The sequence below is a fragment of the Hoylesella marshii DSM 16973 = JCM 13450 genome (assembly GCF_000146675.1).
GTDB classification, from domain to species: Bacteria; Bacteroidota; Bacteroidia; order Bacteroidales; family Bacteroidaceae; genus Prevotella; species Prevotella marshii.
On record NZ_GL397214.1, the window covers coordinates 469,896 to 527,566 of the forward strand.

Here is a 57,671-nt window from a genome sequence, read left to right on the forward strand (position 1 = left end):
ACGTTTAAAGTATTATCTGATCGACGGTGCGAATGTGTGTGTGTGTGTGTGTGTGTGTGTGTGTTACACTTTTTTTCCGGTGTATGCAAATATAAAGCGTTAAAAGATGCAGAAAAACACACATTTTCCTGCACCGCATTCATTGGGTTATGGTTTCCTTTTCTTTGCATAGTGCCGGCAAAGGTAAATAAAGTTTGTGAAACACGCAAATGTTTTCTTAAAAAAATATTTTGCCCTCAACCGCAATAAGCTATTGAGGGACAAAATAAATGTTACGTGACGAAAAGGCTGCAGGCCCTTACGGTTTCTCTTCTGATAAAATGGCTTTCAGTCGCTCAATGAGCGTTTCCAACGCGAGGCCGGAACGTTCGCTCATCATGCGTACATTGACTTTGGGAATCATGAGTTTGCCCAGCGGTGTATTGAGCATCTTAAACTCCGAGGCTATTTCCGGCAGTCGTTTCTTCAGTGCAGGATAGGTTGCTAAAAGGTCTTTGAGACGTGTCTCCGGGGTAATTTCGTCTATTGCCATCGTCGTTGTCGGAGTCTCCTCCGGCTCTTCTTTAACAGCTGTCTCTTCCCTTCCCGACCATGTGAGCAGGGTTTGAGACCCTTGCATGGCACGGATGGCAGTGCAATCCTGCATCATTTCAAGGACACCGCGGAAGCGACCTTGGGCATCTCTCACAGCCACATAGGTGATATAGATAAAGAGGTCGGGCTTGTTAATCCAGAAATCGGCCTTATCTTGCTCGCCGTTTCGGAATTTCTCTATTATCTCTTTCACAATGTGAACACTCTTTCGTGGATGACAGTTCGTGACCTCGCGGCCAATCACGTTTTTGCTTCGAGGGAAGATTCGGTGGTCGGTATCGGAATAGAAGCATACGAGTTCGTTCTCGTCTACAAACGAAATGTCGATAGGCAGATGCTTGTAAATGAGATTAATCTGCTCAAGCGTGAGCTTTCCATTGCTCACATCAAGAGGTGTGTTGGCTGCGTTTGCACCCACATTCATACCGTATTTCGCTAACAAGGCCTGCAGGTCGGCAGCCAATCCGGTGGTATCAGACGTAGAAGCCGAGAGCTGCGGTGATACGGGTTTCTCCATTTGATGGCCGATAAAGGCAAACCCTATCTCGTGGTCGCCGCTCTTCATCTCTTCAAACTCTGCGGGAGTGATGAGTGCGAGTGATGTGGGATAGAGAATGGTCTCTTCTTTATTCATGAGGTCTCGCGCGTGGTCAAGCAGTTGTTGCTGTGCGGCGATGAACTCATCGTCTTTGTCTTCTTCAAGCAGACGGCGATTGTCTCGTATCTCATCGCGTACAATGTCGTCAAACATCCACATCGTGGTGCTGGGTTTGTCAAAGCCTTTCCGCTCGAGCATAGAATAGAGTTGGTTCTGCTTGCGGGCAAAGTGCTTGGTGTATTCTTTCAGACGGTCGTAGAGTTCCAGCCATTGATTCTTGATAAGAGGATATTGCACGAGGTCTTCCACTGCGAGAAGCACCTTGCGCATCTCATCGTTCTCGCGGTAATAGCACATAATGGGATGGTCGGCGGGCAAATCTTCGGGGCGGGAAGTGTCGAGGACATCACGCAAGAGGCTGAGCGTCATCTTCATATCTACACGCAGGCACTCATCGTCGGGTGCATTATCCATCAGATTCTGCTCAATATAGGCTATGTGATAGGGCTTGATTTGTCCCACGTTCTCCTTCAGTTGTTTGCGTGCCTCATCGAGTGTCAGCTTACCGGTTTCAAACTCTTCCTCTATTTGAAGAAGTATCTTCATTTTCTCTTGGTCGATTTTCGGAAGGTGTTGTATCATCTTATTTTCCATGTTCGGTGATGTTTTAGATAAATATTCGGCGCGAAGATAAAGGTAAAATGTTGTGTGTAAGGTAACAAATGTGCCGTGAGGGACTTAAAAAAGATTAAATCACCAACCGATTAAGGACAAAGGCAGAGTCTTTTCTGCCGGTTATCGGGGGAGAATCTCTTGCAAAGGAGCCATCACGAAATCGCGTTCGTGCATGAGCGGATGGGGGATGGTGAGGTTATCCTCATGGATATGCAGGTCATCAAACAGGAGGATATCTATGTCGATAGCCCTGTCATGGTATTGCCTGTTATGGGTTTTATGTGTGCGTCCGAGACTGCGCTCAATCTCTTGTGTGCGGTTGAGAACCTCATGAGGTGAGAGTTCGGTAGCACAACAGACTGCGGCATTGAGGAATTTATTGGCTGATTGGAATCCCCAAGGATTCGTTTCATGAAGCGAGGAACGGCGCACTACGGCACCGATTCTCGCTTCCAATTGTTCAATTGCTCGACACATTGTCTGTTGCCTGTCGCCGAGGTTGGCACCAAGGCTAAAATATACAGTGTGCATAGCTGCGCGTCAGTCGTTTAGAATGAGCATGGCATCGCCGTAACATCCGAACTTATAGTCATTTTTCAGTGCCAAATCATAGGCTTCCATCACGAGGTCATAGCCCCCAAAGGCCGCTGTTGCCATGAGCAAAGTAGAGAGAGGATGATAGAAATTGGCTACCATCGTATCGGCCAAGCCAAACTCATAGGGTGGGAAAATAAACTTGCTTGTCCATCCATCGTATTCTTTCAATTGGCCATCTGGGCCGACAGCAGTCTCCGTAGCTTTGATAACGCTCGAACCAACAGCACAGATTCGATGCCCCGTCTTCTTCGCCTCATTGACTGTTCGGCAGGCTTCTGCCCCTATGTACATCTGTTCCGACTCCATCTTGTGCTTCGTCAGGTCTTCCACTTCTATATTGTTGAAGTTGCCCAATCCGCAATGCAATGTAATGAATGCAAAATTGATACCTTTGATTTCCATGCGCTTCATCAGTTCTCGGCTGAAATGCAGCCCTGTGGCCGGTGCCGTGACTGCCCCTTCGTTTTTAGCAAATACACACTGGAAGTCTTCGAAATCTTCTTCCAAAGTCGGTCGGTCTGGATTTCCGTCCTTGTCTTTATGGTCTATGATATAGCGAGGTAAAGGTGCCTCTCCCAAGGCATACAGCTCTCGCTTGAACTCTTCATGCGGACAGTCGTAAAGGAATCTCAGTGTACGACCTCGGCTTGTGGTATTGTCGATAACCTCGGCCACCATGGTACCGCTATCATCGAAAAAGAGTTTATTGCCGATGCGAATCTTTCGCGCCGGCTCTACGAGCACGTCCCAGAGGCGCATTTCTGCGTTAAGCTCACGCAGGAGAAACACTTCAATCTTAGCGTCCGTCTTCTCTTTCGTGCCATAAAGACGGGCGGGGAATACTTTCGTATCATTGAAAATAAAGGCATCGCCCTCATCGAAGTAGTCGAGTATATTACGGAAGTCGAGGAATACGGGTTTCTTCTTTTTGTCTTTCAGCGGCTTACCGTCTTTATCGGTCTTATACATGTCTATCTTCTGTGATTTCCGATGTAGCACCATGAGCTTGCATTCGTCTCTTCGCTTCACTTTGAAGACCGATTTTTTGCCTTCGGCGTTAGTCACTCTGTGTTCATCGGTATGGGGATAAAGTGCCACCTTATCGTCTGTGAGCTTAAAATTAAATTGTGATAGCTTCATATATATATGGAATCCTTTCGTTGTATAATATCGTTTTCTGTTGGAATAATCTCTGTGCCGATAGGTGATTGGCAAACGATTCTCAACCTTCCACTTCTTGCCGGTCGAGCCATTGCGGAACATCATCGAGTCGTATGCAGTCTTCCTGTTTCACATCGCCTACTCTTGTTCTACACAGGGAAGTAAGATATGCACCACTGCCAAGGGCTTTCCCTATGTCGCGTGCCAAGGCTCTGATATAAGTACCCTTACCACATACAACGCGGATAGAGAGCAGCATCGTATCAGGGTCAAAGTCCGTGAGTTCTATTTTGTCTATGCGTATCTGCTTGGGGCTCAATTCCACATCCTTGCCGGCACGTCTCAGAGCGTAGGCTCTGTCTCCGCCTACTTTGCAGGCGCTGTAGGTGGGAGGCTTTTGAGTTATGTCTCCTTGAAACTGTTTCAATGTTTCTTCTATGAGCTGCCGTGTGATATGGGCAGTGGGAAAAGTGGCATCTACAGCGTGTTCCATGTCGTAGCTGGGCGTAGTAGCACCAAGTTGCAGCGTGGCTGTGTACTCCTTGGTATGCAACTGCAGAGCCTCGATACGCTTAGTGGCTTTTCCCGTACATAAGATGAGTACACCCGTAGCCAAAGGATCGAGCGTTCCGGCATGTCCGGTTTTCACTCTCTTTACCCTCAACCGCTTCGAGATGAGATAACGCACACGAGCCAATGCACCGAAACTCGTCATGCCATACGGTTTGTCTATACAGATTATTTCGCCTTCTTTGAAATTCATCAGTCTACCATTGCTAATGGATGACCTGCCAGAAGCCATATGATGATAAAGCCTCCGACAAGGATTCTATAGATACCGAATGCCTTGAAACCGTATTTGGTGAGAAAGTTCACAAACCCCTTGATAGCTGCCATGGCTACGAGAAACGCCACCACAGACCCAATGAGCAAAGGAGCCATATTGGCGGAAAGTGTTTCCAAACCTCCATCTCTTACCAATTTATACAAATCCCAGCAGGTTGCAGCAAACATGGTGGGCACTGCGAGGAAGAAAGAGAATTCCGCCGCCCTCTTCCGAGTAAGCCCTTGTGCCATTCCTCCCACAATGGTAGCCATGGAACGGGATACTCCCGGAATCATGGCCAGACACTGAAAGAAGCCTATCTTCAAAGCTTTGCCTTCGGAAAGGCTCGTTTTTTCGTCGCCTTTATTGAAGAGGCGGTCGCAAAAGAGCATAAAGATACCTCCGACAACGAGCATCGTTGCCACCACCAACACTGAACCTAAAAGACGGTCAATGAGCTTATTGGCTAAAAAACCGATAACTGCTGCGGGAAGAAAGGCAATGAGCAACTTGTAATAAAAGTCCCATTTGTGCCGAAAAGCTTCATAACGTGAACTGCCGGCAGGGGGTGGTGTGGTGTTCAGCCGAAAGAAACGTTTCCAATAGAGCACAACCACCGATAAAATGGCACCAAACTGTATGATGACCGTAAACGCCTTAACAAAAGGCGTACTCTCCATATTCAGCAGATTTTGGGTAATAATCATATGCCCCGTAGACGATACCGGCAGAAATTCTGTCAATCCTTCTACGATTGCGAGGATAATGGTTTCGAGTGTTGTCATTCTTCTTTGGTGTTCTCCTTCGTTTCTTCAACCGTATCTTTCGGTTTGTGCAAAATGGCAAATACAATGGATATAAATCCAATGAAGCAGACAGCTGGTGCCACTTTCACATGCATAGCACTGAATATCTGCGGATTGAATGCCTTCTCGGAGGATCCCGATCCACTCATCAACACAAAACCGATGAGAACTATCACCATACCGGCGGCCAACAAAATAAAGTTCATTTTGCCGAACGCAAAATTTCTTTTATCTATTTCCATATCTGTTTATTCCTTTAAATCTTGTATAAATCGCCTGCCCGCATCTTCAAAAACCGATTGACCGAGAGGTATGCGCAAAACGTGGTAATCAAGATGCCGAACAACAAAACGGTGGCTCCCATGATGGCCAACACTTGCCATGTTACCACCGTTAAAACCTCCGGCACATAATAAAACAAAGCATAGAGGCATCCGCTCAATACGATGATGGCAGCAAAAGCCGAGACAATGCCCTCGGTCACAGCAGCTTTGATAAACGGTCTTCTGATGAATGCCCACGAAGCCCCTACGAGTTTCATGGTGTGGATGGCAAATCTACGCGAATAAATGCTCAGCTTTACAGTGCTGTTAATGAGTGAGAACGATACGATGGTAAGCAATACGGCCAATACGAGCAACACGATACTGACACGTTTCAGATTGTCGTTCACACTTTCCATTAGGCCTTTCTGATACGTAATATCTGTTACTTTAGCGTTTTGTTTCAGTTCTTTGGAAATCCATGCTAAAGAATCGGTGTTGGCATAATCGGCTTTCAACTGCAACTCGATAGAGCCGACGAAAGGATTGAAGCCGAGAAACTCGGAGGGGTCTGACCCCATCTCGTTCGTTTGCTCTCGTAACGCCTGCTCTTTACTGATAAAGTCTACATGATTAATATAGGGACGTGTTTGCAACTTCTTGCAAAGCACTTGTGCTTCAGGAGTAGTCATATCCTCACCTAACATCATCGTTACAGTAATATTTTCTTTTACGTAAGAAGAAAGATTGTGCGCTGTGAGTACTGAAAATACTACCATGCCCAACAAAATAAGCACCAAAGAGATGCTGATACAAAGAGTAACGGCCTGTAAACCATGCCGGCTGCCGTGTTTCTTTCGCCTGTTTCCCATTTTTTTAGCGGATATGATACACTAAGTGAGTTGCAAAGTAACAAAAAAAAATGCGAGATAACAACAGTTTAACCACTATTAACCATCCAGATAATTGCATATTACATAAAAAAACAATGAAATGTTTGGAGATACAAAAGTTTTTTGTACTTTTGCATCGCATTTTATTAGTCACGCTAATAGAAAGGAAGTTTGGGTGAGTGGCTGAAACCACCAGTTTGCTAAACTGACGTACGGGTTACCGTACCGGGGGTTCGAATCCCCCAGCTTCCGCCATTGTCGAATATAAGACTTTAATGAAAAAGTCAGAATAATAGTTTAAATGAATCGTGAAACGCTGTAGAACTTGGATTTTACAGCGTTTTTTGTTTATCCCCACTCGGTCGTTAAAGATGATAGGAAGCACATATCATCCCCATTGGAAAGGATGGATGAACTGTTTCATGACCGATTTGGGTTTATAGAGAGTAAGGCAATAGAGGGGTGTAGACCATCTTTTTGTTAGCTAACAAGCTATGTCCGTTCTTCTGCGGACATCTCTCTAAAAGCTGACAGGATAATAGGCACGGTAATGACGGCTGAACAAACATCGCTCATAGCTTGACACATCTCTACCCCCATAAGCCCAAAGCAACGGGGAAGAACAATGATAAGCGGAATGAAGAAAAGACCGCTGCGTGCCGAAGCGAGCAAGTTGGCACGGATGGGTTTTCGAATAGTTTGCATCAACATGTTACTAATCGTTGTCAGACCGGCCAGCGGCAATGCTGCCAGCTGCCAGCGTAGAGCGTCTGTTCCTACGGCAATCACGGTGGCATCTCTGCGAAACAGTTCGATAATGTCTGCTGAAAAGAACCATCCGAGCACACAACACAACAACAAGAAGACACAGCATGTCTTGACAGAAAACCAAAAACCACGTTTCACACGTCGGTAGAGACCAGCGCCGTAGCAGAAACCGCAGAACGGCTGAAAGCCCTGTCCGAAGCCGATTACGCAAGCCATCACTATCAGACAAAACCTGTTTACTATCGACATAGCTGCCACTGCAGCATCTCCAAACGCTGCAGCACTGACATTGAGCAGTATCGTAGCCACACAACTAAGGCCTTGTCGAGAGAGCGAGGGAGTACCTCCGGCAACAATCTCCTTTATATAGACGACTGAAAAAGATACTTTCCGCAGATTCACGGGTATGTTGCCACCCTTTCTCATCAGGCTTAGTAAGACGAGAAAGCCCACAAACTGTCCGATAACCGTAGCAATGGCTGCCCCGCGAACACCCATATCGAAGCCGAAAATGAGAATGGGGTCGAGTATAACATTCACGATGGCACCGCTCACAATACCCTGCATGGAGTAGAAAGCGTTGCCTTGAAAGCGCATCTGGTTATTCAGTGTAAACGAGCAGGTCATGAGCGGTGCCCCGAGGAGAATAATTCTAAGGTAATCTTCCGTATAAGGCAAAATGGTTGGCGTGCTGCCCAGCCATATTGAAAGTGGAGTAAGCAAAACCTCACCCACAAGCATCATGACGATGCCGGCTGCCAAAGCATAGAAGAATCCGGTAGAGGCCATCGTTTCGGCATTAGCCTTCCGCTGTGCACCAAGCTCTCTTGAAATGTAATTACCCGACCCATTACCAAAAAAGAAGCTAACGGCCATGATGAAAAACATGACCGAAAATACGATGCCTACGGCTGCTGTAGACTGCGTATCTATCTGTCCTACGAAAAAGGTGTCAGCCATGTTGTAGAAAGCTATTACCAACATGCCTGCAATCGTTGGCAGAGCCATTTTGACAATGACTTTGTGGATAGCACCTTGGGTAAGATATGTATAGTTATCGGCTTTTATTTCCATCTGTCGTTCGTATGCTTCGATGTAAAAAGAAGTCTCGTTCCATGCTTCTTTCTGTCATGAAACGAGACACTGTTTCCCACCTTATTATAAACTCAAATCAATCATTAGACTGTTCATCTACCATGTTAATATGGATGACATGTTTAGTCTTTCAGCGAATAAGTGATGGTTGTCACCACGCGCACCTTCTTGATGTAAGGTGTATTCGTATCTCTGTCTTCGATAGAGAACTGTCCTTGGTCGGCACTTATAATCTTGCTGAGTGTGCTGTTGCTGTTTTGTGCAAATTGTTGTGCCGTCTTTTGGGCATTAGCAATGGCCTCTTCCATCATCTTTGGCTTCATTGAGTGGAATGAAACATATTCGTATCTGACAGAATTGTCATAACCTCCCTCAACGATGGCCACGCCCTGTTTGAGTAACTCGCCTTGCCGGGCAATGATGCCACGGACAAGTTTCACGTTGCGCGACGTGACAGTCATAGTAGCAGTCACATTGTAACGGTAAGGCCGTTCATTCGTACTATACTGCTCGGCGTTGAGGTCTATCACCGCAGGAGCATTGACCTGAATCTCCGATGCCTGAATACCGTTTTTGAGCAAGAAAGCCTTGATGATGCGTTGTGTTACCGCCATATTGTTGTAAAGGGAAGGTAAATCGTTACCGATTTCCTTTGATACAATAGGCCACGTTACCTTATCGGCTTCCACTTCCTTTTCGGCCAAACCTTTGACGGTCACTTTTCGGTCTTTATTGGTAAAGTTATCAATGCCGGTTTTGAGACTCAATCCGAGTACGATGATACCCAGTGATAGAATAACGGCACAAATTACGCGGTTGTTCATCCATTCTTTGTTCATTGCAAATCCTCCTGTTTATTGTTTATTTCGATAAATGGTATTGCCATTGGCCTGATGGGTAGCCAATACCAACACTTCTGCTATCTGTACATGGGCAGGAGCATTGGCGGCATAAAATGCAACGTCGGCAATGTCATCGCCCGTCAACGGACAAATACCTTGGTACACTCCATCGGCGCGTTGCTTGTCGCCATGGAAGCGAGTAATGCTGAAATGAGTCTCCACAAGCCCCGGTTTCACCGTTGTTACTCTCACTGCAGTGTGGGCGAGGTCGATACGCAACCCGTCGCCGAGCGTCTTTACGGCTGCTTTTGTTGCGCAATATACGCCTCCGTTAGCATATGCGGCATCACCGGCTACCGACCCTATGTTGATAACATGGCCGCTGTTGCGTGACACCATGCGGGGTACCACGAGGCGTACCATCGTGAGCAACCCTTTGATATTGGTGTCTATCATGGTTTCCCAATCGTCCATATCACCTTCATACTCGGGTTCCAGCCCCAATGCCAACCCTGCATTATTGATTAAAATATCGACCTGTTGCCATTTCCCGTTCAGACTTTCCACAGCAGCCATAGTGGCTTTGCGGTCTCTTACGTCGTAACAGAGCGTGAGCACATCGGTCTTCTCACTTTTCAACTCCTGTTGCAGTGCATCTAATCGTTCGCGTTTTCGTCCGGTGAGAATTAAGTCGAAGTTGCCTTGAGCAAAGCGTCTGGCGCAGGCTTCACCTATTCCGCTCGTTGCGCCGGTAATCAATACGATTTTATTTTTCATGATTTTCAGGTTTATGTATTGTTCTATTTTCTTACGCAAGATAGGGAATTCTCCCCTATCCACTTTGTGCACATCGCTATCTATTTGTTTTCGAGCAGGATGCTCACGATGCGTTCCGCACTCCGACCGTCCCATCTTTCGGGAATGGCACATTTTTTCCATGTGCCCGAAACGATGTCTTTCACGGCTTTACCCAGCTTATCGGCATCTTCTCCCACAAGCAGGTTCGACCCCACAGTTACTGTTTCCTGATGCTCGGTATAACTGTTGAGTGTGATACAAGGCACCCTGTTAAACGTTGCCTCTTCAGCCACATTGCCCGAATCGGTAACGATGCCGCGCGCATGTGCCGTCAGATAGCCGAATTCTAAATAAGAGAGAGGCGACACAAGATGGAAATGAGCAGGCAGACTGTCTAAACAACTCTTAACGGCTGCTGCGGCATCAGCACGCAATGGTGCAACGATAGGGCTTCCTGCGGCATTCTGTATCATGGCTGTCAGCATCCTTTGCAGATTTTCAGGATGAGCAATGAGTGCCTTGCGGTTGAGTGTAAAGACGATATAATCGCCATCTACGAGGTTCAGTTCGCTGAGAATGTCGGGACGCACCATTCTTGTATAATTGAAACGCAAGGTATCTATCAATATGTTTCCCACCATATAGACCCGCGAAGTTTCAGCCCCTTCGCGTGCTACGATGTTGTTGGCACCGGCACCGGCAATGAAGAGCAGGTCGGAAAGGCCGTCGATGACAAGGCGGTTGATTTCTTTCGGCATGTTGATGTCAAACGAACGGGTACCGGCTACGAGATGTGCAAGCATGAGACCGCGCTTTTTCGAGACAATGGAAACAGCCATCGTAGAGGCTAAATCGTCTACAACGATGACGACATCGGCAGGATGTGCGTCGAGGTATTTATCAAACTCAAACATGACTCGTCCCGTCAGTTCGTTCATGCGTTCGCATTCTACGCCTAAGAAAGCATCCGGCCGAGGGATAGACAGGTCGGTAAACAACGACTCTTCCAATGTCTTATCGCTTTCTTCGCCCGTATATACGAGGTCGAAATCAATATCTTTTCCATTTACTTTTGCAGCATGAATGGCTCTGATGATAGGAGCGACCTTGATAAAATTAGGTCGTGCTCCTGCAACGATACATACTTTCATTGATAGTTATTTCCTTTCTTTTTCCTTTCAAAATGACTTTTAGTCTGCTAAGTGCAACCTACCCTTATGCAAAGGTAGTTATTTTTACATGTACACCAACATTTTTCATGGCATTTTTTCTACCTGCGTAGGAATCATCCGTTAGCCTTTCTATGCACCTAAAAGAACGTTTAAAAAGGGAAAGTATAAACAGCTGAAAAAGAGGAGGATAGAAATAAAAATGAAAAAGCATAGCTTTAACGCCGTGAAAAGATAGCTTTCACAAGCTCAAAGCTATGCTCTGACAAGGCGAAAGGATAGTTCTTACAAATAGGAAGGTATGGAGTACTGTCGCCCGCGCTATTCGACCATGGTATGTCTGCTTACCGTTTGAAGTCTATTTCCGTGTATCCTACCAGTCGGTCGGCACGTGCTTCATTGGCACGAAAATAGACCAATGCCTGATAGCGGTTCCCCGTTTGATAAAAACTACCCTCGATGGGGAAGACCGTGGCAGAGCCATCGCCGTGCAGCACCACGTATTGGTAGGAATAATAGCCTTGCTTCAACGATATGGCGCAGCGATAGCAATGTGCTGCGGCATCGTATTCCATGCGGTATTGGGGTAGGAATCGGTCGTTTGTCCATGCTCCATTGAGATACACGTCGCCCGCTACGGGTTGAGAAACATGGAGCGTGAAATGCACCACCACATACTCTGAAGCACAGTCGTTGTCGTGGTTGTCGCTGTTGCGGATATAGAACGCACCATTGGCATCTTCGTCGTAAACGTAGTTCCGGCGAATTTCATCGGGATAAAGCATCACGTGGTAATCCCGCCCATCCCAGCGAATCTCGTTCACACCTAAGGTGGGACGGTCTACATCCAAAGCCTCGAACTTGCGATACTCATTACCCGCCTCGAAAATAAGGCTGCGTTCGTGAGTCCATCGCAGACCTTCGGGCATCACGTAGCGCGGTTGTGGATTGACCACAGCATTGTCCCAACGTCCATTCTGCAGGACGACGGTCTTTAGTTGTCGGGCAGGATCAATCACCGTCTGTCCGCCGTAATTCACCTGCATATCTACCTGCTGATGGCTGCCGTTAAGGTCGATATCCGTATTGGTAGAGACACCGAGGCTCACCCCCATGGCAGCTTCGGCCACCATGAAGTGAGCTGTGAACATCGGTTGGTCGTCGTTGTTGTCATCAAAGACTGTGAGACGATAATTACCACTCATCTTCAAAGTGCACCGCTCATTGGGAATGCGCAACTGATAGTGCGTGTAGAGCGTGTTGGTGCCCACAGATTCGCAGTTGTCGTCGATGGTATTGCCGCTATAGAAACCACTGATGTAGTCGCTTGCAAAGAGTCCACGCGAGATACTCCAGTCGGCTTCGCAGTGGTCGATACGATAGGTGTAACGGTGATAGGTATGAGTAAGGTCATCGAATGCAATATGAATGGCTTCTCCGCTACCGAGCATCACGACGGGAAGAGACTGCCATCTGCTGCCTGCCACTACCTGCAGAGAGGCGATCCGCGGGTCGAATATCTCGTTACGTTGCGCATGGAGACAGCCAGCCACTACCATGAAAAGGAGCAAAAAGACTTTTCTCATACCCATATCATACGAAGGAGGTCTGCGCCACGTTACCGTCTGTTGCCAAGAAGGCGGAGCAGATAGAGAAAGAGGTTGATGAAATCGAGATACAAAGTCAGTGCGCCGAACAGTGCAACCTTCTGCGCGGTCTCATCGGCATCAACTTGCTGCGCGAGCATTTGTTTGATTTTCTGCGAGTCGTAGGCCGTCAGTCCTACAAATATCAATACGCCGGCATAGCTTATAACGAGAGAGAGCATACTGCTACCTACGAAGATATTCACCACCGTGGCTATCACAAGGCCTATCAGTGCCATAAACAGATACTTGCCCAAGGTCGTGAGGTCGCTCTTTGTGAAATAGCCGTAAGCGGCCATGGCGGCAAAAGTGCCCGCAGTAATAAAGAATACATTGGCCACCGACGACATCGTGTACACGAGGAAAATGGAAGAGAACATCACGCCGTTGAGCACCGAATATACGACAAACAGAAGCGTCGCCACGGAGAGAGACAAACGGTTGAGGGCTGCGGAGAGGGCAAAGACGAGCGCAAACTCGGCGATGACTACGCCCCACATCAGCATCTGGTTGGTATAAAACGCTGTGATGAGGCCGGGCGATGAGGCCACACCGTAAGCCGTGATACCGGTAATGATAAGTGCAAGGCTCATCCATACGTAGACTTTACGCATGAGTGCAGGGAATGCGAGCGACAAGGCGCCGTCTTTTTCCCTCATAAATCTGGTTAATTCCTGTTCATTCATTTTCGTTTCTTTTTATAGGTTGATACGTTGTTTTGATGGGGACATCCCCGTAGAAAAAATTGCAAAAGGCATGCCGAACGTGTCAAGGACGACTCTCGCCTTCTATGTATTGCTCCATGATGAGGTGTTCGCCGTCGAACACAGCATAAGTAAACTGCCATATCCAATCGCCCAAGATAAGCATGCGGGCTTTGCGCGAAAGCATCAAGTCGAGTTCTATGTGGCGATGACCGTAGATGAAGAAATCCACGTCTTCGTGCTCCTTCATATAGGCTTTGCTGAATTGCACAAGATATTCGTCGTCCTCTCCGAGATAGGGAAGCTCGCGACCGTCGGGACGTTTGCCTCTGCTGTGCTTCGCCCAATTCAGTCCGAGCGCCATCCCCCATCGCGGATGAATGGCACAGAGCAAACGTTGGCAGACAGAATTATGAAACACCTTGCGCAACAGCTGATATGGATGGTCGGGGTCGCCCAATCCATCCCCGTGGGCAAGGAAAAACACCTTGCCGTAAATCTCTGTCGTCATCGGCTGTTTATGCACAATCATGCCACACTCTTCCTCGAGGTATCCGTAAGTCCAAAGGTCGTGGTTGCCCACAAAAAAATGCACTTCCACACCCCTATCCGTCAGTTCGGAAATCTTTCCGAGGAAGCGTGTAAAACCTTTCGGCACAACGTAGCGATATTCATTCCAGAAGTCGAACATATCGCCCAATAAGTAGATGGCTGAGGCCTTATCCTTGATGCAATCGAGAAAACGAACCAAACGCCGCTCCTGCATGCGAGCGTGAGGGATGGCCAGCGAACCCAAATGGGCATCGGAAAGAAAATAGACATTCTTCATGACAAGCGCCGATTACTCAAACCCTAATTCCACCCGAGCCTCTTCGCTCATCATGCTCTGGTCCCATGCCGGCTCGAACACCAACTCCACATTCGCGCTCTTCACCCCTTCCACGCTTTCCACCTTCAGGCGCACGTCTTCGAGTATGAAGTCGGCAGCCGGACAAGCCGGAGCCGTAAATGTCATGTCGAGGTCGAGCGTGCCGTCGTCTTGCAAATCCACTTTATAGATAAGTCCGAGGTCGTAGATGTTTACGGGAATCTCGGGGTCATAGACCGTCTTGAGCACGTCTACGATGCGCTCTTCAATCCTTGTCTTTTCTTCTTGTGTCATGACTGTTTGATGTGTTGATTACTTGTGCAAACTTACAAAAAATAGCCTAAATAACCGCAAGAAAAGCGAAGATTAACGTTATCGAAGCCCCATCCAACGCCCGTGTCTCCCCACAGCAGGCCAACCGATCCACTCCTCACAATCCATTGCCCCGAACCATCTTCCTTTTTCTTTTAAGTCTCTGCATGCACTCCGGATATAAGGAAAAATTTCGGTAAATTTTTATCTGCCATAGCATCCGATAAGTAAATATCTAAAATAAGGATAGAAGTCTTGGCCGACGATAGTTAAACAAATGATAAAGTATCAGAAACTGCGGCCGATGGCAGTTAAATGTTTAAAATAGTATCGTCAGCTGTGGCCGATGATAGTTAAATGTTTAAAATAATATTATCGGCCGCGGCCGATGGCAGTTAAATGATTAAAATAGTATCGTCGGCCACGGCCGATGATGGTTAAATGTTTAAAATAATATCGTCGGCCGTGGCCGATGGTGGTTAAATGATTAAAATAGTATCGTCGGCCATGGCCGACGTGAATTAAAGTTAATAGAAATATCGTCGGCCGCGGCCGACGTGAATAAAACATAATAAAATTATCGTCGGCCACGGCCGACGCAAATAAAAGTTAATGTGAGCTATCGTCGGCCGCGGCCGACGCATATAAAAAGTAATTTTACCTACCATTCTCTATAAAATTGGATGTAAAAATGAGAAATAACCTACCATTCTCTATAAAATTGGATGTAAAAATGAGAAATAACCTATCTTCGGCTATAGATTTTGATATGAAAATGAGTAATTACCTATCTTCTGCTATAGATTTGGATAGAAAAATAGGCAATTACCTATCTTCGGCTATAGATTTGGATAGGAAAATAGACAATTACCTATTTTCGACTATAGATTTTGATAGGAAAACAAGGAAAAAAGTGTTTTTTGCTATAAAAAATGATAGGATAAAGAAAAAATCACTATATTTGCCCTATACCGAAGTATGTATAAAAAAGAAAATCAAGGCTTCGGCTATTGTTAGCGTATCAATAATTAACTATTAAATAAGAACAGCTATGAAATTAAAGACTTTAAAGAAGAGTCATCTCCAAAATCTGGAGCATTCTCAGTTTGCTATTCATGTTTATAAAATAAGTAAGGAGGCCGACATTAAGAAACTGAATTCATTACTACCGGCGCTTAAAGCCGCTATTGATGCAGAAGAAGAAGTACTCAATCTGCCCCGGGAAAAAGAGTATACAAAAGAATTAAAAGTACTCGACAAGGCAAGAGACGAATCTTACAGAGCCTTTTGCCTATGCGTAGCTTCGGGAAAATATAGGCATTCGGAAGCTATACGTAAGGCGGCAGAAGAGGTCGGTAAGGTTTTAAAACGTTATCCAAGAGTGCCTTCGTCAAGTAATGATTATGAAACGGGTTCTATAAGAAATCTTATGGTAGATTTGAGAGATGAGAAATTTGAACCCTTGATTACCCTACTCGGAGCCAAGTCTGATTTAGATCAATTATCAGCTGATAATGACGCCTTCAGTCAATTGTTTCTGAAACACTTCTCGGCCAAAGCTCCTATTCCTACTGCACAGGTAAGACGATCGCGCGCCATGACCGATAAGGCTATCAATGCCATTATACTACGCATTACCTCATTAAGTGATTTAGAGCCTGATACGATAGGTCTCAGTTCTCTTATCATCCGATATAATAAATTGGTAAATAACCGTAAACTCACCCTCACTTTGCGTAAAGCAGCAAGAAAAAGGAGGAGCGGCGATGATATCATTCCGTTTGAAAATAAAAAAAGCAAGAGCGGCAAGGGCGAACAAGAGTCTGTTATTGCAGAAACCGTCGATGAGGATAGCATCGGAGAGGAGAAAATGGAAAAAACTGTCGAAAGCAGTGGCGGCGGAGAGGATTTTCCGGTAGAAACGAAGAGCGATGGTGGCGGAGAAGAGGAAAAGGCGGGGGAAAGGAGCAGACGGAAAAAGAATGACAAGAAAATAAACAAAGAACCATCGGCAGGGGCGAAAGAAAAACTGCTGTAAGCATGGGAACTTGCAGCAGTTGGGGCGGAAGCGGGTGAACGGGGTCAGAGATGTTGTTCGCGCAACAAATCGTTTACGTTTTTCACCGGATTGAACGTGGTGAGGGGCACTTCTACAAAGACGGTGTTCCAATGACTCATGGCTCCGTTCCACAATCCGGGTAATTCGAGGGCTTTGAGTTCTTTTCCGTCCTTACTTTTGTTGCTGATGAAGCCGGTGGCAGTGTCTACGTAGTCGGGCAGGTGGAATTTGCGTCCTCGATAGTCTTTGATGGCACACACGAGGTCTACGGGATTGAAGTGCGTGCTTTTTTTGAACATTTCCATGGCTTTCGGGTCGTTTTTGTCTATCTGGCTGCTTTCGAGAATCTGCAGGCCGGTGGAGCCGTCGTTATTCCGTGTGATGAAGGGGCCTCCGCCGGGTTCTCCCTCGTTTTTAACCATGCCGCAGACGCGTATGGGTCGGTTGAGCTTCTTGTGCAGATAGGCAGCGAGTGCGTCGTCGGACAGTTGCGCGATGTCGGGCTGTATGCACCAGAATGCCTGCTCGAGGAATGCGACGATTTTCATCAGTTCGTTGCGGGTGTAATGGTGCGTATCGAGCAGTTCGAGATGGCGGAAGGTCTGCGCTTGAAGGTCTGCGAGAATGCCTCCGATGAGCTGTTTGTACTCGGTGGTGTCGGTTTTGAGGCGGTCGGGTACAACGTTATCGATATTTTTGATAAATACGATGTCGGCCTCGATGTCGTTGAGGTTTTCTATCAGTGCGCCGTGTCCGGCCGGCCTAAAGAGCAGTGTGCCGTCTGCATTTCTGAAAGGCGTGTTGTCGGGGTTCACGGCGATGGTATCGGTATGCTGTTTCTGTTCGGAGAAGGAGACGTTGTATTTCACATTGAAACGCGTGGCATAGTCGTTCTGTCGCTTGGCAATGAGCGATTGAAAGAGGTGCAAATGCTCGTGGGAGACGGTGAAATGGATGTTCACCTCGCCATTGCTTTCTGCATAGAGTGCGCCCTCTACGAGATGTTCCTCTACGGGCATGCGCACACCGGCGGGATAGCGATGGAAGAGCAACAATCCCTTGGGTAATCGGCTGTAGTTGAGTCCGTCTTCATTGAGCATCAATGCTACGATGTTTTTATGTTTCCCCTCGGCCATGAGTTGGTCGATGCTTTTGCCCAAATGGTGCTTGCATGCGGCGGAGAGCTTATCGTAAAAGGCGAATTTGTGAATCCCTGCGAAGTAGGTCTTTTCAAATTCGGTGACCGGCTCGGGGTTGTCGGCCTGCAAGAACTCAAACATATCCTTAAACATTCTGCTGGCTGCTCCGCTGGCCGGCACGAACTTCAGGATGCGATGGTCGCCACTCTTCTTATAGGCATGCCATTTGTCGATGAATTCTTTGCGGCCGTTTGCATCTACAGCCATCATACCGTGGCCGATTGTGGCCGCCGCTTCAATCTTCAGGAAGGGGAAACCTGTTGCGAACTGTGCCAATTGGCGTTCTATCTGTTTTTCGGATATTCCTCTTTGAGAGAGTTGCTCAAAGTCTTTCTTCTCTAATCTGTTCATGGTGTTTAATAGTATTTTGCGACAAATATAGTTACTTTTCACTGAATACGGAACTTTTCATTGAAAAATTTGTACCTTTGCGCTACCCCGATTATCAGAGGAAAACTAACGAAGGAACAGTATTCATGGAGGAAAAATTCATCTTTACAAACGAGGAACGGAAAGAGACCTTGCACATCATCGGACAACTGAAAAGGCTGATTGGCGACACGTTGCTCGCCGGCGACGAAGAGCGGTTGCGCGAGTATCTGAAGCGTTCTATCGACAAGAACCTCATCCAACGCGACGTGTTCGGCCTCAACCCGATTCTCTTGGGCATGCAGACCACCTTGATTTCAGTAGAAGAAATCGGGCTGAAACGCGACGGTGTGTTGGCTATTCTGCTTTATACGGGTGTTATCAGCGGTAGTTCTTCTGTCGAGGAAGTGAGCCGTTCGTTCGGCGAAAGTGTGGCACATATCATCCAAGGGCTCGTGAGGATACATGACCTTTATAAACGAACGCCCGCCATTGAAAGTGAGAACTTCAGAAATCTGTTGCTGTCATTTGCCGAAGACATGCGCGTGATTCTTATCATGATAGCTGACCGCGTGAACCTCATGCGGCAGATACGCGACTCCGACAACATAGAAGCGAAGAGGCGGGTGAGCGAAGAGGCCGGATATCTATACGCTCCATTGGCACATAAGTTGGGACTCTATAAACTGAAGAGCGAATTGGAAGATCTCAGCCTCAAATATCTTGAACACGATGCCTATTATCATATCAAAGAAAAACTCAACGCCACCAAGGCAGCGCGCGACAGTTACATAGAGCGGTTCATTACACCGATACAAGAGAAATTGTCGGCATCCGGCCTGCATTTCCATATCAAAGGACGCACCAAGAGCATCCACAGCATTTGGCAGAAAATGAAGAAGCAGAAATGCGGCTTCGAAGGGATATACGACCTTTTTGCTATCCGCATTATCTTAAATTCGCCCATGAACCTTGAAAAAATGCACTGCTGGCAGGTCTACTCTATTATTACCGACATGTATCAGCCCAATCCTAAACGATTGCGCGATTGGCTCTCAGTACCAAAATCCAATGGATACGAAAGTCTGCACATTACTGTGCTCGGGCCGGAGAACAAGTGGGTGGAAGTGCAGATACGAACAGAGCGAATGGATGAAGTGGCCGAACGGGGGTTGGCTGCTCATTGGCGATACAAGGGAATCAAAGGGGAAAGTGGGCTCGACGAATGGCTTAACAATATCAGGGCGGCACTTGAGAACAACGACGACCTGCAACTCATGGATCAATTCAAGATGGATCTCTATGAAGACGAGGTCTACGTGTTCACACCTAAAGGCGATTTGCTTAAATTTCCCAAAGGCGCAACGTTGCTCGACTTTGCCTATCATATCCATTCCAAAGTGGGTAATGCCTGTGTAGGCGGGCGCATTAACAACAAAAACGTCTCCATACGTGAGAAACTACATTCGGGCGACCAAGTGGAGGTGATGACTTTGGCAACACAAAAGCCCAAGAGCGACTGGTTGAAGATTGTAAAAACCTCGCGGGCAAGGACAAAAATTAAACTCGCGTTAAAAGAGACACAGGTAAAAGACGGCCTATATGCCAAAGAAATGTTGGAACGTAGGATGAAAAACCGAAAGGTAGATTTCGACGAGAGTTCCATGTCGCATCTCATCCAGAAGTTAGGTTTCAAGGAGGTGTCTGACTTCTATAAGAAAATTGCCGACGGCGATTTAGACCTCAACACGGTCATCGAGAAGTATCAGGAGATACGTCGCCACGACCAGAACTTATCTGGGAATACACCTGCAAGAAGTGCCGAGGAGTTCAGCTATACGGGGCCGGAGGAAGAGAAGTCCGAGAAAAATGACGACGTGTTGGTGATAGACAGCAATCTGAAAGGTATAGACTATCAGCTGGCGAAATGCTGTCGTCCCATTTACGGCGATGAGGTGTTTGGCTTTGTGACTGTCAATGGGGGTATCAAAATTCATCGAACCGACTGTCCCAATGCTCCCGAAATGCGCAAACGGTTTGGTTATCGCATGGTAAAAGCGAAATGGAGCGGCAAGGGATCTAATCAATACAGCATCGGACTCAAAGTAGTGGGTAACGACGACATCGGTATCGTGAACAATATTACCAGTATCATTTCCAAAGAAAACAATATCACGATGCGCGCTATCAACATCGATTCACACGATGGTCTCTTCAGCGGATACATTGAGGTGATGCTGGAAGACACTTCGAAACTCGATATGCTGCTCAAGCGATTGCGTACCGTGCGTGGCGTAAAACAGGTTATCAGACAATAAACACAACTATTCCCATGAAAGAAAAGAAATCTCTCCTGTTCATCTGTTTAGGAAATATCTGCCGTTCGCCGGCTGCCGAGGGTGTTATGAAGAAGAAAGCGGAAGAAGCCGGCATGGCCGACAGCCTCTATATAGACTCTGCCGGCATCGGCGGATGGCACATAGGCGAACTGCCCGACCGACGCATGCGTAGTCATGCCCTGCATCGCGGCTATATACTCGACAGTAGAGCGCGACAATTCGCCCTACCCGACTTCCACAACTTCGACTACATTGTGGTAATGGACGATGAGAACTACCGCGCCATCCTTTCGCTCGCTACCGACGAAATGGAAAAGAATAAGGTATGGAAAATGAGAGATTTCTTCACGAAATACAAAGGTATCGCCGACGTTCCTGACCCCTACTATGGTAGCGATGCGGAGTTCAATCGGGCACTCGACCTGATAGAGGACGGCTGCGAGGGACTCCTTACCCATCTTTTTCGGCAATGACGAGTGCTCCGCAGTGCCTGTTATCGTGAATAACTTCGCAGATTCCATTAGCAAGTGGGCGTTTATGTAACTCTGTTGTAAAACTATTGTCTTGGTGTTGAGAAGTTTAGTTCCTTTATTGGTCTTGAATTAATTTTCATCTGTATTTGTTTTTTATTGCTCTCCGGTAAACCTTTCCCCCCCATATAAAGTTTAAGGGCTATCACACAGATAAATCATTGAGTGACAACATTATATAGACGTATCTGAAAGAGCATAGCTTTGAGCGTGTGAAAGCTATGCTCTGACGGCGTCAAAGCTAAGAGATAAGACAGTAATAGCTATGCTTTAAACCAGCTCGTTGCTTCTTGGTAAGCGATGCAACGACAAAGTTGATACGCGAGTTCGGGATAAGAGAATCTTATCCAATAGCCCCAAAGGGGCAACAGACCTTAGACAGGGGTAAGCGATAGCGTAGCTCCTGTATCGTGGATACTCACTATCTAAGCCCTGAAGGGGCGGCAGAGCACTAACTCTCAATCCTCCGTCACCCCTACGGGGGGCACTTTCTACACATACTTATCAGGGGTGGTGCTCTTTCGAGCTTCACACCCTGTCTAAGGTCTTACGCCCCCTCGGGGCTTACAGTCCGATTGCCTTATCCCGAACTCACGTATAGATATAAAAAAGAGCCTGCCCTTATCAGAACAGACTCTTCTATCGAATGAATCAGGATTTACTTATCCAAAAGGATGTTCATCATCGTCAATGCCGATTTGGCTATGCTGGTACCAGGGCCGAAGATGGCTGCAACACCTGCTTTGTAGAGGAAATCGTAGTCCTGCGCAGGTATTACACCGCCTGCAATCACCATGATGTCTTCACGTCCGAGCTTCTTCAACTCGGCTATCAACTGCGGAACGAGGGTCTTATGACCGGCAGCCAATGAACTGACGCCCACAATATTCACATCGTTCTCCACTGCCTCGCGGGCTGCTTCAGCGGGTGTCTGGAACAGCGGTCCCATGTCTACGTCGAAACCACAGTCGGCATATCCCGTTGCCACTACCTTTGCGCCACGGTCGTGTCCGTCTTGTCCCATCTTAGCAACGAAGATACGAGGACGACGTCCCTCCTTGTTTGCAAACTCTTGTGTCAGTTCGCATGCCTTGTCGAAATCGGTGTCATTCTTACTCTCAGAAGAATATACACCAGAAATGGTTCTAATCACAGCTTTATATCTACCTACTATTACTTCACAAGCATCACTTATCTCACCGAGCGTACAACGCACTTTTGCACATTCTACGGCCTTTTCCAAGAGGTTACCCTCACCGGTTTTCACGCATTCGGTCAGGGCAGCAAGTGTTTCTTTCACCTTTTGCTCGTCACGGTGAGCCTTTAACTGCGCCAAGGCTTCTTCCTGCTGACGACGAACAGCCGAGTTGTCAACCTCCAGAATATCGATGGGGTCTTCATGCTCAAGGCGATACTTATTGGTACCAAGAATGGTCTGTACACCACTGTCGATACGAGCCTGCGTGCGGGCTGCCGACTCTTCGATACGCATCTTGGGAATACCGGTCTCGATAGCCTTGGCCATACCGCCGAGTTTCTCTACTTCCTGAATATGCTCCCATGCTTTGTGCACGAGTTCGTTGGTAAGACTTTCCACATAATAGGAACCAGCCCACGGGTCGATTTCCTTACATATTTTCGTCTCGTTCTGCACATATATCTGCGTGTTACGGGCGATACGTGCGGAGAAGTCTGTAGGTAGGGCGATGGCCTCGTCAAGAGCATTGGTATGCAAACTCTGTGTGTGACCGAGTGCGGCAGCCATGGCTTCAATACAAGTACGGCCAACGTTGTTGAACGGGTCTTGCTCCGTGAGTGACCAACCCGAGGTTTGCGAGTGCGTACGAAGTGCAAGCGACTTGTCGTTTTTCGGATTGAATTGCTTGATAACCTTAGCCCAAAGCATGCGTGCAGCACGCATCTTGGCAATCTCCATAAAGTGGTTCATACTGATACCCCAGAAGAAAGAAAGACGAGGAGCAAAAGCGTCGATGTCGATGCCTGCGGCTACACCTGAACGCACATACTCTAAACCGTCGGCTATCGTATAGGCAAGCTCAATATCTGCGGTGGCTCCGGCTTCTTGCATGTGGTATCCCGAAATAGAAATACTATTAAACTTGGGCATATACTTCGACGTATATCCGAAGATGTCGCTGATAATACGCATCGAGAAAGCAGGTGGATAAATATATGTATTACGCACCATAAATTCTTTCAAGATGTCGTTTTGGATGGTTCCTGCCATTTCTTCGAGCTTTGCGCCCTGTTCCAAACCGGCCACAATATAGAAAGCCATGATGGGAAGCACGGCACCATTCATGGTCATGGATACCGACATCTTATTCAAAGGAATACCGTCAAAGAGTACCTTCATGTTCTCTACCGAGCAGATAGATACGCCGGCTTTACCCACATCTCCTACCACACGTTCGTTATCGGGGTCGTAGCCACGATGGGTAGGTAGGTCGAAAGCCACAGACAGACCTTTTTGGCCGCTGGCAAGGTTACGACGATAGAAAGCATTGGATTCCTCCGCAGTGGAAAAACCTGCATACTGACGAATTGTCCACGGGCGGAACGGATACATCATAGAGTACGGACCACGCAGGAAAGGTGGCAGACCCGATGTAAAATCCAAATGCTCCATACCATCGAGGTCTTCCTTTGTGTAGACGGGTTTTACCTCTATGTGCTCCGGAGTTTTCCAATTGGCGGTAATACCGTTCTTCTTCTGCCATTCGTTTCCATTGACAGATTTAATACCGCCGAATATATCTATATTTTTAAAATTCTTTCTCATAATGGTTTTACTTTATTATATGTACACGCGTACATTATATTAGAATAACGAATTACTTCACTCCAAGTGCAGCATTATATGCTTTCAGAGTTTCCAAAACATTACTCTTTACATGTATAAAGTTCTCTATGCCTGCTGCTTTCAAGTCGTCCATGCAAGCCGGAGCACCTGCAACGATAAACATGGCACGACCATTCAGGTATTTGAATGCGGGTATTGCATATTCGGCATATTCGTCGTCGCTGGAACACAGCACAACAATATCGGCATTAGCCTTCAGTGCGGCATCCACGCCTTCTTCCACTGTTTTGAAACCGAGGTTGTCGATAACCTTATAACCTGCACAGGCAAGGAAGTTGGAACTAAACTGTGCGCGTGCCTGACGGAATGCCAGCTTACCAATCGTCAGCATGAAAGCAACGGGAATCTTACCACTGTTTTCGGTCTGAATGCGGAGGTCTTCAAAATCAGAAGCCAACCTCTTGCTGTTGATATGTTTAAATGTGCCTTCCTCATGACTGCCACAACCGCAATCGCAAGTAATGGGAGTTTTTCCCTCCGACTTCTCTGTGAAGTTGGGGAATTGGTTAGTACCCAGTATGAACTCTTTCCGCTTACCTGCATTTTCATGGCGTTTGGCGTTTGTCGCGTTGATATCGTCTTGTATAACACCTTTCTTCAAAGCCTCCAAGAAACCGCCTTCATCCTCTATTTTCAAGAACAGTTTCCATGCCTCTGCTGCCAAGTGAGTGGTCAATTCCTCTATATAGTAAGAACCAGCTGAGGGGTCTACTACTTTATCGAAGTGACATTCTTCTTTCAGCAGTAGCTGTTGATTGCGTGCTATGCGCTCGGAGAAGTCGTCCGGCTGTTTATAGCATTTGTCAAACGGGGTAACAACTAAAGAATAAACGCCGCCCAAAGTTGCACTCATGGCTTCTGTCTGTGACCGCAGCATATTAACATAGCTGTCGAATAAAGTCATGTTATATTCAGATGTAGAGGCATTTACCACCATCTCACAACTGTCTATATCCTTCGGCTTATACTGTTTCACGATCTCTGCCCACAACATTCTGGCCGCACGAAATTTGGCTATCTCCATGAAATAGTTTTCCGTAATGCCCATGTTAAACTTAATGTTATTAGCCGCTACGTCTGCATCCACACCCTGCAATGTCAGCAGGTTCATGTATTCATTACCCCAAGAAAGAGCATAGCCTAACTCTTGTACGATATAGGCACCGCTATTGTTTAATGTAGAAGAATTGACTGCTATTACGCGGAAATGGGGATATTCTGCCAAGATGGATATCAATTCAGATGCTTTAGACAGGATAGGAGTAACATCCACTCCCCGTTTTACGATTTTCTCCATGGGATCCCATTCGATAGACCCCATCACTTTCTGTTTGTCATAACCCTTAGCCGTGAAATAATCGGCCAACATCTGTGCCAAATCTAAGCTGCGGCGTTTGCAGGTAGAAAAGTTAACGTCTATTTTCTCGCAGTCGATTCCATCCAGCAATGTGCTCACATATTCGGCAGAGAGCAATGCTTTGGGCACCTTAAAACCAAAGGAAGTAATGCCTTTCGTTAGTAGTTTTTTTGCTTTCTCATTGGCATTTTTGGCATCGTCACAAAGAATGTTCTGACGCACAAACCACGAATTATCGGTTTTCTTATTGCCTCTTACAAACGGGAATTCGCCCGGCAATGCCTCAGGTGTCTTCAGTTTCAAGACATCTTCACGACGATAAAAAGGTTGTACGTCAAAACCCTCATTTGTTCGCCACACCAACTTTTTTTGAAAATCTGCCCCTTTTAAATCGACCTGAATCTTATCAAGCCAATCTTGGGTAGTAGGCACGGGAAACTCTCCAAAGAGTCTTTCTTTTTTGTTTGCCATAGTTTGTGTATTAAATAATAAGTTTATAATGTTTTTAAATTGTTACGTAAATAAGAACAAGACATGGTCTATCTGCCTATTCTGCATGCAAATATAATGTTTTTTTTGCATATATGGTAACCTGTAAATAAGATTTTTATAAAAAACAATCCGTATAGGGGAAATAAAAAGCGTTTCTTTGCCTTCTTCTTTTCTATAATTAAAAGTATCTTACTCTCAATAATTTATTAGAGTAGTTACCGACTTTTCCATGTACAAACCGTATCTGTACCCTGTACAAACGCCATTTGCACAGGGTACGAATGCCGACTTACCAATCGTAACTTTACAACCTTGAAAGGTTGCAATCTCAAACTTTTGAGTATCAAATTCCGAGAAACTATTACAAAAACGGGGCAAAAAGTTATGAATTAAGACCACCTCTTTCCAACGACAATACTTTTACTTATATTCAGACCATGATTTTATCTCTATTTCATCGGGTTGCATTGTACAAAAAGCATTGATGAATGCACTTGCAAGCCGACTGTTGGTGATAAGTGGGATATTTAAATCAATGGCTGCGCGACGTATCTTGTAGCCGTTGGTCAGCTCATGGGGCGAGAGGTCTTTCGGCATATTCACAACCATGTCTATCTCTCGGTTGTGTAACATGTCGAGAGCCTGGGGCTGACGGCCTTCTTCTGATGGCCAGTAAACCCTTGTGTTCTCAATGTCGTTTTCAGAAAGATATTTGGATGTACCACTCGTTGCATATAGTCGATAGCCATGTTTTACAAGCATTCTGGCTGCATCCAGCATTTCAGCTTTCTGCTTGGCACCACCAGTAGACAGCAGTATGGATTTCTCGGGTATGCGATAGCCTACGGAAAGCATACTCTTTAAGAGGGCATCGTTGGTGTCGTCGCCCAAACATCCCACCTCTCCGGTCGATGCCATATCTACTCCAAGTACGGGATCAGCTTTCTGCAAACGATTGAAAGAGAACTGTGAGGCCTTAATACCAACATAATCAAGGTCGAAAAGGTTTTTATTAGGTTTCTCTACAGGTAGGCCAAGCATAACGCGAGTTGCCAAATCGATAAGATTGATTTTCAGTACCTTACTCACAAAAGGGAATGAGCGAGAGGCACGGAGGTTGCATTCGATGACAAGAATATCGTTATCGCGCGCCATAAACTGAATATTGAAAGGACCGCTGATATGCAATTCGTGTGCAATCTGTCGGCTTACGCGCTTGATTCGGCGCATCGTTTCAACATAAAGTTTCTGAGGTGGAAACTGAATGGTAGCATCTCCGGAGTGAACGCCTGCAAATTCTATGTGCTCACTGATAGCATATGCAAGAATCTCTCCATCTTTTGCTACCGCATCCATTTCTATTTCCTTAGCATGCTCTATAAATTGGCTCACTACAACAGGATGGTCTTCGCTCACATTAGCTGCCAATTGAAGGAATCTTTCTAATTCGCCACGGTTGGAACAGACATTCATTGCCGCACCGGAAAGCACGTATGACGGGCGTACTAATACGGGGAAGCCTACTCGTTCGATAAAGAGATTGATATCATCTATTGATGTTAATGCACTCCATTCCGGTTGATTAATACCATTTCGCGTAAGCATCGATGAGAACTTCGCTCTATCTTCGGCATTGTCTATATCTTTTGCAGATGTACCCAGTATGGTAACGTGTTGTTCATACAGTTTCATAGCTAAATTGTTGGGTATCTGTCCACCCGTAGAAACGATGATGCCATACGGATTTTCGAGGTCGTAGATGTCCATGACTCGCTCAAATGTGAGTTCATCAAAATAAAGACGATCGCACATATCGTAATCGGTAGACACTGTTTCGGGGTTATAGTTAATCATCACAGACCTGTATCCTTGCCTGCGAATGGTATTAAGTGCCTGAACGCCACACCAGTCAAATTCCACCGAACTCCCTATGCGATAGGCACCTGAGCCAAGAACAACGATGCTGCGTCTGTCGTTTTCAAACTGAATATCATGTGCTATACCCGAATAAGTAAGATAGAGATAATTGGTTTGAGCAGGGTATTCAGCTGCCAGCGTATCGATTTGTTTCACTACGGGCAAGATACCATAGCTTTTGCGCAGGTTCCGGATAACCAGAGCAGCCTTGTGCATGTTGCCAAGTTCTTGTTCCAGACCGACAGCACGGGCAATCTGGAAGTCGGTAAATCCATAGACCTTTGCCGTACGCAGCAAGTCTTTATCCAACACATTGACGTTAGTACAACGGTGCATGGCTTCGTCGATATCAATGACATGTTTCAGCTTCTCTAAGAACCACTTGTCTATCTTCGTCAGCTCATGAATCTCATCGGTAGTATAGCCTTTGTGCATAGCTTTTGAGATGATAAATACACGCTTGTCGGTGGGTTCTCTTAAAGCTGCGTCTATATCGTTTATCTCGAGTTCTTTATTCTCGACAAACCCATGCATGCCTTGTCCTATCATACGCAGACCTTTCTGAATAGCTTCCTCAAAGTTGCGTCCGATGGCCATCACTTCGCCCACCGATTTCATAGAAGACCCTAACTCCTTGTCTACCCCTCTAAATTTACTGAGGTCCCAACGAGGTATCTTGCAGACCACATAGTCAAGTGCAGGTTCAAAGAAAGCACTGGTAGTCTTTGTAACAGAATTTTTCAGTTCAAAGAGGCCATAGCCAAGACCGAGCTTTGCAGCAACGAATGCCAGAGGGTAGCCTGTTGCTTTTGAAGCAAGCGCAGAAGAACGACTCAATCGTGCGTTTACTTCAATTACTCGATAATCTTCGCTTTTCGGATCGAAGGCATATTGCACATTGCATTCACCCACAATTCCGATATGACGAATGATTTTAATAGCAAGCGTACGGAGCTTGTGGTATTCGCTATTCGTTAAGGTTTGAGAGGGCGCAATAACAATACTTTCACCCGTATGAATGCCCAACGGGTCGAAGTTCTCCATATTGCAGACTGTAATACAGTTGTCATATCGGTCGCGAACTACTTCATACTCTATCTCTTTCCATCCCTTTAAACTCTTTTCTACAAGCACTTGGGGAGAAAAAGAGAAGGCTTTCTCCGCCAATTTGATAAGCTCCTCCTCATTATCACAGAAGCCACTACCCAATCCCCCTAAAGCATATGCTGCACGAATAATTATAGGATACCCCAACTCCGCTGCCGCCTTACGAGCTTGTTCTATATTCTCACATGCCTCGCTTTTAATGGTCTTTATATCTATCTCTTTTAGTTTCTCTACAAACAGTTCACGATCTTCCGTGTCCATAATGGCTTTTACCTGTGTTCCTAACACCCTTACACCATACTTCTCTAATACACCACTTTTATATAGCTCCACTCCGCAGTTTAAAGCCGTTTGCCCCCCAAAGGCCAACAGAATACCGTCGGGACGCTCTTTCTGAATAACCCTCTCCACAAAGTAGGGTTGTATGGGTAGGAAATAGATTTGGTCGGCCACCCCTTCAGAAGTTTGCACCGTCGCAATATTGGGATTGATAAGTACAGTTACAATCCCTTCCTCTTTCAATGCTTTCAATGCTTGGGAACCGGAATAATCGAATTCGCCGGCTTCTCCTATCTTTAAAGCTCCAGAACCGAGCAATAATACTTTTCTTATATTCTCATCTTTCATAATCAGTCTACTTTAATACATCGATAAATCGGTCGAAAATAAACAGGGTATCCAAAGGTCCACTACATGCTTCGGGATGGAACTGTGAAGAGAACCATGGTTTGGAGCAATGTCGTATTCCTTCATTCGACCCGTCATTCATATTGATGAACAACTCTTCCCAATCAGAATCAAGTGTCTTTGCATCAACTGCATAACCGTGATTCTGACTTGTTATGTAGCAGTTCTCTGTGCCTACCATGCGTACCGGCTGGTTGTGTGAACGATGTCCGTATTTCAATTTATAAATAGAAGCTCCTGCTGCTTTGGCCAACAACTGATTTCCCATGCAGATACCACATACAGGTTGATTGTTTTGGCTTAGTTGCTTCTTCAATACATTCACAGCCTCTACACACAAATCGGGGTTTCCCGGTCCGTTGCCTAAGAAAAGACCATCGAACGAAAGTTCTGTATAATCATAGTCCCAAGGTACCCGAATTACTTCAACTCCTCTGTCAATAAGGCAACGAATGATATTTATCTTTACCCCACAATCTACAAGTACCACTTTCTTGCCTGCTCCTTCATTATAATATATAATGTCTTTGCAACTTACTTTCTCTACGAAATTAACGCCTTCATAGTCGGCTTGTGGAATGTTGTCGGGTTCATCGTCAAAGGTAATCTTTCCCATCATAACACCGTGTTCACGAAGCACTTTAGTCAATTCTCTCGTATCTATTCCCGTGATACCTGTCACTTGTTCGCGCTTCAACCAATCCGATAGACTCTCATGGGCATTCCAATGACTATAATGTTCGCTGTAATCGAAAACGATAATGGCAGAAGCATATATCTTGTTACCCTCCATGAAAGTTGGAAGTCCGTTGCTTTCGATTGTGAGAGGGGGAACTCCGTAGTTGCCAACAAGCGGATACGTGAGTGTCATCAACTGTCCGGCATATGATGGGTCGGTAAGACTTTCGGGATAACCTGTCATAGCTGTATTGAATACAACTTCCCCTGCAACGGGTATTTCATAGCCAAAAGACTTGCCATGAAACGCTGTTCCGTCTTCTAATGTTAAAGTTACGTTTCTCATTCCTTTTTATATTTGCTGCCTAATCATTTGTTTTGGCAATAGGTTCGTAAAAATCAAAAGGTTTTAAATACGCTTATATACCTTTTCAAAGAAATTGATATAGGCCTGATTGCAGAGCTTTGTACCCCCTGCAGTAGGATATTTCCCCGTGAAATACCAATCTCCCTTATGTCCCGGAATGGCCTTGTGTAAGCCTTCTATCGACTGATAAACTATTTCTATCGGTGTTATCATACCCTCGGGACGCAGCATTTCTGCTATCTTCCCATTGATTACTTCTACGGTAAAAGGTTGATATATCTCTCGAACACGATTTTTCATTTCCTTCTTAGGCTTTTTCAATTCCTCTAAACAGTTCGTATAAGTCTCTTCTATGATGTATTGCATGCCTTGCTCCTTCAGTAACTCGATGGCTGCACGAAAGACGCAAAACTCCTCTAAACTCGACATATCAATGCCATAGTAGTCGGGATAGCGTATTTGAGGAGAGCTACTGATGATAATAATCTTCTTGGGATGTAGTCTGTCTAATATCTTTAGGATGCTTTCTTTCAGCGTTGTGCCACGCACAATGCTGTCGTCTATGATAGCTAAATTATCTATATAGGGGCGAACACTTTCATAAGTAATGTCATAGACATGGGAGACCAAGTCATTTCGGGAATTACCTTCGGTGATAAAAGTTCTCAGTTTGACATCTTTCCATGCTATCTTCTCAGTGCGGACGCGTTCGTTTATAATCGTTTCCAATTCTTTATGAGTGGGAGTATGGTCTAAACTTTCCAGCTTTTTTATTTTCTTTTCGTTCACATAGGATTTAAAGCCGTCTAACATTCCACAGAAAGCTATTTCCGCAGTGTTGGGGATAAATGAGAAAACAGTATGGTCGATATCGTAATTCACTGCTTTCAGAATAGGTTCTTGCAGTTGTCTGCCCAATTGTTTTCTTTCCTTATAGATGTCTCTGTCTGAGCCTCGACTAAAATAAATACGTTCAAACGAGCAAGCGGAATCGCCTCTTTGTTCGATAATATTGTTAATAGAGTAACTTCCGTCACGTTTTACCAAGAGGGCGTGGCCAGGCCTTAATTCTTCAATATCATCACATTCAATATCGAATGTCGTCTGCAATACCGGACGCTCGCTGGCCAATGCCACAAACTCTTCATTCCTAAACCAGAATGCAGGACGTATACCCCAAGGGTCGCGCATGGCAAATTGCTCTCCGCTACCTGTCTGTCCGCATACTACGTAGCCACCGTCGAAATCTTCCATCGTGTCTTTCAGCACATTCGACATCTCCACATGGTCTTCTATATAGCGGGTGATGTCTGTACGAGAGAGCCCCTGTGCTTTCGCTGCCACGAAGTTGCGTTCCACTTCGCGGTCAAGTCTATGTCCCATCAATTCGAGCATGATATTACTATCGCTGTAGATGCGGGGGAATTGTCCCTGTTCCAACAACTTGTCGAATATTTCTTCGATATTGGTCATGTTGAAGTTTCCGCAGATACATAGGTTTTTTGCTTTCCAGTTGTTTCTGCGCAAGAAAGGGTGAACATAGGTAAGTCCGCTCTTTCCTGTGGTAGAATACCTGAGATGTCCCATATATAATTCTCCTGCAAAGGGCAGATACTTATAGGCATAAACGGGGTCTGCCAATTGCTCTTTCGATACTTTATTATATTCCTTGTGCACATTGGCAAAGATATGGGTGATGGCATTCGAGCCTTCGCCTCGTTCGCGAAACATGTATTCGTTGCCGGGGGTCGAGTTCAGCTTCACACAAGATATGCCTGCTCCCTCTTGTCCTCGATTGTGTTCTTTCTCCATCATCAGGTACAACTTGTTCAGCCCGAACATCCACGTACCATATTTTTCTTGATAATACTCCAAAGGCTTCAGCAATCGAATCATTGCTACTCCGCATTCATGCTTCAAAGGTTCCATTTTAATATCGAAGAGTTGTTGTTGTAATAAGAAAGATGGGCGGGCATAAACGCCCGCCCATATAGAAAACGAAATTTATCTCAAGAGGTTAAGCACCAATGAAGTTACCGACATGGCAATACCAAACATGGAGAACCATAAGGTTGTGGAAGTACCGATGTCTGCATTTCTCGCCTTTACTTTATTGGGTTGCACATAAATCACGTCATTTTGTTGCAGATAGTAATAAGGCGAATTAATCAAGTGGGCATCATTCAGATTCAGTCGTTGAATATGCTTTTCACCGGAATTATCTTCGCGAATCAGCAAAATATTGTCGCGTTTGCCGTAGATAGATAAGTCGCCTGCCTGTGCCAACGCTTCTATGATGCTTATCTTTTCAGTAGTTACGGGAATCACACCCGGGGAATTCACTTCGCCTATCACTGTTACCCGATAACTCGACATGCGCACGGTTACGATGGGATTTTCCGTCTTTGCCATATAGGGCAGCACTTTGCTGCGTATCAAATCCTGACATTCTTCTTTCGTTAAACCGGCAACATGAATCTTTCCCACTACAGGAAAGTTGATGGCTCCGCTGTTATCTACCAGATAATCTTGATTTCCCAAGCTTTGATTACCTCCCATACTTATCAGATGGAACGGGGTTGAAGCTTCCGGTTCTATGGTACTCACCGTAATGGTCAGCATGTCTTTCGGCATAATCTTAGCATCATATAAATGCTTGGATGCCGCCAAACTTACGGTGTCTATATTCTGGAAATAGGCTACTTGCTTACTTGATGTGCATCCCGTTGCAAGACATATTGCAACCATGGCTATATATAAAAAAGGAAGTCTTTTCATTCTTAAAAAACAACTCATTCGTTAAAAACATTGCAAAAATAAATCTATTTTTCCAATTCCACAAATATTTCAAACACTAATTACGAGTTCGGAATAACTTATGATTTTTCATTTCTGCAACCTTTTCTTTGCGTAAATAAGAAAAAAATGTACTTTTGCATCATAATTCAGCTTAAAAATCAGAAATTATGAAGAAATTTTTAATAATGCTCTTTGCGAGCGTATGTTCTACAACCGCAACCTATGCACAAGTAAAAGTAGAGGAACCCGAATTTGCAGAAGAAACCCTGTTGCTCACTTCTAACATTGAAGGCGTGAAATTAAACCGCGAAAACGGAACCGTAAAAACCAAAGCAGGGGCAAGCCTCTATCTTACAGGCATCGGAAAAGTAAAATCGCGCCTCACACTACCGGGCATAAAATCTACCAGTCAAGCAAAAGGTAGCACAGAAACACGCCTCATTGTTAAGGCCGTCAACAACGAAACCGACCCAAACTCGTTCATCAACATTTTTAAGTTCGAAGTAAAGGGGAAAGAGCGGAGATATCAGCTTGCCGAAGCTGGCACACTCTCTAAAACCGAAACGAACAATCTTTCGAGTGTGGAATACAAAGCAAAGAAATACGGAAAAAGCTCCTATCTACTCGTACTCGAAGGACTCACACCTGGCGAATATGGTATCGTTATCGGCGACCCTAATCACGAAAACACAAAAAACTCAATGAAAGTTACCACTTTCACCGTAGAATGAACAAAAAGTAAATTTAAGTTCATAAAACCGATACGTCTCCTTATTGGGAGACGTATTTTCGTGTGTTCTTCACCGCCACTCTCGCACACACCACCGCCCCAAGATATAATTCTACGCGAGTTCGGGTTTCGTACGTCTTTTTAAAAGTTGAGACCTCTGCAAAACTCCTCTTATAATTTGTCTTTCTTAAATATTTTTTGTGCCTTTATCGTATGAAACAGAAGTTATCCTCTCCCAGTTTTGCTGACCTGTTCCTTGGACAAAGAAAGGTCAAGCAGACATTCTTTTCACAAATAGTATGATACGCTTCTTGTGGAGTTTAATCGGCAATTGGAAGCTAAAGGAATCATTGTTAAGCGAGGTGCCATCGTTGATGCCAGCATTACGAATACGCCCCGCCGCCCCCGCGGAGATAAGAGCTATGAGGTCGTTGAGGATAGAAAAGAGGATGAGAACATGGAGGCTTCGGAGAAAACCATGCTCAAAGAAGTTGTCAAGCCTAACGTAGATACTTTTTTTCGCTTAGTCGGACGCCACGACAACTGGCGGGAGGCTTGCCCGGCTGGGGCAAACGCCAAACCAAAAGGAAAGTTAAATGCCCGGCGTTGCAAATGTCAAACCGAAAGGAAAGTTAAATGCAACGGCGTTGCAAACGTCACACGGTAACGGATGAAAACGGAATGGTGCTTGCCGAGGAAACGACAGCTGCCAATGAAAGTGATATGAAACACTTAGAAACACCCCTGAAGAAAGCCAAGCTACCACGGAAAGCACTTGTCTATGCCGATAAAGGATATGACTCGATGGAGAACAAAGAAACCCTCAAACGTATGAAACTTAAAAGTCGTATCATGCATAAGGGAACAAGAGGACATGAAATTACGAAAGGCAGCAGCGTATCAATGTTGCGATAAGTAAGACACGCTACAAAGTAGAACGCACCTTTGGTTCTATGCATAGATGGTTTGGTGCTGGAATAGCAAGATACGTCGGACTTTCAAAAACACATGCGCAGCATATTATGGAATCCATTGCCTACAACTTATACCGAACGCCAGGGATTATTGTGTCAAATTCTATCAGATAAGGGGAAAATACACCGATAAAAGATTATTATCTACTCAAAAATTACCTCCAACGGCATCTTTTGGTCAAAAATATTCATTCTTCTAAGAGTATATGGATGAAAATTGAGAGGGTGGTAGGTTTTGCAGAGGTCTCGTTAATGTAAGATATGATTATGGAGTTATTATCAATCTGAGACTATCTGCTTTACAACGTTCCTTAAGCCAGAGTTGTAGTCTTTGTCTGTTTGAACTATTAAATCTTAACTTACTGTTTATAATTACAACTATATATCTTTTGTGATTGGCTGAATCTGTCTCAAATTCCTTGATATTTGAGATGCTGATTTGACTAACAGAAGGAAAAAGTTGTTTCATCTCACCGGAAACTTCAGAACTTAAAGACTCGTAACGTGTATAGGTTTCCAATTGTTTTTCCAACTCATGAATTTGTTGTGATTGTTCTATTATTTTTTTGTCATTAGCTTCCCTTGACATTGTGACTGTCGAAAGTTCTTTATTCATGAGTAATAGGCTGTCGGATTGGTCTCCCTGAATAATATTGAGCTTGTAGTCGGCCAACTGATACTTGGATAGCTTCTTGCTTGCTTTCTTGATGGTATCATGCGAAATTATTTTCCCCAAAGCAACTATATTGAGCATTTTGTCATGCTCATTGATATTCTGTGATAAAATATGTGTACCTTTAAACGTCAGTTCTTCCCTTACAAAGCTCCTTAGATTATTTTTAGTAATGCTCTGTTTAATGATAAGCATGGTCATATATGCAGCAGGGAGCATGGTCAATACCACGACAGCCATAATAAATCTTTTAACCTTGACTATCTTTTCGGCATCAATGATGGTGGTCTGCCTGAATTTGAACATTCTGGTTCCAACGAAAGTTGCCAGACAAATAAAAACGGTATTGATAAAGAATAGATAGAAAGCCCCAAAGAAATAGGATAAATTTCCAACTGCAATTCCATATCCAGCTGTACACAGTGGTGGCATGAGTGCTGTGGCAATTGCTACGCCCGGAATAACATTACTTTTGCCTTTTGTAGCCAATGCTATGAATCCGGCAGCTCCACCTAAAAGAGCAATCAGCACATCATAGAGCGATGGAGAAGTTCGTGCCAATAATTCTGATTGTGCTTCGTTCAAAGGTGTAATTAAAAAATAAATGGTGGCTGTGAGCACACTGATAACCGTAGCTATCAGATAATTGATTGCCGAACGTTTCAACAATCCAATATCATAAATACCAACAGCCAATCCAATACCGATGATAGGTCCCATTAAGGGGGAAATCAGCATGGCACCAATGATAACTGCCGTAGAATTGACATTTAATCCCAAAGAAGCAATGAAGATAGCAAAAATCAATATCCATAGCTGTGCTCCATGGAAGCTAATGGAACTTTCCACATTCTCAATCGTAGTCTGTTCATCTTCCTTGTCAGCATTGATATTGAAGTATTTTTTTAGTAATTTGAAGAATGATAATTCTTGGTGTTTCATAAGAATAACTTTTTTTAGAGTCGCTTGCAAAGATATAAAAAAAGTTATAAAAGAGAGAAATACTTGCTTGTATGTTGTCAAACAAAAGTGCACAACTGCAAATATAGTTATTTACTCTGAAATTTCTTTTTTTTTATTGGTTGACTCTTTAATTGAGAATAAAAAACCCTCAAACGTATGAAACTTAAAAGTCGTATCATGCATAAGGGAACAAGAGGACATGAAATTACTGAAAGGCAGCAGCGCATCAACGTTGCGATAAGTAAGATACGCTACAAAGTAGAACGCACCTTTGGTTCTATGCATAGATGATTTGGTGCTGGAATAGCAAGATACGTCGGACTTTCAAAAACACATGCGCAGCATATTATGGAATCCATTGCCTACAACTTATACCGATAAACCGAGAAAAAACGTTCCTCCCTTACAGTCTTTTCCTCCATAGAGGAAGACAGAAAGATTCATAAAAACGTTCGTCATCCATGGAAGAAGAAGTCTTTTTAAACAGGATACCTCTTTTCATCCATGGATGACGATACTATAAAGCATTTGCAATACGCTATCAACGTATAACAGTAGCTCTGATGATTCTCACATCGTCGCATGGTCTGTCGTTCTCATCACATTCCACCTGCTGTATCTTATCCACAACCTCCATACCCTCTAACACTTCACCAAAAACGGTATATTGGGCATCAAGATGCGGCGTGCCGCCCACCTCTTTGTAGTATTCCCGTTGTTCAGCGGGCATCGTTGCCTTGCCGTCGGTGGCCTTTGTCATGTTTTTTTGTATGTTATCAAGCGAGGCATCGCTATGTTTACGTCCCCAAACAATATAGAATTGGCTGGCAGAAGACGCCCGTTGAGGATTCACTTTATCCGGTTCGCGGGCAGCTGCAACGGCTCCGCGCTTATGGAAATACTTGGGATAAACGATTTCTGCGGGTATCTGATAATACTCCGGAGAATCTCCCACCCTATCTCCCGGGTGAGCATATCTGCTCAGGCTGTCGCCCGTCTGTATCATGAAATTGGGTATCACACGATGGAATAACACACCGTCATAGAATCCTTTGCGCGTAAGTTTCAAGAAATTGTCTCTATGAAGTGGCGTTTCATTGTACAGAGCGATACGAATATTGCCTGCTGTGGTTTCCAACAACACCTCATGGCGCGTGTCCTTTTCCTGCGCACAGAAAGGTATTGCAAGGACAAACATAAGGAAAGAAAGGATTGTTTGCTTCATTTCGTAGTTTTATTTAATAGGTATCTTCTTCGTGTATCTTAATATGGTCAATCTTTTTGCTGTCCATGACACGCCATACATATATAATATAGGTCAACACAAAAGGAATGAAGAGAGAGACAACAGACATGGCACCGAGTGTAAACTTACTGCTGCAACTGTTGGCGATGGTGAGACTACTCTGCAAATCGGCATTGGAAGGATAATAGGCCGTATGGTTCCAGCCGGCACAAAGGAAAATAACGAGTACCACAAGTATCACACCCACTCCCGCAAACCATATTCCTTTCACGTAATCGGCACGCATGACGGTGCGCAGAATGGCTGTCAGCAGCAACACTACGCCCAACAGCAGCACGAGCGTAAGATACCACATATCGGTCAAGTTGTGAAGATACTTCATCGGTTCCATCAGGATTTCACCCGTCAAAGGGTCTTCGCTGAAACCATCTTTCAGCAGTGTACGCACAAAGAAGGTGAGAAACAGTGCGAGGAATAACCCCGAATTGCCAATCAGTTGCTTACGGCAACGCTCGCGGATAATAGCATCGTTTACGTTGTTGATGGTATAGAACAAGCCGAGAACCCGTGCGAGGAAGAATACAGCGAGACCAAATATCAGATTCCACACATCGAGCAATGCGTCCAAGCCATGACTTGCATTAGCCCATCGGCTAATGACGGGTTGCATGCCATCGGTAATGTTCATCTTATCTACGATGAAGTTGGAACCGTTGAAGAAAGTGGCTACGGCACCACCGAGCAGCAGCGGACCTACGACACCATTGATAACGAGGAGTATTTGAAAGGTCTTTGCTCCGAAGATGTTGCCGGCCTTATTCTGGAACTCATAACCCACCGCCTGCAGAATAAATGAAAACAAAATCACCATCCATAGCCAGTATGCCCCGCCAAAGCTCGTACTGTAAAACAAAGGGAAAGAGGCAAAAAACGCCCCACCAAAAGTAACGAGTGTAGTAAATGTTACTTCCCATTTTCTACCTGTGGAGTTGATGAGCATTTTCCGTTCTTCCTCTGTTTTTCCGAGGTTGAATATCAAAGAATTGGCTCCCTGAACAAACATCAAAAAGACGAGTAATGCTCCTAAAAGCGATATGAGGAACCACCAATAATGTTGATAGAAATCGTATATCATTGTATAAATCTGTTAAAGTAAAGTCATTCTTATTCTATAGAACTCAATTCCGGTCCCTTCTTAATCTCTTTACATAAGATGCTGATTTCTGTAATCAACATAGCTGTAAAGAGTGCGAGGAAAATAAAGAAAGTAATCGCGATAGAACCGGAATGTAGGTCGGAAACAGCTGCCCATGTAGGGAGCATGTCTTGAATCGTCCACGGTTGCCGTCCTAACTCTGCCACTATCCACCCCGCTTCACTGGCTATATAACCCAGAGGCAGCATGGCGATACCCGCGACATGCAACCAGCGAGGACGGGAAATGTCTTTCTTATACAAATAGAACACGAGTACTCCAAAAAACAAGATAAAGAGACAACCCAGTCCTACCATCAATCTGAACGACCAGAAAGTGAGGGGAATGTGTGGTACGATTTGGTCTGGATCTTTCACATAGCCGTAACCAAAGTACTTCATATTACGGGTCAATACATCTGAATATTTCTTCGTTTCAGCTGAATTACCTGCTTCTTTTGCTTTTCGATAGGCACTCAAAGCCTGAATAGCAGCTCTTCCACGGAGCATTTTCTCTTTAACAGACAATTCTTTCTCGCCATTAGGTAGCGTATAGCCCCCTTTGATGATGTCGTTTACCCCCGGAACATACCCTTTGAAGTCTTTTGTGGCAAGAAAAGAGAGGGCATTGGGCACGGCAATACGTAGCGGAGCTTCTTCGCCGCTCTTGTAATCGGGCTGTTGAAAGGGGTGTAATAGCGATACCACCGTGAGTGATTGCGATTCACCACCATCGTATAGCGCCTCCATGGCTGCGAGTTTCATCGGTTGCACCTTAGCCACCTGATAGGCGGAGCTATCGCCTGTGACCGCTGCCAGCAGTGCTGCCACGATACCCACTGCTGCCCCAATCTTTAAACTCTCTGTAGCAAAATAGCGTTCCCGTTTTTTCAATAGATAATAGCTGCTAACGGCTACGGTAAACACTGCTCCGACAATCCATGAAGAGGTAATGGTATGGAAAAACTTATCTATGGCGAAGGGAGAAAGAGCCACCTCTACAAAAGAGGTCATCTCATTTCTCATCGTATCGGGGTTGAATGTTTGTCCCACAGGATATTGCATCCAAGCATTGGCAACAAGAATCCACCAAGCAGAAAGCGTAGCTCCAAGTCCGGTCAGCCACGTCGAAGCAAGATGAAAACCACGGGAAACTTTGTTCCATCCGAAGAACATTACGGCCACGAAAGTAGACTCCATAAAGAAGGCCACAATACCTTCGATGGCTAATGGAGCACCGAAAATGTCGCCTACAAACCATGAATAGTTACTCCAATTGGTGCCGAATTCAAACTCAAGGATAATACCCGTCGCCACCCCCATTGCGAAATTCACTCCAAAGAGCTTTTGCCAGAAGCGTGCAGTATCCTTCCAGAATTGCTTGCCTGTTCGGTAATAACAGGTCTCCATGATACCCATCACGACGGCAAGTCCCAGTGTGAGCGGCACGAAAAGCCAATGGTAGATGGCTGTCAGCGCAAACTGTGCGCGAGACCAATCTACAGTTCCCGAATCAATTGCTAAGAAAAGATTTGTCATAATGATAAATTTGTATATAATATAGAAATGTGATTTCCAGTCCGAAAGTTTCTGCTTGTTCTCTGTTCGGTCAGCATTTGTTATTTTACAGAGCGGTGAATCAGTTCACTCCCCACAAATTTCGCCTCTTCTCCTTCCTGCGCATGCTCTTTTAGAAAGTTAGGAAAAAAGAATAATTTCAATACGAGAAACATGACCAACAGTTTAATGATGATAATCGTCCACAACGTTTTGCCCAAAGTCATATGGGTAAAGCCATCGTAATAAAGGTCGAACACTCTGTAGAAAAATCCTGACCTTTTAGTGGTTTGCATCGATTTAAACATGTATTGTCTTATTTTCCGCAAGTCTGACGATTACCTATACTCACCTTGATTGCCCTGCTTTTTACCTTACCAAGATAGCGCAAATGAGCGCAATGTAAACTTGTTTACTGATTGCCGAATGCAGCTTATCTTATGCAAAGGTAGCGCAAATGAGCGCAATGTAAACTCGTTTACTAATTGCCGAATGCAGCTTATCTTATGCAAAGGTAGCAAAACTATTCCAACCATCATTCTATTTTTACGAAAAAACTAAAATTTTTTATTGCGTCCGATAAAAAACCGCTAAGTACCTATTATTCTTTTCTTTCAGCACACGTTAAATAGCTATCTATAAATACATGGAACAAAACGAGGTAGAGTATAGCCGGAGAAATGTCGAGATATAGATAAGGTCACAACAGTCTTTACACGTCAGTAGACAAGAGCTAAGCTTTTAACGCGTAGAAGCATAGTCCTTACACGGTAAAAGCTATGTTTTCGGGCGATAAAAGCTATGCTTTTTCAAAACGGCATCTATCTGATTGATTTTTATACTATTATGTTACTCGTTTTTACTTGTCTTTTTTATATTTATAAAGACTGTCTTATGACAGATGGGGTGCTTGGTTTGGGAACTTATAAACTTGTTTCATTTCATGTGTTTTGCTATCCATCTGTCCTAAAAACATTAAATTTAAACTAATTAAAGATTTGGGTGTCGCTATTTTTTTGTTATTTAATCGGAAAAGATTATTTTTGCAGTCTATTGTTAAACGAGAAAAAATAAAAATTCTATGAATAAGAAAACATGGATTTCTATTATAGCCATTGGCATACTATTGATAGCCGGCATTGTCTATCTCACATTGAATTTAAGTCGCCAACGGGAAGAAAACAAGGCGATGCAGGAACTTGCCGAGATGGATAAAAAAGAGATGGAAAACGAATATCGGCAGTTTGCTAACCAATATAGCGAGATGAAAACGCAAATCAACAATGATTCCATCATCGCACAGCTTACTCAAGAGCAAATCAGAACACAGCAATTGCTGAAAGAATTACAAAATGTAAAGAGTACCGATGCCCGTGAAATCACACGACTGAAACGTGAATTAGCCACTGTTCGGAAAGTATTACGCAGCTATGTGATGGAAATTGATTCCCTCAACCGTCTCAATCAGAATCTTACTGCAGAGAATACGCAAATCAAAGGGCAGTATGCCGAAGCGACTAAGCGCATCGAAGGTCTGAGTACGGAAAAGGCTTCGTTGTCGGAAAAAGTAGCCATCGCAGCACAGTTAGATGCTACAGGCATCAATATGATTGCTAAAAACAAGCGTGGGAAAGCTACCGATGACATGAAGAAATGCAAAAGCATTCAGGTAAACTTCACCATTACTAAAAATGTTACAGCAACCAATGGTATGCGAACACTTTACGTGTGTATCACCACTCCTACGGGAACGGTTCTTACAACAGGAGGTACATTTCATTATGAGAATCGTTCATTGCCGTATTCCATGATGAAAACCATCGAATATACAGGCGAAGAAACACCCGTAACAGTATATTGGAACGTATCGCAGTTTATGAGTAGCGGTACATATCGGGTGAGTATCTTTGCCGATGGCAATATGATAGGTTCGCGAAACTTTATATTCAAATAATGAAAGGTCTGCTTTCTCTGTTCCTTTTCGCAGGTTCGGCCTTGCCTTGCCTTGCCCAGCAGCTCTCTTTAGACAGTTGCCGGCAGCTTGCTTTGCGCAACAACAAACAGTTGAATATTGCCAAGATGAAGCAGGATGTCGCTTTGAATACGCGTAAGGCAACCCATACAAAACTGCTTCCTCATGTGAATGCCGTGGGTGGGTACACCTTTTTCAGTCGCAAAATATCGCTGTTGAACAATGAGCAGAAAGCCGGGCTGAGCAATTTAGGTACGACCGCAGCCACAAAGACTACACAGGGTATATCGAATACCATTACCTCTTTAGCACAACAGGGCATCATCACGCCCGCTCAGGCACTGCAACTCCAACAGATGATGACGACTGTCGGTCCGCAGATAAGCGGGGGCATTGCGCAGATGGGCAACGAATTGGGCGCATCTTTACGCGATGCCCTCGATACAGATACCCGCAATGTGTGGTCGGGAGCTGTCATGGTAACCCAACCTATCTATATGGGTGGCGGATTATTGGCCGCCAACCGGATGGCAAAACTCGCTGAAAAGCTCGCCTCAAATGGCGTAGACGAACGTAGACAAACCACTCTTTACGATACAGATCAAGCCTATTGGACTGTAGTTTCTCTGCGACAAAAAGAGAAGTTGGCAACAAGTTATCTCAATCTCGTAAGGAAATTAGATACAGATGTGGCAAAAATGATTCGCGAAGGCGTAGCCACACGCGCCGACGGGCTCAAAGTAAGTGTGAAAGTAAATGAGGCAGAAATGCAGCTGACACAAGTAGACGACGGATTGTCGTTAGCCCGTATGTACCTTTGTCAGTTGTGTGGATTGCCTTTAGACAGTAATATCACATTGTCAGATGAAGGTAAAGAGACACTTCCCTCAGCCGAAGTAATTCCCGAAGTCACGGAAATCAACAATCGACCGGAGCTACGCATGCTGGAAACAGCAGTGAATATGAGCAAAGAAGCCACAAAGATGGTACGTGCAGCCTATCTTCCTCAAGTCGGATTAACAGGCGGTTATTTGATTTCTAACCCGAATCTATTCAACGGATTCCAACGTAAATTTGCCGGAGTATGGAACGTTGGTATCGTTGTAAGAGTGCCCGTTTGGAATTGGTGCGAGGGCGATTATAAAGTAAGGGCTTCCAAAATCACCTCCCGCATTGCGACCTTAGAGCTAAGTGAGGCAAAAGAAAAGATAGAGCTACAAGTAAATCAAAGCCGATTTAAAGTAAAAGAAGCCTATAAGAAATTGGCAATGGCACGCAAAAACATAGAACGTGCCGATGAAAATCTGCGTTGCGCCAATCTCGGATTTAAGGAAGGTGTCATGGAAACCACAGATGTCATGGCTGCACAAACCGCATGGCTACAAGCACAAACGCAGAAGATAGATGCAGAAATAGATGTTAAACTATCACTGGTAAACCTGAAAAAGGCACTTGGTGTATTAGAATGATGATAAGATATGACAATGAAGTCTCAACGTAATAACATATTGTTGGCGGCTATCGCATTCGTCGGTGTGGTCGCTATTACAGCTTTGATTGGATATTTCACCTTAGGCAAGACCGAAGAAACTATCCAAGGGCAGGTGGAAGTAACGGAATACAGAGTGTCGAGCAAAGTCCCGGGGCGTATATTGGAACTCCGTGTAAAGGAGGGAGATTACGTTCATGTAGGCGATACCTTGGCCATCCTTGATGCCCCCGAAGTGAAAGCGAAGATGACACAGGCACAAAGTGCTGAGAATGCTGCTGCCGCTATGAGTGAAATGGCTGATGCCGGTGCCAGACAGGAACAGATTAGAGGTGCATATCAGGTGTGGCAACAGACGATAGCTGGCCTTGAGATTGCAAAGAAATCGTATGAAAGAGTGCAACGACTGTTCGATGAAGGGGTGATGAGTGCGCAGAAACGCGATGAAGCCTTTGCCAATTACAAGGCAATGGAAGCACAACAGAAAGCCGCAAAGAGCCAATACGACATGGCTACTAACGGTGCACGCAAAGAGGAACGTCGTGCTGCCGCTGCACAGGTGGGCAGAGCGCAAGGTGCCGTTGAGGAAGTGCGTTCTTATATCCATGAGACCGTGCAACTTGCACAGATGGAAGGCGAGGTAAGCGAAGTGTATCCGAAAGTGGGAGAATTAGTTGGCACGGGGTCTCCCATCATGAGTATCTCTGTGATGAAAGATATATGGGGTACTTTCAACGTGCGGGAAGACCAATTGAAGGGGCTGAAAGTGGGCGATACTTTTACCGCTTTTACCCCGGCTTTCAATAAAAACATTACGATGAAGGTTTTCTATATCAAAGACCAAGGTTCGTATGCTGTGTGGAAAGCCACAAAGTCTAACGGACAATACGACCTGAAAACCTTTGAAGTAAAGGCGCGTCCGGTGCAGAAATTCGATGGTCTGCGCCCGGGCATGTCGTTGATTGTCAAAGAATAGGGATGCAGTGAAGTCGTCATCCGTTATAAGACGCATCTTACATGTTTCGCTCCGTGAGTGTAGCATTCTAAGAAGAAATCCCATGTATCTTTTTTGCATGGTTATCTTCCCTGTCTTTATTATCTTTTTCTTCACTTCTCTATTGAACGAAGGGCTTCCTGAGAAGATGCCCGTAGGTGTGGTAAACCTTGATGATACGCCTACGACAAGGAGTATGATACGGAAGTTGAATACTTTTCAGGCTACTGATGTCGTGGCGAAATATGCGAGTGTGAGCGATGCGCGCACAGCGATGCAACGCAATGAGATATACGCTTTTCTCTATATTCCGCAGCGGATGACCGAAGATTTGCTGGCTTCGCGACAGCCGAAGATTTCTTTTTATTACAGCAATGTGTCTATTACGGCCGGTTCTCTCCTGTTTCGCGATTTAAAAACCATTTCGTTGTTAGGGTCGGCGGCCGTCAGTTCGTCAGTCATGTCTGCCAAAGGATATACGGAAAAGCAGATAAGAACCTTTCTGCAACCCGTAACCATAGACCTGCATCAGATAGGTAACCCGTGGGCAAACTATAATATTTACCTCAGTACGATGCTTATTCCGGGCATACTGATGCTTTTTATCTTTCTCGTCACAGCCTATTCATTGGGTACAGAACTGAAATTCGGACGGGCGAAAGAATGGATCGCGATGTCGGGCGATAACCTTTTTGTGGCGTTAGCAGGCAAACTACTACCTCAATTCTTGGTGTTTTCTGTTGTTACTTTCGGCTACATGTTCTATGTTTTCGACCTGTTGAACTTTCCGCATCCCGGAGGAATCGGCGTGTTGATGCTTTTAGGACTTCTGTCTGTGATAGCCTCACAAGGCCTCGGGGTGTTTATGTTCGGACTGACACCCTCTTTGCGCATGTCGATGAGCCTTTGTTCTCTGTGGGGCGTTGTGAGTTTCTCTATTTGCGGAGCAACTTTCCCCGTATTCTCAATGGATTCTTCGCTTGAAGTCCTTTCGTTTCTATTTCCTCTCCGGCATTATTACATGATATACCAAATCTGCATTTTCAACGGATTTCCTCTCTCAGATGCTGGGACAAATATCCTTTCACTCATGGTATTTTCTTGTTTACCACTTTTCATCGCAAGCCGATTGAAGATGGCCATGCAGCAATTCACATACATACCTTAATCTGCAATGAGACGATGGATAAAGACGGACTGTTATACAAGATAAAAGAAGGCATCCACGACATGGGCTACATCTGGATGCAGGAGATACGCCTCACGGTGAAAGACGAAGGTGTACTCATCTTCTTCATCCTCGTACCGTTTCTTTATCCGCTGCTTTATTCATGGATTTATAACAATGAGACGGTGAGAGAAGTACCCGTAGCCGTGGTAGACCTATCCCACAGCAAAGCCTCTCGTGAGTTCATACAACGCTACGACGCATCGCCCGATGTGCAGGTCGTGGCTTATTGCAACAGCCTTGACGAGGCACGCACGCTTGTTGGCAAACAGACGGTACGAGGCATACTGCTCTTTCCCACCGATTTCAGCGTGCAGTTGCACCGCATGGAACAAACGACCGTGAGCGTATATTGCGACATGAGCCTGATGTTAACCTACAAAGCCATCTATCAGAGTGCCACCTCCGTAGCCCAGCGCACGAACAGAGACATTCAGATAACCCTTTCCGGTAACTATACTGACAGAGACGACGAGGTGAACACACAACCTTTAGCCTTTGAAGAAGTACCCATCTTCAACACAACAGGCGGCTATGGCAACTTCATCATTCCCGCCGTGCTACTGCTCATCTTGCAGCAGACACTGCTGTTGGGTATCGGTCTGTCGGCAGGCACATCGCGCGAACACAACCGTTTCCGCGACCTTGTACCGATGGTGAAGCATTATAAGGGTATTTTCCGCATTGTGTTCGGCAAATCGCTTTGCTATTTCATGATTTATACGGTCATCTCGGCCTATCTCACCCTCGTCGTTCCCCGCATTTTCGGTTTTGTTTCCATGACGCAGCCCGCCGACCTCACCGCCTTTATGCTGCCTTATTTGCTTGCCTGCATTTTCTTCGGAATGATTATTTCCTGTCTGGTGCGCTATCGCGAGAATATCATGTTGCTTGTCGTATTCACTTCCGTGCCCTTACTCTTCCTGTCGGGCATATCATGGCCGCAAAGCAGTATCTCCGGTGCATGGCAGGGCGTATCATGGATATTCCCCTCAACATTCGGTATTAGAGGCTTTGTCAGAATGAACTCGATGGGTGCCACGCTCAACGACATCCAACCCGAATACATTGCATTGTGGATTCAGGCAGTCGTTTATCTGATTGTTGTGTGTCTCCTCTATCGCTATCAAATCCTCCGTTCGCGCCGTCATGTGCTTGCAAGGTTAAAGCAGGTAAAGGAAAAGCGTACGAATCTTACAGCTACAAATGCTTCTTGAAGGCGTTATCATTTCCCTGAATCGGGAGACTTAAAAGTTTATAAAAAGTGCGCAGAGCCCTTTGTTTTAATATAATTTAGTCTGCAATATTCGCCCATCACTCATTTATATTGTATTTTTGCCCCGATTTTATAGTAGTAAAAAACAGATGAATATGGCAGAATCAATGGATATTCGCGAACTAAACGTACTAATAGAGCAACAAAGTGCTTTCGTTACTAACCTCACCACAGGAATGGACAGGGTTATTGTGGGGCAGAAACACCTCATCGACTCCCTGTTGATTGGTCTGTTAAGCGATGGTCACATCCTGCTGGAAGGTGTGCCCGGGTTGGCAAAAACCCTCGCCATTAAAACACTCTCTCAACTGATAGACGCGAAATACAGTCGCGTACAGTTTACGCCCGACCTATTGCCGGCCGACGTCATCGGTACCATGGTCTATTCGCAGAAGGAGGAGAACTTCCAAGTGAAACGAGGCCCCGTGTTTGCCAACTTCGTATTAGCCGATGAAATAAACCGAGCTCCGGCTAAAGTGCAGAGTGCTTTGCTTGAAGCCATGCAGGAACATCAGGTGACGATAGGCGAAACGACGTTTGTGCTCCCCCACCCTTTCCTTGTGATGGCTACGCAGAACCCGATAGAACAAGAGGGTACTTATCCGCTACCGGAAGCGCAGATGGACCGTTTCATGCTGAAAGTGATCATCGGTTATCCCACCCTCGAAGAAGAGAAACTCATCATCCGAGAGAATCTCGCAGGCAGTTTGCCCGAAGTGCACCCCGTAACCACCGCCGAGGAAATCGTGAAAGCCCGCGAAACGGTACGACAAGTGTATATCGACGAGAAGATAGAACAATATATCGCTGACCTCGTATTTGCCACCCGTTATCCCGACAAATATGGCTTGCAGGAACTGAAAGATATGATTTCTTTCGGCGGTTCACCCCGTGCCAGCATCAATCTAGCCAAGGCTTCGCGCGCCTATGCCTTTATCAAACGTAGAGGTTATGTAGTGCCCGAAGACGTGCGCGCTGTGGCTCACGACGTATTGCGCCATCGTATCGGTCTGTCTTATGAGGCCGAGGCCGGTAATCTCTCCGCCGAAGAAATCGTAAGCAACATTATTAACAAAGTGGAGGTTCCTTAAATGGACACTTCGGAGATTCTGAAGAAAGTACGGAAGATAGAGATTAAGTCCCGCGGTCTTAGCAACAATATCTTTGCCGGCCAATATCATTCGGCCTTTAAAGGCAGAGGTATGGCCTTCTCGGAAGTGAGAGAATATCAATACGGAGATGACGTGAGAGACATAGATTGGAACGTGACAGCACGCTTTCACAAGCCCTATGTCAAAGTGTTTGAAGAAGAGCGAGAGATGACCGTGATGTTGCTGATCGACGTATCGGGGTCTCTGGATTTCGGAACAACACAACGCACAAAGGCAGAATTGGTGACGGAAATTGCTGCTACGCTCTCTTTCAGCGCCATACAGAACAACGACAAGATAGGTGTTATCTTCTTTTCAGACCAAATAGAGAAGTATATTCCTCCCCAAAAAGGACGCAAACATATCCTGTATATCATCCGAGAGATGCTCGATTTCCACGCTGAAAGTCGGCGAACGGACATTGGTATGGCTGTAGAATTTCTTACCCGGGTGATGAAGCGTAGGTGTACGGCCTTTGTGCTAAGCGACTTTTATACTCGACAGGACTTTGAGAGGCAGTTGCAGATATGCAATTCCAAACACGATGTCGTGGCGATACAGGTCTACGACATCCGCGCCAAAGAACTGCCTGATGTGGGATTGCTAAAGGTATGCGATGCCGAAACGGGTCACGAAATGTATATAGACACGTCGTCGAAAAAGCTGCGTGCAGCCCACAGAAATTATTGGCTCTCTCGGGAAGCCTCTTTGCAGACAACATTCAACAAAAGCAATGTAGACCGCGTTTCTGTAGCTACCGACGAAGACTATGTAAAGGCACTGATGCATCTGTTTGCCATGAGAGCCTGAGAAAAGCCCTATAAAAACTGTTACCTCATGAGAAGACTCCTTATCCTGACAGCTTTGTTGTCGTGTATATGGTTTCAACTGCCGGCACAAGTGGCCGTTGAATCCAAGATTGATTCGATACAGATATTTATCGGACAGCAGACGCATATCGACCTTTCCGTTACCGTGAAAGAAGGACAGAAGGTGCGCTTCCCCCACTACAAACCGCAACAACCATTGGTACAGGGGATAGAGGTACTATCTATGAGCAAGCTCGATACCACGGAGTTGGAAAACGATTTTCTGCAAATCAGTCGGCGTTACACGATTACATCGTTCGACGAGAAACTGTATTATCTGCCTCCGATGACAGTCACTGTAGACGGTAAAACCTACTCTGGAAAGAATCTCGCATTGAAAGTGCTCACCGTACCTGTGGATACGATACATCCCGATAAGTTTTATCCGCCGAAAGATGTGCAGAACAATCCGTTTCTGTGGTCGGAATGGGCACCCCTCTTCCTGTTGAGCATTCTTGTCATTGTGCTCTGCCTTTTAACTCTCTATCTCTATATGCGGTTACGAAGCAACAAACCCATCCGATTCTCTGTAAAAGCGGTGAAGCGTTTGCTGCCCCATCAGCGAGCCATGAACGAGATAGACCGTATCAAGGCAGAACGAATGGTTAGTTCGGAAAACCAAAAAGAATATTATACGCTACTCACCGATACGCTGCGAAAATACATACAGGAACGTTTTGGATTCAGCGCTATGGAGATGACGAGTTCGGAAATCATCACCCATCTACGACAACTCGGAGACCGACAAATGCTCGACGAACTGCAATCGCTTTTTGATACAGCCGACCTCGTTAAGTTTGCGAAATACTCTACACTCATCAATGAAAATGATTTGAATCTCGTTCATGCCATCGAGTTTATCAGGAGTACGAAGCAGGAAGCACCACTTCAAGAAGAGAAAATCGCCCCTCAATTATCGGAAGCAGACCGACAGACCCTCCGAATGCGCCTTACACTGAAATGGTTGATTATCGTTCTTGGGCTTGCTGTTCTCGGAATCTCAGCCTATGTAGCCTACCAAACGTATCTGTTGCTGGTATAGACTGTACCGTACCGTTATCATAGAAAAAGAAGAAAGATGGAGTTTGCCAATAAAGAATACTTCTTACTGCTATTACTGCTGATACCTTGGGTATTGTGGTATTTCCTCTATCAGCGGAAGAAAGAGCCGACACTACTGTTGAGCGATACCTACGCTTACCAATTTGCCTCTAAGAGCTGGCGACAATATATCTTAGGGCTACCTACGCTACTACACAGCTTCATCTTCGTGATGGTAGTCTTTATATTAGCGAGGCCGCAAACCTACAACGCATGGGGGCAAAACTCTGTAGAAGGCATAGACATTATGCTGGCTATGGACGTATCGACAAGTATGCTGGCAGAAGACTTGAAGCCCAACCGCATGGAAGCGGCTAAGGACGTGGCAGCCGAGTTTATATCCGGTCGGCCTAACGATAATATCGGCCTGACAATATTTGCCGGTGAAGCGTTCACGCAATGTCCCATGACAACAGACCACCAATCGCTGCTCAATCTGTTGCAGAATGTGCGTACCGACTTGTCTGCACGGGGTTTAATAGAAGACGGAACAGCCGTCGGAATGGGATTGGCCAATGCTGTTTCGCGTTTAAAAGACTCGAAAGCGAAGAGCAAGGTTGTCATCCTGCTCACCGACGGTAGTAATAACCGCGGCGACCTGTCGCCCATGACGAGTGCCAATATTGCTAAAAGTTTGGGTATTCGGGTTTATACCATCGGTGTGGGAACCAATAAGGTTGCCCCCTACCCGATGCCTGTGGCCGGAGGCATTCAATATGTAAACATCCCTGTAGAGATAGATACCAAGACTTTGAGCGGCATTGCTTCCGTGACGCATGGAAACTTTTACAGAGCTACCAATAATAACGAATTGAAACAGATATACAAGGACATTGACAAGTTAGAGAAGACGAAGATGAACGTGAAGCGATTCTCCAAGCGGTACGAAGCGTATCAGCCTTTTGCCGTTGCGGCCATCGTGGCATTGCTGTTGGAGTTGTTGCTGCGTCAGACGGTGCTTCGGCGCATTCCCTGATACGAACTTTTGTCGGTTTCACGTATGATAAGATATAAAGATGTTTAGATTTGAAGACCCTATATACCTATGGCTGTTGTTGCTTTTGCCGGTATTGGTAATGCTACGACTGCTTTCCATCGTCAGACAGAGACGTGACATCCGCCGGTTAGGCGCTCCCTCGCTCATTGCCCGTCTCATGCCCTCGGTATCGAAAGTCAGACCTCACGTGAAGTTCGGTCTCTGTTGTTGTTTACTTGCCGTATTGATATTCATGCTTGCTCGTCCGCAGATGGGAAGCAAGATTACCCACGAAAAGCGCAACGGCATCGAAGCCATCATCGCTCTCGACATCAGCAACTCCATGTTAGCACAGGATGTGGTACCTTCGCGATTGGAAAAGAGCAAGATGTTGATAGAAAACATGGTAGACAATTTTACGAACGATAAGGTAGGACTGATAGTCTTTGCTGGTGATGCTTTCATACAATTGCCCATTACGAGCGACTTTGTGTCTGCCAAAATGTTCTTACAAAATATTGACCCCTCGCTTATTGCAACACAAGGCACAGACATTGCCAAGGCCATAGATATGGCCATGAAGAGTTTCACGCAACAAGAGAATGTGGGCAAGGCCATTATCGTGATTACCGACGGTGAAGACCACGAAGGCGGTGCCCTCGAAGCCGCCAAGACCGCCAAAGCAAAAGGGTATAACGTATTTATTTTAGGCGTGGGCACCGCAAAAGGCGCACCCATCCCTACAGGAGACGGGTCTTATCTCAAAGACAACACGGGACAGACGGTTATCACTGCCCTCAACGAGGATATGTGTAAGGAGATTGCCGCGGCCGGCAGTGGTACGTATATCCATGTAGACAACACGAACGAGGCACAGAAGATACTGAACAACGAGCTAACAAAAATGCAGAAAGGCGAGCTCACGAGCGTTATCTACAGTGAATACGACGAGCAGTTTCAGGCGTTCGGCATCATCGCTATCCTGTTGCTCATAGCAGAAAGCTGCATTTTAGACCGCAAGAATCCGCTGTTTAGAAATATCCGTCTCTTCAAAAGAAAATAAGAATCACACCGATGAAAAGAAACGATATACACGACCACGGAATAACGATATATGTCGGCGAAGTGTGCGACGGGTTCCCGGAGTGCCGTGACATGTCGGCGAAGTGTGCGACGAGACAAGACGAGCGCCAAACCATGCCGTCGAAGTCTTCGCCAAGACTCCCTGAGTGCCGTGAAGTGCCGGCGAAGTGTGCGACGAGACAAAACGAGTGCCAAACCATGCCGGCGAAGACTTCGCCGAGGCTCCCTGAGTGCCGTGAAGTGTCGGCGAAGTATGCGACGAGAGCAAAACGAATCAGAATAGCCTCTTTGTCAAGAACTTACACATTATATATATATATAACCCTGTTGCTGATAATGGGCGGAATATCAGCCCATGCACAATCCGACAGGCAATTCATACGCAACGGCAACCAACTCTACCACGAGCGAAACTATGCCAAAGCCGAGGTAGAATATCGAAAAGCTCTCGATAAAAATCACAACAATACACATGCCGCCTATAACTTAGGCTGTGCGCTGATGATGCAGAAGAAAGACTCGGTCGCTATCCAGCAATTTGAAAATGCGGCAAAAGCAGAACCCAACAAACTTCGCCGAGCACAATCCTACCATAACATCGGAGTGGTATGCCAACAACATCGCATGTATGCCGAGGCCATCGCAGCCTATAAGAATGCGCTGAGAAACAATCCATCGGATAACGAAACGCGCTATAATCTTGCCCTGTGTAAACGACTTCTGAAGCAGCAGCCGCAAAACAAACAGAACCAACAAAACAAACAAAACGATAAGAACAAGAACCAACAAAACGGAAACAACAAAAACCAACCGGAGAAAGACGAAAATAAGAAAGACAAGTCCAATCCACAACAACCCAAGGAGCAGATGAGCAAGGAAAATGCAGAGCAACTGCTCAATGCTGCAATGCAGGAAGAGAAAGCTACGCAGCAAAGGCTGAAAAAGGCCATGCAGCAACCTCGCACCCGAAAGTTGGAGAAAAATTGGTGATATTCCGTTATAACAATGATAATATGATAAAACGGTCGCTATTCATACAGATTCTATTGCTATTGTCTGCCATGACATGGGCACAGAAGATAACGGTAAATGCACCGTCGGCTGTGTCTGTGGGCGAACAATTCAGGCTTCAGTATACCATCAATACGCAAGACGTAAGTAGCTTTAAAGCCGGAAATATACCCGAAGAATTGGAAGTGCTGATGGGACCGAGCACATCTTCGCAATCCAGCTTTCAGATGGTGAACGGTCACACCAGCAGTTCTTCATCTATCACCTATACCTATATATTATCGGCCAACAAAAACGGCGTCTTTACCATCCCGGCAGCTCATGCACGGGTCAGAGGGAAAAACATCGCATCAGTTTCCGTCAGAATCAAAGTATCTGGCTCGGCCAATAACCGGAACTCGGCACGTAACGGACATTCCAACGCAGGCGCTCAAGTGCATGCGGCCGGTTCTCGTATCAGTGGCAGCGACTTGTTTATCCGCGTCAGTGCCAACAAGCGAAGAGTCTATGAGCAAGAACCGGTGGTATTGACCTACAAAGTGTACACACAGGTGGAATTGACGCAATTAGAAGGTAAAATGCCCGATTTGACAGGATTCCATACACAGGAGGTGCAACTTCCCCAGCAGAAGAGCTTCCATGTAGAATCTGTGAACGGACGGCCTTACCGCTGCGTGACGTGGAGTCAATACGTGATGTTCCCGCAAATGACAGGGAAACTGAAGGTGCCCAGCATCACATACCGCGGCATCATCGTACAGGAGAATAGAAATGTAGACCCCTTCGAGGCTTTCTTCAACGGCGGTTCGGGTTATGTGGAGGTAAAGAAAGACATCCTTGCACCCGGGATAGAGATTCAGGTAGACCCTCTGCCCAAGAAACCTGCGGGCTTCTCGGGAGGAGTAGGTCGGTTCAACATATCGGCGCAACTGAACAAGAAAGAAATAAAAGCCAATAATCCTATCACACTGCGAGTCATTGTTGGAGGTATCGGTAACCTGAAACTCATTAAACAACCCGAAGTAAAGTTCCCCAAAGACTTCGACAAATATGACGCAAAAGTAACAGACAAAACCAGACTGACGGCCAACGGACTGGAAGGAAACATTATCTACGACATTTTGGCTGTGCCCAGAAACCAAGGCAAATATACAATTCCTGCCGTAGAATTTACCTATTATGATACGAGCATTGGTACTTACAAGACCATTCGCACCCAGAGCTTCGACATACAAGTGGGGAAAGGAGACGGTTCCAAAAGCAATGACGTGAATGACTATTCAGATGTGAAAGACCAAGATATACGCCCTTTACGAACAGGAACAATTACACTGCATCGAACCGACGATACTTTCTTCGGCTCTGCAGTCTATTGGATATGTCTACTCATACCGTTTGTAGCATTCATCGTCTTACTGATACTCTTCCGCAAACGTGCTCTGGAAATGGCAAACGGAGCATTGATGCGAGGCAAGAGAGCCGATAAAGTGGCCAAGAAACGCTTGAAGCTGGCAGGTAAATTACTGACTGAAGGACGTGCCGGTGAGTTCTACGATGAGGTACTCCATGCTTTGTGGGGTTATATAGGCGACAAACTGAACCTGCCTGTAGAGCAACTGTCACGGGAAAATATCGCCGAAAAACTTTCGGCACGCCATATCAGTCAGTTGGTTGTTGCCGGATTCATTGCCGCTTTGGATGAATGCGAGTTTGAACGATATGCCCCAGGAGACGAAAAAGGAAATATGAACAAGACTTTTGAAGCGGCCATCAGCGCCATTACGAATATAGACAATGAGTTTAAAACTCAGAAAAGACAGCAGAAGAAAACTCTGACGCTGCTCTTCCTGCTCTGTGCCCTATCGTTGCCGCTATCGGCCATTACGAAAGAGAACGGCGACAAGGAATACGCTAAAGGCAACTATCAGCAGGCCATTAAAGACTATGAAGAAGTGTTGAAAGGCGGTGTTTCTGCAGATATTTACTACAACTTGGGGAATGCCTATTATCGCATCGACAATATTCCTCGCGCCGTATTGGCATACGAACGTGCGGCATTGTTGTCTCCGGGCGACAGAGATATACGTTTCAATTTGCAGATGGCACGCTCGAAGACCATTGATAAGATAACGCCCGAGAGCGAGATGTTCTTCATAACATGGGGCAAGTCGTTGGTCAATATCATGGGAGTAGACGGATGGGCTTATACCGCAATCATCAGCATCACGCTTTCATTACTCCTCATCTTGATTTACCTGTTCGGCACGAAGATACTTGTACGCAAGATTGGATTCTGGGGCTCAGGTTGTTTGTTCCTTCTGTTCCTCTTCAGCAATATTTGTGCATACCGACAAAACAAGATGCTGAAAAACAGAGACAGCGGCATCATCATCGTGCCTTCTGTTACCTTAAAGAAGACTCCCTCTAAGGTCAGTTCCGACCTTTTCGTTATCCATGAAGGTACAAAGGTGGAGATAGAAGACGGAACCATGGCACAATGGTATATGATACGACTTGCCGACGGGCGCGAAGGATGGATATCGGCATCGAGTCTCGAAGTGATATGACGAGCAAGCCGCTTCACTTCGTCCTCTTATGATTTTAATGGATAGATGTTTCTAACGATAATAGACATAGACCGTTTCATACTCGGACTGTTCAACGGCAGCAGTTCGTTGTTTCTCGACTCGCTGGTCACGATACTTACTTCGGGACTGACATGGATTCCTCTTTATATTGCGTTACTCTATCTTGTTATTAAAAACAATGAGACGATGGCGCAGATTGCGCTTGTCATCGGTTGTGTCGCCTTATGTTTCGTCCTGTCTCATGGCATGAGTGCAGGAATCGTAAAACCGTTGATTGGAAGATTTCGCCCGGGCAACGACCCGATTTATAAATATACGATAGACGTGGTGGGCAATATGCGTGGCACAGATTTCAGTTTCTTTTCTTCGCATGCGTCCAATACTTTCAGCGTCGCCGTATTCTTCATATTGCTTGTTCGCAACCGACTACTGTCACTTGCCCTTGTGGCATGGGCGATGGTAAACTGTTGGACACGTCTTTATCTTGGCGTTCATTACCCATCAGACATCATTGTCGGCATGATATGGGGATGCGTGGTCGGGATTATCGGTTATTCCGTCTATACGAGACTATACGGAAAATTACTCGTTGAGATGCCCGTCGCCTCCCCGCAACATGCTGTCGGCAAATATAACACCGAGGATGTAGATGTCGTTTTATGTACCTTGTCGTTTATCCTTGTTTGTGCATTGGTGGGTGCTACTTTCACGACTTTATGAACAGAATATAAATGGAAATGGACACAAAACACATACGAATAGCAGACTACAACTATCTGCTGCCCGAAGAACGGATAGCCAAATATCCTGTCACACCGCGAGATCACAGCAAACTGTTGGTCTATCGCCATGGCGCTATAACAGAAGAGAAGTTCTACCGTCTCCCGCAACTCCTCCCACAAGGCGCATTGATGGTCTATAACAATACGAAAGTGATACAGGCGCGCATCCACTTCCGCAAAGATACAGGCGCACAGATAGAGGTGTTTTTGCTCGAACCCCTCACACCCGCCGATTATGAATTGATGTTCCAAAGCCGCCGGCGATGCACATGGCTTTGTCTTGTGGGCAACTTAAAGAAGTGGAAAGAAGGCACACTCACCCGTACACTCAGCATACAAGGAGAACCTTTTACACTTACTGCAACGCGCGAAGAAGCCATGCGTTCCGGCCATCGGATAACTTTTGAATGGGACA

General features: G+C 45.4%; 46 protein-coding genes, 1 tRNA gene and 2 pseudogenes (1 of these 49 only partly in view). 22 read left to right on the plus strand and 27 right to left on the minus strand.

The genetic code is table 11. From position 1 onward, the window contains the following. Positions 1-298: 298 nt before the first annotated feature. From HMPREF0658_RS02000 to HMPREF0658_RS02030, 7 genes are all read right to left on the minus strand, one after another. Complete coding sequence (locus HMPREF0658_RS02000) at positions 299-1,846, minus strand: DUF438 domain-containing protein (protein ID WP_006948193.1); 1,548 nt, start codon at positions 1,844-1,846, stop codon at positions 299-301. 141 nt (positions 1,847-1,987) lie between these two features. Next, the gene (gene folK / locus HMPREF0658_RS02005) at positions 1,988-2,398 is read right to left on the minus strand and encodes a 2-amino-4-hydroxy-6-hydroxymethyldihydropteridine diphosphokinase (protein ID WP_006948194.1); all 411 of its coding nucleotides are present in this window, start codon (positions 2,396-2,398) and stop codon (positions 1,988-1,990) included. Between the two features lie 9 nt (positions 2,399-2,407). Further along, positions 2,408-3,604, minus strand: a complete 1,197-nt coding sequence (gene queA, locus HMPREF0658_RS02010) for a tRNA preQ1(34) S-adenosylmethionine ribosyltransferase-isomerase QueA (protein ID WP_040557809.1) — start codon at positions 3,602-3,604, stop codon at positions 2,408-2,410. A gap of 82 nt (positions 3,605-3,686) precedes the next feature. Continuing rightward, complete coding sequence (gene truB, locus HMPREF0658_RS02015; protein ID WP_006948197.1) at positions 3,687-4,388, minus strand: tRNA pseudouridine(55) synthase TruB; 702 nt, start codon at positions 4,386-4,388, stop codon at positions 3,687-3,689. Continuing rightward, complete coding sequence (locus tag HMPREF0658_RS02020) at positions 4,388-5,236, minus strand: undecaprenyl-diphosphate phosphatase (RefSeq protein WP_006948198.1); 849 nt, start codon at positions 5,234-5,236, stop codon at positions 4,388-4,390. Before HMPREF0658_RS02020 ends, truB begins: the two co-directional genes overlap by 1 nt. Continuing rightward, on the minus strand, positions 5,233-5,493 hold the full coding sequence (locus HMPREF0658_RS02025) for a DUF3098 domain-containing protein (protein WP_024990770.1): 261 nt from the start codon (positions 5,491-5,493) through the stop codon (positions 5,233-5,235). Before HMPREF0658_RS02025 ends, HMPREF0658_RS02020 begins: the two co-directional genes overlap by 4 nt. A 20-nt stretch (positions 5,494-5,513) precedes the next feature. Next, entirely contained in the window at positions 5,514-6,392 is an 879-nt protein-coding gene (locus HMPREF0658_RS02030; protein ID WP_006948200.1) for a cell division protein FtsX, read from the minus strand. Between the two features lie 186 nt (positions 6,393-6,578). Here HMPREF0658_RS02030 and HMPREF0658_RS02035 point away from each other — a divergent pair. Next, positions 6,579-6,668: transfer RNA gene (locus HMPREF0658_RS02035), tRNA-Ser, on the plus strand. Between the two features lie 237 nt (positions 6,669-6,905). Here the strand turns inward: HMPREF0658_RS02035 and HMPREF0658_RS02040 are convergent. The 8 genes from HMPREF0658_RS02040 to HMPREF0658_RS02075 form a co-directional block, all read right to left on the minus strand. Next, a complete protein-coding gene (locus HMPREF0658_RS02040; protein WP_006948201.1) occupies positions 6,906-8,255 on the minus strand; it encodes an MATE family efflux transporter in 1,350 nt (449 codons plus the stop codon). 143 nt (positions 8,256-8,398) lie between these two features. Further along, the gene (locus HMPREF0658_RS02045; protein WP_006948203.1) at positions 8,399-9,115 is read right to left on the minus strand and encodes an SIMPL domain-containing protein; all 717 of its coding nucleotides are present in this window, start codon (positions 9,113-9,115) and stop codon (positions 8,399-8,401) included. A 15-nt stretch (positions 9,116-9,130) separates the two neighbouring features. Beyond that, entirely contained in the window at positions 9,131-9,895 is a 765-nt protein-coding gene (locus HMPREF0658_RS02050; protein WP_024990772.1) for an SDR family NAD(P)-dependent oxidoreductase, read from the minus strand. 80 nt (positions 9,896-9,975) lie between these two features. Next, positions 9,976-11,067: a non-hydrolyzing UDP-N-acetylglucosamine 2-epimerase gene (gene wecB / locus HMPREF0658_RS02055; RefSeq protein ID WP_006948207.1), complete on the minus strand. Its 1,092-nt coding sequence runs from the start codon at positions 11,065-11,067 to the stop codon at positions 9,976-9,978. Between the two features lie 362 nt (positions 11,068-11,429). Then, positions 11,430-12,677, minus strand: coding sequence for a type IX secretion system plug protein (locus HMPREF0658_RS02060; protein WP_006948208.1), 1,248 nt, complete (start codon positions 12,675-12,677; stop codon positions 11,430-11,432). A gap of 26 nt (positions 12,678-12,703) precedes the next feature. Then, complete coding sequence (locus HMPREF0658_RS02065; RefSeq protein ID WP_006948209.1) at positions 12,704-13,417, minus strand: Bax inhibitor-1/YccA family protein; 714 nt, start codon at positions 13,415-13,417, stop codon at positions 12,704-12,706. An 82-nt stretch (positions 13,418-13,499) separates the two neighbouring features. Continuing rightward, positions 13,500-14,264, minus strand: a complete 765-nt coding sequence (locus HMPREF0658_RS02070) for a UDP-2,3-diacylglucosamine diphosphatase (RefSeq protein WP_006948210.1) — start codon at positions 14,262-14,264, stop codon at positions 13,500-13,502. 12 nt (positions 14,265-14,276) lie between these two features. Further along, entirely contained in the window at positions 14,277-14,597 is a 321-nt protein-coding gene (locus HMPREF0658_RS02075) for an iron-sulfur cluster assembly protein (RefSeq protein WP_006948211.1), read from the minus strand. A gap of 709 nt (positions 14,598-15,306) precedes the next feature. Between HMPREF0658_RS02075 and HMPREF0658_RS02080 the strand changes: the two genes are divergently transcribed. Next, on the plus strand, positions 15,307-15,654 hold the full coding sequence (locus tag HMPREF0658_RS02080; protein WP_006948212.1) for a hypothetical protein: 348 nt from the start codon (positions 15,307-15,309) through the stop codon (positions 15,652-15,654). Positions 15,655-15,666: 12 nt separating this feature from the next. Next, the gene (locus HMPREF0658_RS02085; protein ID WP_006948213.1) at positions 15,667-16,653 is read left to right on the plus strand and encodes a DUF6261 family protein; all 987 of its coding nucleotides are present in this window, start codon (positions 15,667-15,669) and stop codon (positions 16,651-16,653) included. A 44-nt stretch (positions 16,654-16,697) separates the two neighbouring features. Here HMPREF0658_RS02085 and HMPREF0658_RS02090 read toward each other — a convergent pair whose 3' ends face one another. Next, positions 16,698-18,224 (minus strand): DUF4301 family protein, encoded by a 1,527-nt coding sequence (locus HMPREF0658_RS02090; RefSeq protein ID WP_006948214.1) that lies wholly within the window; start codon positions 18,222-18,224, stop codon positions 16,698-16,700. 125 nt (positions 18,225-18,349) lie between these two features. Between HMPREF0658_RS02090 and HMPREF0658_RS02095 the strand changes: the two genes are divergently transcribed. Both HMPREF0658_RS02095 and HMPREF0658_RS02100 read left to right on the plus strand, forming a co-directional pair. After that, positions 18,350-20,560, plus strand: a complete 2,211-nt coding sequence (locus HMPREF0658_RS02095) for a RelA/SpoT family protein (RefSeq protein WP_006948215.1) — start codon at positions 18,350-18,352, stop codon at positions 20,558-20,560. 14 nt (positions 20,561-20,574) lie between these two features. Beyond that, positions 20,575-21,054, plus strand: a complete 480-nt coding sequence (locus HMPREF0658_RS02100; RefSeq protein WP_006948216.1) for a low molecular weight protein-tyrosine-phosphatase — start codon at positions 20,575-20,577, stop codon at positions 21,052-21,054. A 715-nt stretch (positions 21,055-21,769) separates the two neighbouring features. Here HMPREF0658_RS02100 and scpA read toward each other — a convergent pair. The 6 genes from scpA to HMPREF0658_RS02130 all read right to left on the minus strand — a co-directional run bounded on the left by scpA (position 21,770) and on the right by HMPREF0658_RS02130 (position 33,378). After that, a complete protein-coding gene (gene scpA / locus HMPREF0658_RS02105; RefSeq protein WP_006948217.1) occupies positions 21,770-23,914 on the minus strand; it encodes a methylmalonyl-CoA mutase in 2,145 nt (714 codons plus the stop codon). Positions 23,915-23,966: 52 nt separating this feature from the next. Next, positions 23,967-25,823, minus strand: a complete 1,857-nt coding sequence (gene mutA / locus HMPREF0658_RS02110; RefSeq protein WP_006948218.1) for a methylmalonyl-CoA mutase small subunit — start codon at positions 25,821-25,823, stop codon at positions 23,967-23,969. A 441-nt stretch (positions 25,824-26,264) separates the two neighbouring features. Next, a complete protein-coding gene (gene carB / locus HMPREF0658_RS02115; RefSeq protein WP_006948219.1) occupies positions 26,265-29,495 on the minus strand; it encodes a carbamoyl-phosphate synthase (glutamine-hydrolyzing) large subunit in 3,231 nt (1,076 codons plus the stop codon). A gap of 7 nt (positions 29,496-29,502) precedes the next feature. After that, entirely contained in the window at positions 29,503-30,579 is a 1,077-nt protein-coding gene (gene carA, locus HMPREF0658_RS02120) for a glutamine-hydrolyzing carbamoyl-phosphate synthase small subunit (protein WP_006948220.1), read from the minus strand. A 63-nt stretch (positions 30,580-30,642) separates the two neighbouring features. After that, on the minus strand, positions 30,643-32,529 hold the full coding sequence (locus tag HMPREF0658_RS02125) for an amidophosphoribosyltransferase (RefSeq protein WP_006948221.1): 1,887 nt from the start codon (positions 32,527-32,529) through the stop codon (positions 30,643-30,645). 75 nt (positions 32,530-32,604) lie between these two features. After that, the gene (locus HMPREF0658_RS02130; protein ID WP_006948222.1) at positions 32,605-33,378 is read right to left on the minus strand and encodes a polysaccharide biosynthesis/export family protein; all 774 of its coding nucleotides are present in this window, start codon (positions 33,376-33,378) and stop codon (positions 32,605-32,607) included. Between the two features lie 188 nt (positions 33,379-33,566). On the opposite strand from HMPREF0658_RS02130, the gene HMPREF0658_RS02135 reads away from it, so the two are divergent. After that, on the plus strand, positions 33,567-34,130 hold the full coding sequence (locus HMPREF0658_RS02135; RefSeq protein ID WP_006948223.1) for a hypothetical protein: 564 nt from the start codon (positions 33,567-33,569) through the stop codon (positions 34,128-34,130). Positions 34,131-34,342: 212 nt separating this feature from the next. Then, positions 34,343-35,217: pseudogene (locus tag HMPREF0658_RS12010) on the plus strand (transposase). A 151-nt stretch (positions 35,218-35,368) separates the two neighbouring features. Here the strand turns inward: HMPREF0658_RS12010 and HMPREF0658_RS02150 are convergent. Further along, positions 35,369-36,718 (minus strand): DUF389 domain-containing protein, encoded by a 1,350-nt coding sequence (locus tag HMPREF0658_RS02150; protein WP_006948226.1) that lies wholly within the window; start codon positions 36,716-36,718, stop codon positions 35,369-35,371. A gap of 162 nt (positions 36,719-36,880) precedes the next feature. Here HMPREF0658_RS02150 and HMPREF0658_RS11795 point away from each other — a divergent pair. Further along, a pseudogene (locus tag HMPREF0658_RS11795) lies at positions 36,881-37,120 on the plus strand (transposase); the annotation flags it as partial. Positions 37,121-37,280: 160 nt separating this feature from the next. Here the strand turns inward: HMPREF0658_RS11795 and HMPREF0658_RS02160 are convergent. The 4 genes from HMPREF0658_RS02160 to HMPREF0658_RS02175 all read right to left on the minus strand — a co-directional run bounded on the left by HMPREF0658_RS02160 (position 37,281) and on the right by HMPREF0658_RS02175 (position 41,032). Continuing rightward, positions 37,281-37,964 carry a peptidylprolyl isomerase gene (locus tag HMPREF0658_RS02160; RefSeq protein WP_006948228.1) on the minus strand — a complete coding sequence of 228 codons (684 nt, stop codon included), beginning with the start codon at positions 37,962-37,964 and terminating at the stop codon, positions 37,281-37,283. Between the two features lie 13 nt (positions 37,965-37,977). Further along, the gene (locus tag HMPREF0658_RS02165) at positions 37,978-39,120 is read right to left on the minus strand and encodes a cytochrome d ubiquinol oxidase subunit II (protein ID WP_006948229.1); all 1,143 of its coding nucleotides are present in this window, start codon (positions 39,118-39,120) and stop codon (positions 37,978-37,980) included. Between the two features lie 29 nt (positions 39,121-39,149). Then, entirely contained in the window at positions 39,150-40,718 is a 1,569-nt protein-coding gene (locus HMPREF0658_RS02170) for a cytochrome ubiquinol oxidase subunit I (protein WP_006948230.1), read from the minus strand. 80 nt (positions 40,719-40,798) lie between these two features. Then, positions 40,799-41,032 carry a DUF4492 domain-containing protein gene (locus HMPREF0658_RS02175; RefSeq protein WP_036883521.1) on the minus strand — a complete coding sequence of 78 codons (234 nt, stop codon included), beginning with the start codon at positions 41,030-41,032 and terminating at the stop codon, positions 40,799-40,801. Between the two features lie 785 nt (positions 41,033-41,817). Here HMPREF0658_RS02175 and HMPREF0658_RS02180 point away from each other — a divergent pair. The 14 genes from HMPREF0658_RS02180 to HMPREF0658_RS02245 form a co-directional block, all read left to right on the plus strand. Further along, positions 41,818-42,690, plus strand: coding sequence for a hypothetical protein (locus HMPREF0658_RS02180; protein ID WP_006948233.1), 873 nt, complete (start codon positions 41,818-41,820; stop codon positions 42,688-42,690). Next, positions 42,690-44,177 (plus strand): TolC family protein, encoded by a 1,488-nt coding sequence (locus HMPREF0658_RS02185; protein WP_006948234.1) that lies wholly within the window; start codon positions 42,690-42,692, stop codon positions 44,175-44,177. The genes HMPREF0658_RS02180 and HMPREF0658_RS02185 overlap by 1 nt, the downstream gene beginning before the upstream one ends. Positions 44,178-44,186: 9 nt before the next feature. Further along, positions 44,187-45,173 carry an HlyD family secretion protein gene (locus HMPREF0658_RS02190; protein ID WP_006948235.1) on the plus strand — a complete coding sequence of 329 codons (987 nt, stop codon included), beginning with the start codon at positions 44,187-44,189 and terminating at the stop codon, positions 45,171-45,173. A gap of 82 nt (positions 45,174-45,255) precedes the next feature. Then, the gene (locus tag HMPREF0658_RS02195; RefSeq protein ID WP_006948236.1) at positions 45,256-46,359 is read left to right on the plus strand and encodes an ABC transporter permease; all 1,104 of its coding nucleotides are present in this window, start codon (positions 45,256-45,258) and stop codon (positions 46,357-46,359) included. 14 nt (positions 46,360-46,373) lie between these two features. Beyond that, entirely contained in the window at positions 46,374-47,636 is a 1,263-nt protein-coding gene (locus HMPREF0658_RS02200) for an ABC transporter permease (RefSeq protein ID WP_006948237.1), read from the plus strand. A gap of 154 nt (positions 47,637-47,790) precedes the next feature. Then, positions 47,791-48,786, plus strand: coding sequence for an AAA family ATPase (locus HMPREF0658_RS02205; RefSeq protein ID WP_040557812.1), 996 nt, complete (start codon positions 47,791-47,793; stop codon positions 48,784-48,786). Next, the gene (locus HMPREF0658_RS02210; protein WP_006948239.1) at positions 48,787-49,656 is read left to right on the plus strand and encodes a DUF58 domain-containing protein; all 870 of its coding nucleotides are present in this window, start codon (positions 48,787-48,789) and stop codon (positions 49,654-49,656) included. Between the two features lie 27 nt (positions 49,657-49,683). Beyond that, positions 49,684-50,757 (plus strand): hypothetical protein, encoded by a 1,074-nt coding sequence (locus HMPREF0658_RS02215; RefSeq protein ID WP_006948240.1) that lies wholly within the window; start codon positions 49,684-49,686, stop codon positions 50,755-50,757. Positions 50,758-50,793: 36 nt separating this feature from the next. Then, on the plus strand, positions 50,794-51,792 hold the full coding sequence (locus tag HMPREF0658_RS02220; RefSeq protein WP_006948241.1) for a vWA domain-containing protein: 999 nt from the start codon (positions 50,794-50,796) through the stop codon (positions 51,790-51,792). Between the two features lie 40 nt (positions 51,793-51,832). After that, positions 51,833-52,855: a VWA domain-containing protein gene (locus HMPREF0658_RS02225; RefSeq protein ID WP_006948242.1), complete on the plus strand. Its 1,023-nt coding sequence runs from the start codon at positions 51,833-51,835 to the stop codon at positions 52,853-52,855. A 356-nt stretch (positions 52,856-53,211) separates the two neighbouring features. Then, on the plus strand, positions 53,212-53,865 hold the full coding sequence (locus HMPREF0658_RS02230) for a tetratricopeptide repeat protein (protein WP_050748678.1): 654 nt from the start codon (positions 53,212-53,214) through the stop codon (positions 53,863-53,865). Between the two features lie 23 nt (positions 53,866-53,888). Beyond that, on the plus strand, positions 53,889-56,453 hold the full coding sequence (locus HMPREF0658_RS02235; protein WP_006948244.1) for a BatD family protein: 2,565 nt from the start codon (positions 53,889-53,891) through the stop codon (positions 56,451-56,453). A gap of 45 nt (positions 56,454-56,498) precedes the next feature. Beyond that, the gene (locus HMPREF0658_RS02240; protein ID WP_006948245.1) at positions 56,499-57,194 is read left to right on the plus strand and encodes a phosphatase PAP2 family protein; all 696 of its coding nucleotides are present in this window, start codon (positions 56,499-56,501) and stop codon (positions 57,192-57,194) included. Positions 57,195-57,205: 11 nt separating this feature from the next. After that, positions 57,206-57,671, plus strand: partial view of an S-adenosylmethionine:tRNA ribosyltransferase-isomerase gene (locus tag HMPREF0658_RS02245; RefSeq protein ID WP_006948248.1) — the beginning only. It continues 755 nt past the right edge of the window; 466 of the gene's 1,221 nt are visible here — the first part of the coding sequence; the start codon lies at positions 57,206-57,208; its stop codon lies off the right edge, out of view.

What these genes read in the sequence shown, in the direction of transcription:
- HMPREF0658_RS02150 (WP_006948226.1), bottom strand. Translation starts at nt 36,718, where the DNA reads ATGAAACACCAAGAATTATCATTCTTCAAATTACTAAAAAAATACTTC.
- HMPREF0658_RS02125 (WP_006948221.1), bottom strand. Translation starts at nt 32,529, where the DNA reads ATGGAACCTTTGAAGCATGAATGCGGAGTAGCAATGATTCGATTGCTG.
- HMPREF0658_RS02160 (WP_006948228.1), bottom strand. Translation starts at nt 37,964, where the DNA reads ATGAAGCAAACAATCCTTTCTTTCCTTATGTTTGTCCTTGCAATACCT.
- HMPREF0658_RS02060 (WP_006948208.1), bottom strand. Translation starts at nt 12,677, where the DNA reads ATGGGTATGAGAAAAGTCTTTTTGCTCCTTTTCATGGTAGTGGCTGGC.
- HMPREF0658_RS02075 (WP_006948211.1), bottom strand. Translation starts at nt 14,597, where the DNA reads ATGACACAAGAAGAAAAGACAAGGATTGAAGAGCGCATCGTAGACGTG.
- HMPREF0658_RS02020 (WP_006948198.1), bottom strand. Translation starts at nt 5,236, where the DNA reads ATGACAACACTCGAAACCATTATCCTCGCAATCGTAGAAGGATTGACA.
- HMPREF0658_RS02175 (WP_036883521.1), bottom strand. Translation starts at nt 41,032, where the DNA reads ATGCAAACCACTAAAAGGTCAGGATTTTTCTACAGAGTGTTCGACCTT.
- HMPREF0658_RS02200 (WP_006948237.1), top strand. Translation starts at nt 46,374, where the DNA reads ATGGATAAAGACGGACTGTTATACAAGATAAAAGAAGGCATCCACGAC.
- HMPREF0658_RS02085 (WP_006948213.1), top strand. Translation starts at nt 15,667, where the DNA reads ATGAAATTAAAGACTTTAAAGAAGAGTCATCTCCAAAATCTGGAGCAT.
- HMPREF0658_RS02240 (WP_006948245.1), top strand. Translation starts at nt 56,499, where the DNA reads ATGTTTCTAACGATAATAGACATAGACCGTTTCATACTCGGACTGTTC.
- HMPREF0658_RS02165 (WP_006948229.1), bottom strand. Translation starts at nt 39,120, where the DNA reads ATGATATACGATTTCTATCAACATTATTGGTGGTTCCTCATATCGCTT.
- carB (WP_006948219.1), bottom strand. Translation starts at nt 29,495, where the DNA reads ATGAAAGATGAGAATATAAGAAAAGTATTATTGCTCGGTTCTGGAGCT.
- HMPREF0658_RS02090 (WP_006948214.1), bottom strand. Translation starts at nt 18,224, where the DNA reads ATGAACAGATTAGAGAAGAAAGACTTTGAGCAACTCTCTCAAAGAGGA.
- HMPREF0658_RS02220 (WP_006948241.1), top strand. Translation starts at nt 50,794, where the DNA reads ATGGAGTTTGCCAATAAAGAATACTTCTTACTGCTATTACTGCTGATA.
- truB (WP_006948197.1), bottom strand. Translation starts at nt 4,388, where the DNA reads ATGAATTTCAAAGAAGGCGAAATAATCTGTATAGACAAACCGTATGGC.
- HMPREF0658_RS02080 (WP_006948212.1), top strand. Translation starts at nt 15,307, where the DNA reads ATGAGAAATAACCTACCATTCTCTATAAAATTGGATGTAAAAATGAGA.
- carA (WP_006948220.1), bottom strand. Translation starts at nt 30,579, where the DNA reads ATGAGAAACGTAACTTTAACATTAGAAGACGGAACAGCGTTTCATGGC.
- HMPREF0658_RS02190 (WP_006948235.1), top strand. Translation starts at nt 44,187, where the DNA reads ATGACAATGAAGTCTCAACGTAATAACATATTGTTGGCGGCTATCGCA.
- HMPREF0658_RS02065 (WP_006948209.1), bottom strand. Translation starts at nt 13,417, where the DNA reads ATGAATGAACAGGAATTAACCAGATTTATGAGGGAAAAAGACGGCGCC.
- HMPREF0658_RS02100 (WP_006948216.1), top strand. Translation starts at nt 20,575, where the DNA reads ATGAAAGAAAAGAAATCTCTCCTGTTCATCTGTTTAGGAAATATCTGC.
- HMPREF0658_RS02070 (WP_006948210.1), bottom strand. Translation starts at nt 14,264, where the DNA reads ATGAAGAATGTCTATTTTCTTTCCGATGCCCATTTGGGTTCGCTGGCC.
- HMPREF0658_RS02170 (WP_006948230.1), bottom strand. Translation starts at nt 40,718, where the DNA reads ATGACAAATCTTTTCTTAGCAATTGATTCGGGAACTGTAGATTGGTCT.
- HMPREF0658_RS02195 (WP_006948236.1), top strand. Translation starts at nt 45,256, where the DNA reads ATGTATCTTTTTTGCATGGTTATCTTCCCTGTCTTTATTATCTTTTTC.
- HMPREF0658_RS02180 (WP_006948233.1), top strand. Translation starts at nt 41,818, where the DNA reads ATGAATAAGAAAACATGGATTTCTATTATAGCCATTGGCATACTATTG.
- HMPREF0658_RS02235 (WP_006948244.1), top strand. Translation starts at nt 53,889, where the DNA reads ATGATAAAACGGTCGCTATTCATACAGATTCTATTGCTATTGTCTGCC.
- HMPREF0658_RS02045 (WP_006948203.1), bottom strand. Translation starts at nt 9,115, where the DNA reads ATGAACAAAGAATGGATGAACAACCGCGTAATTTGTGCCGTTATTCTA.
- HMPREF0658_RS02130 (WP_006948222.1), bottom strand. Translation starts at nt 33,378, where the DNA reads ATGAAAAGACTTCCTTTTTTATATATAGCCATGGTTGCAATATGTCTT.
- HMPREF0658_RS02215 (WP_006948240.1), top strand. Translation starts at nt 49,684, where the DNA reads ATGAGAAGACTCCTTATCCTGACAGCTTTGTTGTCGTGTATATGGTTT.
- HMPREF0658_RS02135 (WP_006948223.1), top strand. Translation starts at nt 33,567, where the DNA reads ATGAAGAAATTTTTAATAATGCTCTTTGCGAGCGTATGTTCTACAACC.
- HMPREF0658_RS02095 (WP_006948215.1), top strand. Translation starts at nt 18,350, where the DNA reads ATGGAGGAAAAATTCATCTTTACAAACGAGGAACGGAAAGAGACCTTG.
- folK (WP_006948194.1), bottom strand. Translation starts at nt 2,398, where the DNA reads ATGCACACTGTATATTTTAGCCTTGGTGCCAACCTCGGCGACAGGCAA.
- HMPREF0658_RS02040 (WP_006948201.1), bottom strand. Translation starts at nt 8,255, where the DNA reads ATGGAAATAAAAGCCGATAACTATACATATCTTACCCAAGGTGCTATC.
- mutA (WP_006948218.1), bottom strand. Translation starts at nt 25,823, where the DNA reads ATGGCAAACAAAAAAGAAAGACTCTTTGGAGAGTTTCCCGTGCCTACT.
- HMPREF0658_RS02210 (WP_006948239.1), top strand. Translation starts at nt 48,787, where the DNA reads ATGGACACTTCGGAGATTCTGAAGAAAGTACGGAAGATAGAGATTAAG.
- HMPREF0658_RS02030 (WP_006948200.1), bottom strand. Translation starts at nt 6,392, where the DNA reads ATGGGAAACAGGCGAAAGAAACACGGCAGCCGGCATGGTTTACAGGCC.
- HMPREF0658_RS02225 (WP_006948242.1), top strand. Translation starts at nt 51,833, where the DNA reads ATGTTTAGATTTGAAGACCCTATATACCTATGGCTGTTGTTGCTTTTG.
- HMPREF0658_RS02230 (WP_050748678.1), top strand. Translation starts at nt 53,212, where the DNA reads ATGGGCGGAATATCAGCCCATGCACAATCCGACAGGCAATTCATACGC.
- HMPREF0658_RS02185 (WP_006948234.1), top strand. Translation starts at nt 42,690, where the DNA reads ATGAAAGGTCTGCTTTCTCTGTTCCTTTTCGCAGGTTCGGCCTTGCCT.
- HMPREF0658_RS02205 (WP_040557812.1), top strand. Translation starts at nt 47,791, where the DNA reads ATGGCAGAATCAATGGATATTCGCGAACTAAACGTACTAATAGAGCAA.
- wecB (WP_006948207.1), bottom strand. Translation starts at nt 11,067, where the DNA reads ATGAAAGTATGTATCGTTGCAGGAGCACGACCTAATTTTATCAAGGTC.
- queA (WP_040557809.1), bottom strand. Translation starts at nt 3,604, where the DNA reads ATGAAGCTATCACAATTTAATTTTAAGCTCACAGACGATAAGGTGGCA.
- scpA (WP_006948217.1), bottom strand. Translation starts at nt 23,914, where the DNA reads ATGAGAAAGAATTTTAAAAATATAGATATATTCGGCGGTATTAAATCT.
- HMPREF0658_RS02000 (WP_006948193.1), bottom strand. Translation starts at nt 1,846, where the DNA reads ATGGAAAATAAGATGATACAACACCTTCCGAAAATCGACCAAGAGAAA.
- HMPREF0658_RS02050 (WP_024990772.1), bottom strand. Translation starts at nt 9,895, where the DNA reads ATGAAAAATAAAATCGTATTGATTACCGGCGCAACGAGCGGAATAGGT.